Below are 57,671 nucleotides of genomic sequence, written 5' to 3'. Positions count from 1 at the left end.
GGTCCATCCTCGTCCGGGCGGTCGAGGTCGTGTACGCGATCGACGAGGCCCTGCGCATCATCGGCACCTACGAGCCGCCGCCCCGGCCGTACGTCAAGGTGCCGCCCGTGGCGGGCACCGGGCACGGCGCCACCGAGGCCCCGCGGGGTCTGCTCTACCACCGGTACCTGCTGGACGCCGAGGGCACGGTGGCCGACGCCCGCCTCGTGCCGCCCACCGCCCAGAACCAGGGCGCGATCGAGGCGGATCTGCACCGCCTCGCCCAGGCCCGGCTCGATCAGGGCGCCCCGGACGAGGAGTTGACGCGGGAGTGCGAACGGGCCATCCGCAACCACGATCCGTGCATCTCCTGTTCCACCCACTTCCTCGACCTCACCGTCGAGCGCACCCGCAGCATCTGACTCCCGGAGGTCTTGCCGTGAACGCACCACTGGATTCCCCACACACCGTGAGCGACGTGATGACCCACACCGTGGTGTCCGTCGGCCGCACGGCCCGCTTCAAGGAAATCGTCGAGCTGATGCGGCAGTGGCGGGTCAGCGCCCTGCCCGTCGTCGAGGGCGAGGGCCGGGTGGTCGGCGTCGTCTCGGAGGCCGACCTGCTGCCCAAGGAGGAGTTCCGCGACGACAACCCGGACATCGTGCCCCTGCTGCGCCGCCTCCCCGACCTGGCCAAGGCCTCGGCCGTGACCGCCGACGAGCTCATGTCCACGCCCGCCGTCACCGTGCACGCCGACGCCACCCTCCCCCAGGCCGCCCGGATCATGGCGCTGCGCAAGGTCAAGCGGCTGCCGGTGACCGACCGGATCGGCATCCTGCAAGGAGTGATCAGCCGCAGCGACCTGCTCAAGGTGTTCTTGCGGCCCGATGTCGAGATCGCCGCCGAGGTGAACCGCACCGTCATCGCGCCCCTCTTCCCCAACCAGGCGGTCCGGGCGTCGGTCCAGGAGGGCGTGGTCATCTTCAGCGGGCCCATGCGCGACCGTTCCCTGGTACCGGTCGCGGCCCGGCTCGCGCGTGCCGTCGAGGGCGTCGTGGACGTCCGCATGGATCTCACCGCGCCCGCCGCGCCTCCGCGATGAAGTACCTGGACGAGTACCGCGACCCCGCACTCGCCCGGCAGTTGCTCGACGAGCTGCGGCACACCGCCACCCGCCCGTGGCGGATCATGGAGGTCTGCGGCGGCCAGACACACACACTGGTCCGCCAGGGCATCGACGAGCTCCTTCCGGCCGGCATCCGGATGATCCACGGACCGGGCTGCCCGGTGTGCGTCACCCCGCTGGAGACGCTGGACCGCGCCATGTCCATCGCCGCGCGCCCGGGCGTGATCCTCACCAGCTTCGGCGACATGCTCCGGGTGCCGGGCACGGACACCGATCTGCTCGCGCTGCGCGCCCGCGGCTGCGACGTGCGGGTGGTCTACTCGCCGATGGACGCCGTGCGCATCGCCGAGGCCCGTCCGGACCGCGAAGTGGTGTTCCTGGCCGTGGGGTTCGAGACCACCGCGCCGGCCAACGCCCTGTCCGTACTCCACGCCGCGCACCTGGGTCTCACCAACTTCTCCCTCTTGGTCAGCCATGTAATGGTCCCCCCGGCGATGACCGCGCTGCTCGACTCGCCGGACTGCGAGGTGGAGGCGTTCCTGGCGGCGGGCCATGTGTGCGCGGTGATGGGGTGGCGCGAGTACGAGCCGATCGCCGCCCGCTACCGGGTGCCGGTGGTGGTCACCGGGTTCGAGCCGCTCGACCTCCTGGAGGGCATCCTGCTGGCCGTACGGCAGCTGGAGTCCGGCCGCCACGAGGTCGAGAACCAGTACGCCCGCGCCGTGCACCGCACCGGCAACACCGAGGCCCAGTCGGTGATCGCCCAGGTCTTCCGGGTCACCGAGCGGGCCTGGCGCGGCATCGGCACCCTGCCTGCCAGCGGCCTCGAACTCGCCCCGGAATACGCCGGCTTCGACGCGGCACGCCGCTTCGAGGTCGAGGGACTGCGGCCCGTCGAGGACCGCGAGTGCATCGCGGGCGCCATCCTCACCGGCGCCCGGCTGCCCACCGACTGCACCGCCTACCGGGTGCGCTGCACCCCGCGCTCCCCCTTGGGCGCCCCCATGGTGTCGACCGAGGGGACCTGCGCCGCCTTCCACGCCGCCGGACGCACCAGGAGCACCCCATGATGCCGGTCTGCCCCCTCCCTTACGACGAGAACGAAGTCGTCCTGCTCGGCCACGGTGCGGGTGGCCGGCTCACCGCCGAGCTGCTCGAATCCCTGGTCCTGCCCGCGCTGGGCGGGCCGCCCGCCGGGCCGCTGGAGGACGCGGCCGTACTGCCCGGTGAGCCCCAACTCCTTCTCACGACCGACTCGTTCGTGGTCAGCCCACTCGTCTTCCCCGGCGGGGACATCGGCTCGCTCGCCGTCCACGGCACCGTCAACGACCTGGCGATGCGCGGCGCCCTGCCAGTGGCGCTGACCCTCTCGGTCATCGCGGAGGAGGGGCTGCCACTGGCCGAGTTGAATGCCGTGCTCGCCTCGGCGGGCAAGGCGGCGCACCAGGTGGGCGTGCCGGTCGTTACGGGAGACACCAAGGTGGTGGGGCGGGGTGCGGCCGACCGGCTCTTCCTCAACACCACGGGCATCGGACGCCGCATCGGTGGGCTGAATCCGTCGGCGGCCCGCGCACGGCCCGAGGACGCCGTGCTGCTCTCCGGCCCGATCGGGCTGCACGGAACCGCCGTGCTCTCCACCCGCGAAGGGCTCGGCTTCGAGGGGGACATCGCCTCCGACTCAGCCCCTCTGCACCGGCTGGTCGCAGCGCTGGCCCCGTTCGGTGTCCACATCCACGCCCTGCGCGACCCGACGCGGGGCGGCCTGGCGGCCTCTCTCAACGAGATCGCCCGCGACTCGGCGGTCTCCGTGACGATCGCCGAGAACCTGATCCCCGTCCCCCCGGCCGTGGCCTCGGCCTGCGACCTGCTCGGCCTGGACCCGCTCGTGGTCGCCAACGAGGGCTGCATGGTGGCTTTCGTGGCTCCCCGGGTCGCCGAAGAGGCACTCGCGACGCTGCGCTCGCTGCCCGAAGGCGCGGCAGCGGTCCGGATCGGAGAGGTCACCGACGGGCCTGCGGGGCGGGTCCTCATGCGGACCCTGGTCGGCGCACACCGGGTGGTGGACATGCCTCTGGGCGAGCAACTCCCGCGTATTTGCTGAGCGTTGATGAGGTGTGGGCCGTTCGGCCCCTGTCGCCCGGTCGTCCGTCGACAGCACCATGGGACTTTCGCACCAGGACGACCAGTCATCAGGGGGACTGCCACGTGCCCGACACACCCGCGTTCTCTGTACAACGCCCGATCCGGGTCTTCCTTCTCGACGACCACGAGGTGGTCCGGCGTGGAGTGCACGACCTGCTGGACGCCGAACCCGACCTTCAGGTGGTGGGCGAGGCGAGCACGTGTGAGCAGGTACTCGCCCGTGGCCCGGCGCTCCGCCCGGACGTGGCGATCCTCGACATCCGGCTGCCGGACGGCGACGGCATCACCGTCTGCCGTGAACTGCGGTCCGCCATGCCGGGCCTCGCCTGCCTCATGCTGACGTCGTTCGACGACGATGACGCACTCTTGGACGCGATCATGGCCGGGGCCGCGGGATACGTCCTCAAGCAGATCAAGGGATCCGATCTCATCGAGGCGGTCCGCACCGTGGCCTCGGGCCAGTCGATGCTCGACCCGGCCACCACCGCCCGGCTGATGAGCAGCCTGCGCGGCCCGGCCCAGGGCGAGACCGCGGCCGAGGACCCGCGTCTGGCCGGCCTCTCGGAACGCGAACGGCAGATCCTCGACCTGATCGGCGACGGTTTCACCAACCGCCAGATCGGCAAGCGGCTCTACCTCTCGGAGAAGACCGTCAAGAACCACGTCTCCCGGCTCCTCGCCAAGCTGGGGGTGGAACGGCGCATCCAGGCCGCGGTGCTCGTGGCCCGGGTCCACCAGCCGTCGGAGGAGAACCGCTGACAGCTCCGCGTCGGCGCGGCGTCCCGGGCCGAACGGTCCCCGGCAGGGACCGGGTGGCCCCTGCCGCCGGGTCCTGCGTCACACAAGAAAGACCGTCCTCCGTCACGCAAGACCGGAGTGACATCCCATGAGTGACATCCGATTGAAGGAGGCCCGGTCATGACACGCACCGTGACCGTTGGTCTGGACGGTTCCACGGAGAGCCTCGCGGCCGCCGACCGGGCAGCTCGTGAAGCGCTGCTGCGTGACGTGCCGCTGCGACTCGTGCACGCCTGGGTGTGGCAGCCGCCCTACAGCTACACGCCGATGGCGGGAGCCTCCGCCCCCGAGCCCGTGGTCGAGGAGCAGCGCCTGTGGGCGGAGTCCGTCCCGCGCAAGGCCGAAGCCGACCTGTCGGCCCATTCGCCCGGGTCATGCCCCCAGGTCCTCCGTCACCGGCACGCATTCGGTGAGCAGGTCGACGACGTCGCGCCAGGCTCGCTGCGCGTGCTGGGGGTGGTAGCCGACGCCGGGGCGCACGGTGTGGTCGACCGGCGGGTGGTGGAAGGCGTGCAAGGCGCCGCCGTAGACCGCGAGGCGCCAGTCGACGCCCGCAGCCTGCATCTCGGCGGTGAACGCGTTCCGTTGCGCGGGCGGCATGATCGGGTCTTCCGACCCGACCCCGGCCCACACCGGGCAGCGGATGCGCGCTGCCTCGCCCGGTCGGCCCGTGGTAGTTGCGTTGACTGTCGCGATCGCGCGCAGGTTGACGCCGTCGCGCCCGAGTTCCAGGCCGATGGCGCCCCCGGTGCCGTAGCCGACGGCGGCTATCCGGTCGGGGTCGGTCCGCGGTTCGGCGCGCAGCACATCGAGCGCCGCGTGGCCGATGCCTCGCATCCGGTCGGGGTCGGCGAGCAGCGGCATGCAACGGGCCAGCATCTCCTCGGGGTCGCCCAAGTAGCGCCCGCCGTGAAGGTCGAAGGCCAGCGCTACGTATCCCAGCTCGGCGAGCGCATCGGCCCGGCGGCGCTCGACGTCGCTGAGCCCCGTGCCCTCTGGTCCGAGCAGCACCGCGGGCCGGCGGTCGGCACCGGCCGGGAGCGCGAGGTGCCCGATCATCGTCAAACCGTCGGCCGGATACTCGACCGTACGTGTCGTAATCGTCGTCATGAGATGGGACTGTAGTGATCGTCGAGCCCGGTCCAGCCGGTGTTCTGCCGCCGGCAGAACAGCGCGGGTGTCCTCTGCGCGACCTGGTGGCCATGCGCAGCGGACTGTTCGACTACTCGGAGACTCCACCCGTCGTCCCAGCCGAGTTCCAGGTGACGGCGAGTCAGCCCTGGCGGTCGGAACGAACAGCGTACTGATCACCGTCGTGCGTCGAGGCCGCGGCCCGGAGGTCGTTGGTGACCATCACCCTCGCCGGCCTGGAGGCCGCGGTGACCATCACCCTCGCCGGCCCGGCCGCGGCCACCGCGACCCACCCCACAACCCTCAAGTCAGCCGAGTAGGCCATGGAGTGAGTCGGTCAACCCACCCACGGCGTCCTGCGTCTCGGCAACGGGGCCGTCACCGGGGTCTGACGAGCCCAACACCTTGTCGAGCGCATTGGCCAGAGGCTTGTTCTCGTCGCTGTCGCGGTTGACGTTGCTCGCGACCGGGGTGGGCTGGATCGGGGGTGTCGCGGCGTTGACGGCGGAAGCGCCGAAAGCGAGGAGTGCGGCCGCGCTGACGGTGATCGTGGCGATGCGTCGCATGAACGTACCTTCCTTGTTCCAGGGGGTGTCCAGACGTGACTACCGCCGTCCAGCCATGAAGACACAGGCAAGTCGCAACTATCACTCGCACAGCTCCGCGACGACGTGGGCTCCCCCTCCCCGCATTCCCAGCCCAGTGAGGCCCAACTACCCCTGTGTGGCGGCGAGTTCGCGTACCGTCGCCATGTCGCTGAAGGGAAGCAACTGTTCGCCGACGATCTGGTACGGCTCACTCCCCTTTCCCGCGATCAGGACGATGTCGTCCCGCCCGGCGGTGGACAGGGCGAAAGCGATGGCCTGTTCCCGGTCGGCGCACCGCTCGAAGCGGGTGCCGCTCGTCACCAGGCCCGGCGTGATCTGGTCGAGGATCGCCTCGGGGTCTTCGTTGCGAGGGTTGTCGGAGGTCAGGACGACCAGGTCGGAGTGGGTGCCGGCGATCTCCCCCATCTGCGTGCGCTTGGTGGTGTCCCGGTCGCCGCCGCAGCCGAAGACGGTGATGACCTTGCCGACGGCGAATTCCCGGATGGCGGTGAGGACCTTGTCCAGCGAGTCGGGGGAATGCGCGTAGTCCACGATCACGGACGTGCCGCGGGGAGTCTGGAAGCGTTCGAAACGTCCCGGGACCGGTGGCATCCGGTCGAGCGCGACGACCAGCCCCGCCAGGTCGTGCCCCAGGAGGTGGCACGCCGCCACGGTGGCGAGCGCGTTGGACACCGAGAACCGCCCCGGGACGGGGATCGCCGCCGGGTACTTGTTTCCGTCGTGGTGGAGAGTGAAGCGCGTACCGAAGGCGTCCATGCTCAGCTCGCTCGCCCGGTAGTCCGCCTCGGCGTCCAGGGCGTACGTGGTGACGTCGCCGGGCATCATCGCCACGATTCCGGCTCCCACCGGGTCATCGGCGTTGACCACCGCCCGCCGGCACAGCCCCTGGAACAGGCGCAGCTTCGCGTCCCGGTAGTTCTCCATGGTGCCGTGGTCGTCCAGGTGGTCCTGGGTGAGGTTGGTGAAGATGCCGACGTCGATGAAAGCGTGGTCCACCCGGTGGTTCAGCAGACCCATCGACGTGGCCTCCAGGACCACGGTGGTCACCTCGCGGTCGCGCATCTGTCCCAGCAGGTACTGGAAGTCCGGCGACTCCGGTGTGGTCAGCACCGATCGCGGCATGGGGATCAGGGCGTCGCCGATCCGGTTGCCGGCCGTCCCGATCACCCCGACCCGTGCGCCTTCGGCGAGCCGCAGCACGGATTCCACCATGTACGAGACCGAGGTCTTCCCGTTGGTTCCGGTGACGGCCACCATGTCCATGTCCCGGCCGGGCTCACCGTAGTAGCGGGAGGTGACAACGGCGGCCGCCGTCCGCGTATCGGGCACCCTCACGACACACACGCCCGCTTCCGGCGCCCGCACCGAGGCCGGGAGGTCGGGCGTCCCGGTGCCGACGAGCATCGCGACGGCCCCGCGTGCCAGGGCGGGACCGATGGCCTCGGGGCCGCCCTCCCGGTGCCCCGGCACCGCGATGAACAGGGAGCCCGGCGAGACGCGGTGCGCGTCGAAGCACGTTCCCGCGGTGATCTGTGTATGAGGATCGCCCAGAAGAACCTCGTGGTCGTGCCCGGCCAGCAACTCGCTCAACTTCACAGGGGTCCTCTCGGGGGTGCGGCCCAGCCGGACGTCCAAACCGTCGCCGACAGCGGCGACGGCACGCCCGAGGAGCCGCGGAATTGGTGCGGAAACGTGGAAGGGGTGCGCGACGGGGAAGTGCGGACGGGCGGCTCAGCGGTGCGGGCGACCGCCGGATGCGCGCGAACCGGAGAAAAACGGCCCCCGGGAAGGCGCCGGTTCGGCGGCGGAACTCCGCGGTCGGAAAACGACCGGAATCGGATACCGGACTCGGATCCGTCAGGAACGGCTGGCCCTGGCTAGCCGAAACCGTGCAGCGCACGGCAGCGGGTCCGTGGCGCGGTGGGGCACAGCACGCGCGGGATGCCTCTCAGGCACTCCCTCACCGCATATGTGCAACCCATGGTTGGAGTGTACGTCCCCCAGGGCCGCCCGGATCCCGCCCCCGGGGACGACCGCCGCACCCAAGACCCGTCACCCGGTTTCCGAGCTCATCGTCGACCTTGTCGCGGACAACGGAGTGCGGACTCCGGGGCGGCCCGGAGGTGGTGGTGGCGGCACGCGGGGTGCCCGGCGCGCTACTACTTCAAGATGCGCCACCGGTTGTCGGCAGTGCCGTTGTCCGAGTCCTGGATCGCGAACGCGCCGACAGCGGTGGAGTTGTTCGCGATGGCGAGCAGTTCGCGGCCGTTGGCAGCGGCGCCGTTGGTGGACAGCCGGTGGTTGGCGCGGAAGTTGTACAGCAGCCGGTCGACATCGACGAACCGCAGGTAGTTCCGCGTACGGCGATTGCTTGGTCGTTGATGTGTTGCGTCACATGGACGCGGGCGGGCGGTGGTAGCGGGCCATATGCGGATCGCGGCACTGACACACGGGCTCGACAGGACCGGGCGGCCCCCCGTGCAGGTGGGTGCCGCCCGGCCGGGTGACCTCGTCGCCCTACGACGGGGTCGCGCACGCGGAGTGCCGGGCGGGGCTACTCAAGCAGCTCCGCGTACGAGCCCATGGCCATGGCGATGTCCGCCTGGGCCCAGAACCGGTGGTACGTGAAGGAGGGTGCGGCCCCACCGGCCAGATACGCCTCGATCTTCGACCAGGCCGGGTCGTTCTTGTAGAAGGACCGCAGCGAGGAGAAGGTGGACGAGGAGTTGATGGCGTCGCCGTTCGGCATCTTGCCGCTCCAGCCGCTCGGCACGTACACCGTGTCCCCGAACCGGCTGTAGTCGGCGCGGGTTTCGGGGACGGCGATGCCCAGGCTGTCCTGGTAGTTGTTCCACATGCCGTCCAGGAGCGCCTTCGCCGTGGTCTTCGCCGTCGTGTCACCGGACTTGGCGGCGTAGTACGTCAGGGTCTTGGCGAACGCGGCCGCCACGCCGACGTCGTTGGTGTAGTCGGCGACGGTGACGTGAAGTCCTTTGTTGGCGCCGGGCGTTGAGGCGTTCCAGGTGTCGGGCTGGCCCGCCCACTGGAGCGTGGCGGGGATCCGGTAGGTGCCGTCCGGGTTGATCGTGGTCTTGGACAGCGCCCACTTGACCCACTTGTCGAGGACCGCCTTGGCGCCGGCGTTCCCGGTCTGCTGGTAGTACTCGGCGACCCGCTCCATCGACCACGCCTGGAAGCCGAACCACTGGTTGGACGGCGGGTCGTGATAGACGGGCTGCTCGTCGTAGTACATGCCGTAGAACGTCGACTTCCCGGCCGGCGGTGTCGCGTAACGGCCTGCCCAGCTGTTGGTCGCGCCGCCCGCGATGGCGCCCTCGTCCGACTGCAGCCAGCGGTAGAACTCCAGCTGCCGGGTCAGTGAGGTGCTCCAGTCCGCCGCCCCTGTCGCCGACTTCGGCTTCAGGTCGGCGTTGGAGCTCAGCGCGTACGCGGCCAGCGGGTTCTGGTATCCGCCGTGCGCGTGGCTGGAGCCGATGCGCCAGGCCCAGGCGCCACTGGTGTCAGTGGATCCGCCCCATGCGTAGTACCAGGACAGCAGGTACTGCGAGGCATCCTTTCCGGTCCCGGCGGGGCAGGTGGACGGCCCGACGCAGTTGCCGACTTTCTTGAAGTACTTGTCGTACATCGAGTAGCGCAGGTAGTCGCCCATCTTCGCGGCCTTGCCGACGGTCGCGGTGACGTCGCCGCCCTTGCCCTGCGCCTTGGCCCACAGGTCCGCCCAGTACGCGGCCTGCACCGCACGCGCGTCGGCGTCCGGGGCGTCCGTGTACTTCCACTGCTTGGCGTAGGAGTTGTCGCCGGTGAACAGGTCGAGATAGCCGTTCTTGCCGCCGTACTTGAAGGCGTCACAGGTCGGCTGAGGCACCGTCTCCCACACCGACTCCTGCGGGCCGCGCTGGAAGGTGTTGATGTACGACGGCCCCTTGGCCGTGGGGCCGCCCTCGCAGGTGCCGCCGGGTGTATTGCCGTAGCCATACACGTTGTCGACGTCCTGGAGCCAGTGCATGCCGTAGATGTCGTCCGTGCCGTACGCGGACTTCAGCTCGCCCGCGATCGGGTCCGACCCCACCGGAACCGATGTGTCCAGCTTCGCCGGGTACTCGTTCGGGGTGTCCTCCTCGGGTGCGTACGTCGCCGGCTTCGAGGCGTTGTAGGCGGAGTTGGTGGGCTGGTCCGCGTGCGTGGGGATCATGTACTTCTCCATGAGGGCCCACGCGCCGTTGAACTTGGACCAGTCACCGGTGACCTTGCCGTACATCGCCTGCAGCCAGATGAGATAGCTGTAGGCCTCCGACGTGGTCTCGTGTCCCTGGTCCGGGGCCTCGACGATCAGCGTCTCGACCGAGTGGTAGGGAATGCCCTCGGGTGAGAAGTAGCCGCTCGCCGGGTTGGTGATCTTCCCGTAGAGGTCGAGGAAGCGGGCGTCGTACGCCTTGGAGGCGGGCAGCTCCGTCACGGTGACCGTCGCCTTGCTGTGGCCGGCCGCCGACGCGGTGAAGGTCGCGCCGCCCGTGCCGGAGGAGTCCGCCGCGATGGTCACCGTCTGCGCGGTGCTCCAGTTCGACGGGGTGAAGGTCAGCGACGAGCCACCGGAAACGGACAGGCCCGCGTTGCCACCCGTGCGAGCCGTACTCACCGTCACGTTCGCGCTCGGCTGCTTCGACAGCTTCACCGAGAACGTGCCCGACTTGCCCTGCTGGACGGCGAGTTGGGAGGGCGAGGCCACGACCGCGGGCCCCGAGGCGACCGTGATGCCGACCGGGGTCGATTCCGCTGAACCGTCCATGCTGTCGTACGCCTTCGCCAGCAGGGAATGACTGCCCACGGACAAGTCGGCGGCCGAGAACGTGTAGGGAGGGCTCGTGTCCGTGCCCAGCAGGGTCGTGTCGTCGTAGAACTCGACCTTGCTGATCGTCGCGTTGTCGGCCGCCGCCGCGGTCGCCGCGAGCGGGACCGCGTCCCCCTGCGTGTAGACCGCGCCCGCACTCGGACTGGTGAGCACGGCGACGGGCGGCTGGTGCGCGCCGGCACAGGTGGTGCCGTTGACCGCGAATCCGCTGGGCGCGGAGTTGGTACCGCTGTAGGTGAACTGTGCGCCGGTGGAGACCGCGGCGCCCGCGCCGATCTTCGCGTTGTACCCGGCGTCCTTCACGGTGACCGTCTGGCCGGACTGGGACCAGGTGCCGTTCCAGCCGTTCGAGAGCTTCTGGTTCCCACCGTAGGCGTACGTCAGGGTCCAGCCGTCGATGACGTCCGTGCCGCGGTTGGTGATGGTGAGGTCGGCGGTGAAGCCGGAACCCCAGTCGTTGGTCTTGTAGTCGACGCTGCACCGGACGGCCGCCGCGTGCGCGGCGGTTGTGCCGGTGGCGAGCATCGTCAGGGGTAGGGCGAGCGCGGCCAGGGCGGCGGTCCACCACCGCCGCACGGCTCTGCGCCTGTGTCCGGGATCCATGTACTGGTTCCTCCTTGCGGCTCGCGGCTCGGGAGAATTCAGGTCTTGAACCCAGTGGGAGCGCTCCCATAGTGGTGACGGCCTCGCGTGCGGTCAAGGTGTGTGAAGCGTCGAAAGAGTTCGACGATTCAATTGAGGCAAAGTCAGGCCACACCCCTGGGCATTTCCGCCCTCGGGCGCTACGTTCCTTCGCACCAGTGGGAGCGGTTCCATTCAGTCGACGCACCGGTGACGGCGCGCCAAGCTGCGAGGAGTCGCTCATGCGACAACACCCCCCATGTTCAACACTCTTAACCGCCCGGTGCGCTCGCGCGCCGGCTGCCCGGCCTGCCCGTGGTGACGGCCGAGCGAACCGCCGGGAGTTGACGTGCCCGGCCAATGGATCGCTGGGCGACCTCCCCGGCGTCACCGTCAACTCCCGCTCCAGCACGGCCTGTTGGAGCCACACACCGCCCTCCTCCGTCACCGCACCAGTGCAGCCGAGGGCTACCGCGAACGGCAGCGGGCCTCACGGCCGCCCGCGCGCTGTCAACCCGTAGATCGCACGGAAAACGGAAGGAAATCCCCGCTCATGAATCGCACCAGAACATCGCTGCTCGCTGCCCTGACGTTGGTTGCCGGAGCCTCCGCGACCGCGCTCTCCACCACGTCGGCCGACGCCGCGGCCACGGCCACCCCCTGCACCGTCGACTACAAGGTGCAGAACCAGTGGGGCACCGGCTTCACCGCCGCCGTGACCGTCACCAACAACGTGGCGGCGAAGTCGAGTTGGTCGGTCAAGTGGTCGTACGCCGGCGACCAGCAGGTCACGAGCGGCTGGAGCGCGAAGGTCAGCCAGAGCGGCACGGCCGTCACCGCCGCCAACGAGAGCTACAACGGCGCGCTGGCGACCGGCGGTTCGGTGAGCTTCGGCTTCAACGGCTCCTACAGCGGCACCAATTCCATCCCCAGCACGTTCACGCTCGACGGTGTCACCTGCAACGTCGATGACGGCGGCAGCGGTGGCGACCCCGGCGGCGGGAACAACGGCAGCCGGGTCGACAACCCGTACGCCGGCGCCAAGATGTATGTGAACCCGGCATGGTCGGCGAAGGCCGCCGCCGAACCGGGCGGCAGCCGCATCTCCAACCAGCCCACCGCCGTCTGGCTCGACCGCATCGCCACCATCAACGGTGTGAGCGGCGGCATGGGTCTGCGCGCCCACCTCAACGAGGCCCTGAAGCAGAAGGGCTCCGGCGATCTGGTCGTCCAGCTGGTCATCTACGACCTGCCCGGACGCGACTGCGCCGCCCTCGCCTCCAACGGCGAACTCGGCCCGAACGACATCGACAAGTACAAGTCCCAGTACATCGACCCGATCGCCTCGATCCTCGCCGACCCGGCCTACGCGGGCCTCAGGATCGCCACCGTGATCGAACCCGACTCGCTGCCCAACCTGGTCACCAACGCCGGCGGTACCAACACCACCACCGACGCCTGCGTGACCATGAAGAGCAACGGCAACTACGAGAAGGGCGTCAGCTACGCCCTGGCCAAGCTCGGCGCCATCCCGAACGTCTACAACTACCTCGACGCGGGCCACCACGGCTGGCTCGGCTGGGACACCAACCTCGGCCCCGCCGCCCAGGAGTTCGCCAAGGTCGCCACCACCAACGGCGCGAGCGTGAACGACGTGGCCGGCTTCATCGTCAACACCGCGAACTACGGGCCCGTCAAGGAGCCGTACTTCAAGATCACCGACAGCGTGAACGGGCAGACGGTGCGCCAGGCCAAGTGGCTGGACTGGAACCAGTACGCGGACGAGCAGTCCTACGCCCAGGGGCTGCGCGACAAGGTCATCGCGGCCGGCTTCAACGCCGGTACCGGCATGCTGATCGACACCTCCCGCGACGGGTGGGGCGGCTCGGCCCGGCCCAGCGGGGCGGGCCCGCAGACCTCCGTCGACGCCTACGTCAACGGCGGCCGCATCGACCGGCGCATCCATGTCGGCAACTGGTGCAACCAGAGCGGCGCCGGAATCGGCGAGCGGCCCACCGCCGCCCCGGCCGCCGGGATCGACGCCTATGTGTGGGTGAAGCCCCCGGGAGAGTCGGACGGAGCCAGCTCGGACATCCCCAACGACGAGGGCAAGGGCTTCGACCGGATGTGTGACCCCACCTACGGCGGCAACCCTCGTAACAACAACAACCCCTCTGGCGCTCTGCCGAACGCGCCGCTGGGCGGGCACTGGTTCTCCGCCCAGTTCCAGCAGTTGATGCAGAACGCCTACCCGCCGCTGCCGTAGTCGGCCGACGGCTCCGCCGTAGCCGGCCCCTACCCACGGCCGGCCACGGCGCTTCCACTCCCACTCCCCCCACTTCCCAGAGGAACCGCATGCGATCGTCACCACACCATGCCCGCGGCGCGCGTGGGCTGTTCGGCGCGTTGCTCACCGCGCTGGTCTCGCTGGCCGCGCTGCTGACCACCGCCTCGGTGGCACACGCCGACACCACCATCTGCGAACAGTTCGGGTCGACGACGGTCCAGGGCCGCTACGTCGTCCAGAACAACCGCTGGAACACCGGCCAGCCCCAGTGCGTCACCGCTACGGGCTCGGGATTCAGGGTCACCCGGGCCGACGGGTCGGTCCCCACGAGCGGCGCCCCGAAGTCCTACCCGTCCCTCTTCAACGGCTGCCACTACACCAACTGCTCACCCGGCACCCGCCTTCCCGCTCGGCTCGGCACCATATCCAGCGCGCCCACCAGCATCTCCTACAGCTATGTGGGCAACGCGGTGTACGACGCCGCGTACGACATCTGGCTCGATCCCACACCCCGTACCGACGGTGTCAACCGGACCGAGATCATGATCTGGTTCAACAAGGTGGGACCCGTCCAGCCCGTGGGCTCGCAGGTCGGTACGGCGTCCGTGGCCGGACGTCAGTGGCAGGTGTGGTCCGGCAACAACGGCAGCAACGACGTGCTGACCTTCGTCGCGCCGTCGGCGATCTCCAGCTGGAGCTTCGACGTCATGGACTTCGCCCGGCAGGCCGTCTCCCGCGGGCTGGCGCAGAACAGCTGGTACCTGACCAGCGTCCAGGCGGGCTTCGAGCCCTGGCAGAACGGCGCCGGCCTCGCCGTGACCTCGTTCTCCTCCACGGTCAACACGTAGGCGGCGGCTTCGCCGAGCCTGACGTTCTCAGCCTGAACGGCACCGCCTGAAACACCCCGTGCTCCCGGGGCCCGCCCGTCCTCCTCACGCCAGCCGGGCGGGCCCCGGAACCAAACCGACGCAGCCCGGGGGCTCCCCGCCCACCCCCCTGTCCTGGCGGTGCCTCAACTACCTCTCCCTGACGCCATCTTGACGTCCACATCACGGGGCTGGCTTGATTGATTGGGAGCGCTCCCATACCTCTTTCCTCTCCAAGCCCTCAAGGCCCCCACCCGAGGAAGGCTCCATCCGTGCCCCCTGTCACCTCCGCCCGCGGCGTGATACGTCACGCGCTCGCCGCGGTCGTCGGCCTCGTCCTGGCCACCGGCGGCCTGACCGCCGCCGCGCTTCCGGCACAGTCCGCGGCGGCCGCCGCCGCGGCCACCGACGTCCGGGTCAACCAGCTCGGCTACCTGCCCGACGGCCCCAAGCGCGCCACCGTGGTCAGCTCCGCGACCGGGCCACTCCCCTGGCAACTGCGCGACTCCTCCGGCTCGGTGGTCGCCTCGGGCACCACCACCGTGCACGGCGCCGACCAGGCGTCCGGCCAGTCCACGCACCTGGTGGACTTCGGCGCCTACACCACTGCCGGCACCGGCTTCACCCTGGCCGTCGGCGGCCGGGCCAGCCACCCGTTCGACATCTCCGCGTCGCTTTACGACGGGCTGCGCGCCGACAGCATGTCGTTCTTCTACCAGCAGCGCAGCGGCATCGCGATCGACGCCGCGCTCGCGGGCGACGCCTACGCCCGCCCGGCCGGGCACCTGGGCGTCGCGCCGAACAAGGGCGACACCAGCGTCCCCTGCCAGACCGGGGTGTGCGACTACCGCCTCGACGTGCGCGGCGGCTGGTACGACGCGGGCGACCAGGGCAAGTACGTGGTCAACGGCGGCATATCCGTCTGGGAGCTCGTCAACTCCTTCGAACGGGCCCGGCGTTCGGGCGGCGACGCGGCGCTCGGCGACTCGACGCTACGGGTGCCCGAGCGCGGCAACGGGACACCGGACGTGCTGGACGAGGCCCGCTGGGAGCTGGAGTTCCTGCTGCGGATGCAGGTCCCGGCGGGCAGACCGATGGCCGGAATGGCCTTCCACAAGGTGCACGACGCCGAGTGGACCGCGCTGCCGACCCGCCCCGAACTCAACGACAAACAACGCGAGTTGCACAGCCCGTCGACCGCGGCCACACTCAACCTGGCGGCCACGGCCGCGCAGTGCGCCCGGGTGTACGCGCCGTACGACGCGGCCTTCTCCGCGCGCTGCCTCGACGCCGCCCGCCGTGCGTGGGCGGCCGCCAAAGCCAACCCGAACGTGCTCGCCCCGGCGACCGACAACACCGGGGGCGGCGCGTACGAGGACGCCGATGTCTCGGACGAGTTCTACTGGGCGGCGGCCGAACTCCTCGCCACCACCGGCGAGTCGCAGTACCGGGACGCCGTGACCGCCTCCCCGCACCACGCCGAGCCCGCCGACGGGTTCTGGTGGGGCGGCACCGCGACGCTCGGCCGCATCACCCTCGCCACGGTCCCCGGCGTCAACCTGCCCGCCGACGACGTGACCCGGGTCCGCGGCCTGCTGACCTCGGCTGCCGACAGCCACCTCGCCACGATGGCCGGCCAGGGCTACGCGGTGCCGATCCCCGCCACCGGCTATGTCTGGGGCTCCAACAGCTCCGTCACCAACAACGCGATGATGCTGGCGGTCGCCTACGAGCTGACCGGACAGCAGCGGTACCGCGCGGGAGCCCTGGAATCCCTTGACTACCTGCTCGGCCGCAATGCCCTCGACCTCTCCTACGTCACCGGCTATGGCGAGCGCTCCTCCGAGAACCAGCACCACCGCTTCTGGGCGCACCAGAACGACGCCTCGCTTCCGCACCCGCCGGCCGGTTCCTTCGCGGGCGGCCCGAACGCGGGTCTGGAGGACCCGGTGGCCAAGGCCAAGCTCCCGGGCTGCGCGCCGGCGGCGTGCTACGTGGACGACATCGGCTCGTACTCCACCAACGAGGTGGCGATCAACTGGAACGCCTCGCTGGCATGGCTGGCGGCCTTCGCGGCGGAGCGGCACGGGACCCCGCCCGCGGCACCCTGCGCGGTGACGTACCGCGTCGACAATGCCTGGAGCAACGGGTTCACGGCGACGGTGACCGTGAAGAACACCGGGACGTCGGCGATCTCGGGCTGGACGCTGGGGTGGAGCTTCGCGGGCGATCAGCGGATCGGCAGCGCCTGGAACGCGAGGGTGAGTCAGTCGGGCGCCGCGGTGACGGCCCGCGACGCCGGCTGGAACGCCTCGCTGGCGCCCGGTGGCAGCGCCAGTCTCGGGTTCCAGGCGACGTACTCGGGTAGCAACGCGGCACCGACGCGGTACACCCTGAACGGCGCGCTCTGCTCCTGAGCGCTGGACGGCCACAGCAAGGCAGACCGACGCCCGGCATCACCGCTGCGGGCGTCGGCCTGCCATACCAGGTGGGGCCGTTGCCTCGGAGCGGCAACAGTCCAACCCGGGCCACGTTCCTCAACTCACAGGCGCTCCAAGGGATTTGGGCGTAGGCAGGGCCCGTTCGGTGATGGTCGGGTGGAGGCGGCGGGTGTGGTCGAGCGGGCGGACCGGGCCGGTCAGGCGCAGCGGCACGGTGAAGCGGGCATCGGTGCTGGAGGCGGCGATCCGCAGTTCCAGCGCGCCCGGTTCGACGATCCGGTGGCCCCCGCGGCCGGTGAAGGAGGCCAGGTCGGCGGGGAGTACCAGCTCGACGCGGCACCCGGCGCCCTCGGACAGCTCGATCCGCCGGTAGCCGATGAGCCGCTGCACCGGCTGCACCACGCTCGCCACCGGGTCGTGCAGGTACAGCTGTACGACCTCGCTGCCCGCCCGGCCGCCGTCGTTGCGCAGGTCGAAGGCGAGCCGGAACTCGCCGTCGGTGCCGGTCTCGTCGGTCTCGACCGCCAGGCCCGACCAGGTGAACTCGCTGTAGCCGAGCCCGTGTCCGAATCCGTAGGCGGGTGTCGGGTCGGTGTTGGAGACACCGCTCGCCTGGGCGAGCCGCGCGGCAAGGTAGGTCGACGGCTGGACGCCGGGGTGCGCGGGGATGCTGACCGGCAGCCGCCCGGACGGGTTGACCCGTCCGCTCAGCACGCCCGCCACGGCCTGTGTGCCCGCCTCGCCGGGGAAGAAGCACTGGACGATCGCCGCGGCCTCGCTCACGGCGCGCCCCAGCGCGTACGGCCGCCCGGCCAGCAGGGTGACCACGAGCGGAGTGCCGCAGTCCAGCAACGCGTCCATCAACTCGCCCTGAATTCCCGGGAGTTCGAGCGATTCGGCATCGCATCCCTCACCGCTGGTGCCTCGGCCGAACAGGCCGGCCCGGTCACCGAGGGCCAGCACCACCACGTCGGCCTGCCGGGCGGCGCGGACCGCTTCCGGTATGCCGGTGGCGTCCTCGCCGTCGACGGACACCCCGCGCACCGTCCGCACCTCGCTCCCCGTGAACTCGGCCCGCAGCGCCTGGCTCAGGGTGGGGAGTTCGATGCCGAGCGGCACCTTCGGATGCTGGCCGCCCACGTGCACCGGGAAGGCGTAGCAGCCGAGGACGGCGGTGGGCTCGTCGGCGTTGGGACCGATCAACGCGATCCTGGCGGGGTCGCGCAGCGGCAGCAGTCCGTCGTTGCGCAGCAGTACCACGGCCTGCTCCGCGAGCTCGGCGGCGAGGGCCCGGTTGGCGGGCCGGTCGAGATCGACCGTGCCGCGCAGCGCCTCGGGTTCGCTCCGGTCGGTGTCGACGAGGACGTCGGGCACGGGGTCCCAGTCCGGGTCGAGCAGGCCGAGCTGGGCCTTCTGGACGAGCACCCGGTGCAGCGCCCGGTCGATCAGCCACTCCGGGACGAGGCCGGTGGCGACGGCGTCGAGCAGGGGCTGCCCGTACGTCTTCACGGTCGGCAGTTCGGTGTCGACGCCGCTGGTGAGGGCCAGGGCCGCGGCCTCCGGCCAGTCCTCGGCGACGCCGTGCAGGGTTTTGAGGAAGGCGATGCCGAAGTAGTCGGCGACCACCGTTCCGGTGAAGCCCCAGGTGTCCCGGAGCAGTCCGGTGAGCAGGCTCTCGTCGGCGGCTCCGGGGATGCCGTCCGTGTCGGTGTAGGCGTGCATGACCGAGCGGGGGCGGCCTTCTCGGACGGCCATCTCGAACGGCGGCAGGATGACGTCGGCGCGTTCGCGCGGGCCCATGGAGACGGGGGCGAGGTTGCGTCCGGCGCGGGAGGCGGAGTACCCGGCGAAGTGCTTGAGGGTGGCGACGACCCCGGCCGACTCCAGGCCCTGGACATAGGCCGTGGCGATGGTGCCGACCAGGTACGGGTCCTCTCCGATGGTCTCCTCGACCCGTCCCCAGCGTGCGTCGCGCACCACGTCGAGGACCGGGGCGAGGCCCTGGTGCACGCCGACGGCCCGCAGGTCGCGGCCGATCGCGGCGGCCATCCGCCGTACCAGTGCCGGGTTGAAGGCGGCGCCCCAGGACAGCGGCACGGGGTAGGCGGTGGCGCCCCAGGCGGCGAAGCCGGCCAGGCACTCCTCGTGGGCCAGGGCGGGGATGCCGAAACGATTGGCGTCGGCGATCCGGCGCTGGGTGCGCATCAGCGAGAGGGCACCGAGCGCCGGGTCGACCGGTGCGGTGCCGAAGGGACGGGTCAGCTGGCCCAGCCCGTACGGCAGCAGGGTGTCGAGGTTGGGCGGATCGTCCATCTCGTGCTGGTGCGGGGCGACTTCACCGCCCACGTCGCTGGCGCCGACCCAGACGCCGACCAGCTGTGCGGTCTTCTCCCGCAAGGTCATGGCCGCGACCAGGGCGTCGGCCCGGGCCTCCGGGGTGAGCGTGGTGTCCCGCCAGGCGGGAGCGCCGTCCGGGGCGGGGGGTGGGGTGGCGCTCATTTTCCTCCCACGCCCATCAGGCCCTGGACCAGGGCGCGGCGGGCGAACAAGTAAACGACAAGGATGGGGAGCATGGACAGCACCACGGCGCTGAGCAGTCCGGGTACGTCGACGCCGTGTTCGGTCTGGAACTCGTACAGGCCGAGCGTGATGACCTTGGTGGAGTCGGACTGGGTGAGGATGAGCGGGAACAGGAAGCCGTTCCACGCCTGGAGGGCGGCGAAGACCACGATGGAGGACAGGCCGCCCTTGGACAGCGGCAGCACCAGTTGCCGGAAGACGCGGCCCGGGGAGGCGCCGTCCATCGCCATCGCCTCGTACAGCTCGGGGCTGATGTCGCGCATCGCGCCGGTGAGGATCAGGGTGCAGACCGGGAGGCAGAAAGCGGCGGTCGGCAGGATGACACCGATCAGGTGGTCGTAGAGGCCCGCCTTGCTGATCAGGTAGAACATCGGCACGATCACCGCCTGGGCGGGGATCGCCAGGCCGAGCAGGAACAGCCGGAACACCCAGCCGGTGGCGCGGCCCCGGGCCCGGACGATGGCGTACGCGAGCGGCGGGACGACCAGCAGCACGAGGGCGACCACGCTGGCGGTGACGGTCAGGGTGTTGAGGAAGTCCCGGCCGAAGCCGTTGGACAGGTCGGTGAGGTAGTTCCGCAGGGTCCACTGTGCGGGCAGGCTGAGCGGGCCCTCGGTGGAGTAGTCGGCGCGGGTGCGCAGGGTGGCGAGCAGCAGCACGTACAGCGGCAGGCCGACGAGCAGCAGCCAGATCAACGAGCCGAAGCCGGCGAGGTAGTTGGGGCGGCCGCGCATCACAGGCCCTCCGCCGTGCCGCGCATCCGGTCGTAGCCGGAGAACTTGACCACGGCCAGCGAGATCAGGGTGGCGACGACCACCAGGACCAGGGCGATGGCCGATGCGGCACCGAAGTCGTAGCTCTTGAAGCCCTTTTGGTACATGTAGAAGGCGCTGACGGTGGTGTCGGTGCCGGGGCCGCCCTGGGTGAGGATGAGGACCGTGTCGAAGGTGGTGAGTCCGCCGACCACCATCAGCACCATCGAGGTGATGATGGTGTTGCGCAGTTGCGGCAGGGTGATGTGGAAGAACTGCCGGACGGTGCCCGCCCCGTCGACCGCGGCGGCCTGGTAGAGCACCTGGGGGATGGCCCGGGCGCCGCCCTGGTAGATCAGTGCGTGCAGCGGGGTGAACTGCCACACCCCCACGAAGGTGAGCACCGCGAGCGCGCCACCGCGGCTGCCGAGCAGGTTGCCGTCGCCGAACAGCCAGGTGAGTTGGGAGGGGACGCCGAAGTTGGGGTCCAGGACGGCCCGCCACACCACGGACACGGCGGTCGCCGACAGGAGCAGCGGTACGAAGTAGATCGCCGAAAGGACGGCCCGGTTGCGCTGGTGTCCGGCGGCCCAGACGCCGAGCAGGATGCTGACCGGCGTCTGTGTGACCACGCCGAGGGCAGTGAGCAGCAGGGTGGTCCAGACCGACTGGGCCATCACCGGGTCGTGGATCAGCGCGGCCCAGTTGTCCAGGCCGTTGAAGCGGGGCTCGGTGATGCCGTCCCAGCTGGTGAAGGAGAGCACGGCGACCATGACCAGCGGCGCGATCGCGAACAGCAGGAAGAACACCGCGGCGGGCGCCGCCCAGGCGAAGCCCGGGCGGGTCACGCCCGTGCCGGACCTCGGGGCCCGCGTCATGAGGCGGGCAAGGCCTGCATGGCCTTGATGAAGCCGTCGGCGTCGAGCTTGCCGTCGAAGAACTGCTGGATGGCGGTGTGCAGCCGGGTGGACGCGCTCTGCGGGTACGCCTGGTCCCAGGAGAGCTGGAACGAGGGGGCCGCCTTGACCAGGTCGTACTGGTACTTGGAGTACTCGGGGCTGGCCGAGGAGCCCAGGAAGTCCGGGGTGTTGACGGTGGTCGGCAGGTTGCCCAGGGCGAGCTGGGCCTTGACGAACTCCTCGGAGTACATGAGTTTCAGGAACGCGGCGGCGGCCTCCGGGTGCTTGGTCTTCTTCAGCACCGAGTAGAAGTTGTTGGGGTTGCCGACCACGTCGGCCGGGTCGCCCTTGCCTCCGCTCACCGTGGGAAAGCCGGTGTAGCCGAGGTCCGACTTGGCGAAGTCCGGATTGGCGTCCTGTTGGGTGGAGTAGTACCAGGAGCCCATCAGCTCGAAAGCGGCCTTGCCCTTGGCCACCAGCGCCGGGGAACCGCCGTCGGTGAACTTGACGGAGTCGAAGTTGCCGCCGAACGCCCCGGAGTCGGCCAGTTCCTTGAGGGTGGCGAGTGCCTTGCGGCTGTCCTCGCTCGCCCAGGCCCCCTTGTCGCCGTTCACCGCCCGCTGGAACAGGCCGGGCCCGGCGATCCGGTCGTAGAGGTACTCGAACCACATCAGGGTGGGCCACTGGTCGGCGCCGCCGAGCGCGATCGGGGTTTTGCCCTTGGCCTTCAGCGTCTTGGTGGCGGCGACCAGTTCCTCCCAGGTCCGCGGCGGGGTCAGGCCGGCGTCGGCCAGCACTTTCTTGTTGTGGAACAGCAGCACCGGCTGGGTGCCGCGCATCGGGATGCCGTACGGTTTTCCGTCCACGACAGCCGAGTTGAACACCGTCGGCAGGAAGTTGCCCTTCAGGCCGGGGTCCTTGGCTATGAAGTCGTCGAGCGGGAGCAGCAGGCCGCCCTTGACGAACGGCTTGATGGAGCCGCCGCCCCAGTTGAAGAAGACGTCCGGGGCCTGCGGGGTGTTGATGACGGTCTGCAGCTTCTGCTGGTAGTCCGCGCCGGGGACGGTGTCGAGCACCACCTTGACCTTGGAGGTCTTGTTGAAGGTGTCGGCGATCTGCTTCTCGACCTTGTTGGTGGCGTCGCCGTAGACCATGACGTGGATCGTCCCGGAGCGCGCATCGGAGGAGGCGCCGCCCGATCCGCACGCCGCGGTCATGCCCAGGACGAGTGCGGTGGCCGCGGCCATCGCGGCGAATCTCGATCCCATACCCTGCCTATCGTTCGAATGTTTCGATTAATTTGGCGAATGTTGTGGGAAAACTAGGACTACCCTCGGATCCCGTCAAGAGTTTCGACGGGATCCGATCGGACCCGGCCGACCGGCTAGCATCCGTGCCGTCGGCCACCCACACCACGGAGTTGCCCAGCAGGGCAGTGCAGGAGGAGTTCGTGACCAGAGCCGCGACGCTCGCCGAGATCGCACGGGAGGCGGGGGTCTCGGCCCCGACTGTTTCGAAAGTCCTCAACGGCCGAGCCGACGTCGCCCAGGCCACCCGGGAGCGGGTCGAGGAGCTGCTGCGCCGACACGGCTACCGGCGCCGGCGCGGCACCCAGACCAGCCCGCTCCTTGAACTGGTCTTCCACGAGCTGGAGAGCGTCTGGGCGATGGAGGTGATCCGGGGCGTCGAGAACGTGGCGCGCGAGGAGGGGCTGAGCATCGTCCTCTCGGAGTCCTCCGGCCGGCTCACCCCCGGCCAGTCCTGGGTGGACGGCGTGCTCGCCCGCCGCCCCACCGGCGTACTCCTGGTCCTGTCCGGCCTGGACCGCTCCCAGCAGGAACAACTGGCCGGACGCGACATCCCGTTCGTGGTGATGGACCCTGCCGGCGACCCCGGCCAGGGGGTGCCCGCCGTCGGCACCACCAACTGGGACGGCGGGCTCGCCGCCACCCGGCATCTGCTCGACCTCGGCCACCGCCGGATCGGCCTGATCGGCGGGCCGCGCCGCATGATGTGCAGCCGGGCCCGGGCCGACGGCTACCGGGCGGCCCTCGACATGGCGGGCATCGCCTTCGACCCGGAGCTGGTCCGCGACGGCGACTTCCACCACGAGGACGGCCGCCGGGTCGGTCTTGAACTCCTTGGCCTGCCCGACCGGCCGACCGCGGTGTTCGCCGGGAACGACCTCCAGGCCCTCGGGCTCTACGAGGCCGCCCGCGAACTGGGGTTGCGCATTCCCGAGGACCTCAGCGTGGTCGGCTTCGACGACCTGCCGCTCGCCCGTTGGGTCGGGCCGCCGCTGACCACCGTCCGCCAGCCGCTGACCGAGATGGCCGAGGTCGCCGCCCGCATGGTGATCGACCTCGCCCGAGGCGCCCGGCCCGGCACTCTGCGGGTGGACCTGGCCACCAGCCTGGTCGAGCGCAGCAGCACCGCCCCGCCACAAACACCGTCCCGAGCGGTTGACGGAGCATCACCTCGGCCCTAGGGTCACCGACTGAATCGGTGGAGAGACCGAAACTTTCGACTATCTGTCTGCACAGCCACTCGGCCTCTCCGTACGGTCCGCGTTCCACGCACCACCGCACGTCCGTCTCTTCCCTCACAGAGAAAGGACCCCGCCGGTGTCAGTCCGGACGCCCCGCCTCCCCCGTCCCAGACATGCCGGTCGCGCCTTCGGCGCCGCCGCATTCACCGCAGTCGCCGCCCTGGCCGCCGCCACCCTGCTGCCCACCAGCCAGGCCGGCGCGGCGGGCACCACCCTGCGCTCGCTCGCCGAGGCGAAGGGCATCTACTTCGGTACCGCCATCACCCAGAGCGACCTCAACAACTCCGCGCTCACCGCCATCGCCGGCAGCCAGTTCGGCATGCTCACCCCCGGCAACGAGATGAAGTGGGACACCACCGAGCCGTCGAGGGGCAGCTTCAACTTCGCCCCCGCCGACAGGATCGTCTCCTTCGCCCAGGCCAACTCGATGAGGCTGCGCGGCCACACCCTGGTCTGGCACAACCAGCTGCCGTCCTGGGTGAGCGGTCTGCCCGCCGCACAGGTGAAGGCCGCGATGGAGAACCACATCACCACCGAGGCCACCCATTACAAGGGGAAGCTCTACGCCTGGGACGTGGTGAACGAGCCCTTCAACGAGGACGGCAGCTTCCGCGCCGACGCCTTCTACAACGCCATGGGCTCCGGCTTCGTCGCCGACGCGCTGCGCACCGCGCGCGCCGCCGACCCGAACGTCAAGCTGTACCTGAACGACTACAACATCGAGGGTCTCAACCCGAAGAGCGACGCCATGTACAACCTGGTGAAGTCGCTCAAGAGCCAGGGCGTCCCGCTGGACGGCGTCGGCTTCCAGGCCCACTTCATCGCCGGCCAGCTCCCCTCGACCTTCAAGGCCAACCTCCAGCGATTCACCGCGCTCGGCGTCAACGTCGCGATCACCGAGCTCGACGACCGCGTCCAGCTCCCCGCCACCACCGCCAGTCTCGCCCAGCAGGCGAGCGACTACGCCGGCGTGGTCAACACCTGTCTGGCCGTCACCGGCTGTGTGGGCATCACCCAGTGGGGCGTCGGTGACGCGGACTCCTGGATCCCGGGCACCTTCCCCGGCTACGGCGCGGCCACCATGTACGACGCCAACTATCGGCCGAAGCCCGCCTACACCTCATCCGCCACGGCCCTCGGCGCCGGCACCGGCCCCTCGCCCTCCCCCACCCCGACCGCCCCGGGCGGCGCCTCGTGCAAGGTGACCGGCGCGGTCAACGCCTGGAACACGGGTCTGACGGAGGACCTCACCCTCACCAACACCGGCCCGTCCACGATCAATGGCTGGTCCCTGGCGTTCACCCTGCCCGCCGGCCAGACCGTGACCGGCAGTTGGAACGCCTCCCTCACCCCGACCACCGGCCAGATCGCCGCCACCAGCCTCAGCTACAACGGCACGCTGGCCCCCGGCGCCTCCGCCTCGTTCGGCTTCCAGGCCACCCACACGGGCAACACCTCGCTTCCCACCGTGTTCAGCCTCAACGGCACGCCCTGCGCGACGGCCTGACGCCCCTCTCGAACCGCTGGGGGCACGGTCTTCCTGCCCCGCCCCCGACACACCCGCACCCGCACCCGCACAAGACCGTCGAAGGAGAACCATGCAGCACCCCCACCGAGCCCGCTCACGCCGCGCCTGTCTGCTGGGACTACTGGCCACCGCCACCCTGGTGTCGGTCGGCACGGCGACCGCCGCTCCCCCTGCCGCCCGAGCCACCACCCTGGGCGCCCAAGCCGCCCAGTCCGGCCGGTACTTCGGGACCGCCGTCGCGGCCTTCAAGCTCAACGACCGTACGTACGCGACGGTCCTGGACCGCGAGTTCAACAGGATCACGCCGGAGAACGAGATGAAGTGGGACACCACGGAACCGTCCCGGGGATCGTTCAACTTCGGCCCCGCCGACCAGATCGTCAACCATGCCCTGGCCCATGGGCAGAAGGTCCGTGGCCACACCCTCGTATGGCACTCCCAACTGCCCGGCTGGGTCGGCCGCATCACCGACGCCAACACCCTGCGCGGCGTGATGAACAACCACATCACCGGGGAGATGGCCCACTTCAAAGGCAAGATCCACTCCTGGGACGTGGTGAACGAGGCCTTCGCGGACGGCGGCAGCGGACAGCACCGTTCCTCCGTCTTCCAGAACGTCCTGGGCAACGGCTTCATCGAGACGGCCTTCAGGACGGCCCGCACGGCCGACCCGGCGGCCAAGCTCTGCTACAACGACTACAGCATCGAGGACTGGAACAGCGCCAAGACCCAGGGCGTCTACCGCATGGTCCGCGACTTCAAGGCGCGGGGCGTACCCATCGACTGCGTCGGCTTCCAGGCCCACTTCGGCGCCGGCGGGCCGCCCGCGAGTTTCGGCACCACCCTGGCGAACTTCGCCGCCCTCGGCGTCGACGTACAGATCACCGAACTGGACATAGCCCAGGCACCGCCGAACGCATACGCCAACACGGTCAGGGCCTGCATGAACGTCCCACGCTGCGCCGGCATCACCGTATGGGGAATCCGGGACACGGACTCCTGGCGCCCCGGAGAGAATCCCCTGCTCTTCGACGGCGGCGGCAACAAGAAGTCGGCGTACTACGCGGCGCTCACCGCCCTCGGCGGGACTCCCGCCCGGCAGAAGTGACGCTGGTTCAACGCCGTACCCGGCGCGGGTGAGCACCGCCCGCGCCGCACGACGTCGCGTCCTCGCTGACGGGCTACAGCTTCTCGAAGAAGAACTCGTGCTTGAGGAAGGACGTGTCGTACTCATGGCCCGGGTGGGGCGGAAGCAGTTGGGAGGCCTGGAACAGGCGCCAGCCGTCCTCCAGGGCGGCGAGGCCCGTCTCGTAGGGCGCCTCGTCGCCGTCCCCGGTAGTCGCACGGGTCCTGCCCGTGCCGTCGTAGCGGGACCAGCCGACGACGTGCGAGTCGAGCGCCGACGTGGCGAGGTACAGCACGAGGACTTGCTGCTTCATACGTTCCCCCGCAGGGCCGGCCGGTTGTTGGCACGGGTGATCCAGTACTCGATGTCGAACGTGTCGTCCCCGGTCAGCGCGCGCCACAGCAGTGCCCGGTTGTAGATCTCCAGGCGCCCGGTGGCCCACTCGTACCACGGGAAGGTGGTACTGAGTTCGGCCGTCACGGCTGGATCGTCCAGGTCGGAGGTGTCCCAGAGCCTGACCTGTGGCACGGTCGGGTTGAGGCGGATCTTGTACATGTACCGCTGCCGTGCGGTGTCGTTGCGCCGGCCGCCGTGCCAGATTCCGTGGTGGACCAGAACGATGGTTCCGGCGGGGCAGGTCAGCCGGGTCTGCCCTCGCAGGTTCTGCACGCGTCCGATGTCGGTCTCGTTGATGCGGCGCAGGTGACTCCCCGGCACGCTGAGGGTTCCGCCCATGTCCGGAGTCACGTCATGGGGGTAGTACATGAGCTGGATGTCGAAGGCGTCCGGGCGGACGTCGATGATCGCGTCCGCGTGAAGGTTCTGCGCGCTGCCCTCGTGCGGCTGACGGACGTGCACCGCGTGGTGGTCGACCGTCGGGTCCGGCCCGACCAGGCTCTCCACCGCACCGGCCACGGCGGGCAGGGCGAGCATGCGCGCAATGAAGGTGTCCTCGGGGAAAGCCTTCAACAGCGGTGTTCCGTAAGGGACTTCGGGTATCCCCGAGGACAGGGTGGCAATGGCCTGTTCGTTCAACTCCTGCGGCACGACCGCGTCCAGGCGCAGAAACCCCTGCGCGACGAAGCGTGCCACCTGAACCGAGGTGAGCAGCTCTTTAGTGGTGGGCATGCGACAAAGCTAGGACGCGAACCCGTCACGGGCGTGGGATGTAATCGTCGGTCACTGGTAGATTTTCACCACCATGGAAAGCGTGTCCCTGTGTCTGGATCGCCCGCCCGAGGTGGTGAACGCCGGCGTGGCTGTGCACGGGACGTCCACCGCGCACGAGATCTTCCGGTTGCCCGACCTGTGGCAACTGCACCTGTACAGCTATGTGGGGCGGCTGTCCGTCGAGGGCACCGTCCACCCCATCCGGCCCGGATGTGTCAGCCTGATCCCACCGGACACCGAGGTGCACTTCCACTACCGGGGCAGGTCTGAACACCTGTATGCCCATCTCCGTCTCCCCTCCGCCGGCCCCCGCCGCTCCGTACCCCTGATGCAGGACGCCGGGCCCGAAGGGCCGCTCATGGCGGGCCTGTTGAGACACGCGGTCGCCGCGCTGCCCGTGTCCGCCGCGCGCGCGTCCGCCGAGGTGTGGACGGTTCTGTGGCGCGCCGCCCTGCTGGCCGGTTCCGACGAACCCGGGCGCCGGCACCCCGTCGTGACCTCCGCCCGGGCCTACATCGAGGAGCATCTCGCCGAGCCACTGCCCGTGCCCGTCATCGCGCGGGCCGCCCGTGTCTCGCACACGCACCTGACACGTCTGTTCCGGGCGGAGACGGGCCTCACCGTCATCGCCTACGTCCGGCGTCGAAGGCTGGAGCGCGCCCGCCATTTGCTCCAGTCCTCGACCCTCTCCATCCCCTCCATCGCCGCGGCGGTGGGCATCGCCGACCTACAGGCCTTCAACAAGGCCTGCCGTCGCGAGTTCGGGACGGGCCCGCGAGCGGTGCGCGCCGCCCGCGTCCCCTGAGAGCCCGTGTCTGAGAAACCAGGCCCTTGGGGCTGGTCAGTCAGTGGTCGAGGTGGTCGACGGTCGGCCCCTCATGCGGCGCTTCCCGCAAGGCACCTTCGATAGTACGGTCGCGCGCATCACCTACGACCGCCGGAGGATTCCGCATGTCCGCACGGTACTTCGAGGACTACGCACCCGGCCACGCCAGAGCCGCGCCGCGTGCGGCCCTGGTCTCCGACGCCCCCAGAATCGACCTCAACGGGGACTGGGCGTTCCGGTTCTCGCCCACCCTGCGCCCGGAACCGGACGGATTCGAAGCCCCGGACTTCGACGACGCCTCCTGGGACGCCCTGAGCGTCCCCTCGCACTGGCAACTGCACGGCTACGGACGGCCCATCTACGTCAACATCGCCTACCCGATACCGGTCGACCCGCCCTTCGTCCCGGACGAGAACGAGACCGGGGACTACCGCCGAGTCTTCGACCTGCCCGCCACCTGGGCGGGCACGCCGGCCGTGCTGCGCTTCGAGGGCGTGGACTCCTGCGCCCGGATCTGGCTCAACGGCCTTGATCTGGGCGTCACTTACGGCAGCCGCCTGCCCGCCGAATTCGATGTGACCGAGCTGCTGCGGCCCGGCCGCAACGTGCTGGCGGTCCGGGTGCACCAGTTCTCCGCGGGCACCTACCTGGAGGACCAGGACACCTGGCGCCTGTCGGGCATCTTCCGCGACGTGTCCCTGCTGGCCCTCCCCGCGGGCGGCATCCGGGACGTCTTCGTACACGCCGACTACGACGCGGACACCGGCGAGGGCCGGCTCCGAGTGGAAGCCGATGCGGACGCGCCGGTGCGGATTGACATCCCGGCCCTCGGGATCCACGACCGGCCGGCCACGGCCGAGTTCGCCTTCGCCGCGGTACGGCCCTGGAGCGCGGAGGACCCGCAACTCTACGAGGCGTACCTGGCCACCGGCAGCGAGCGCGTCCGGATCCGGGTCGGCACGGGCCCGGGCGAGGCCTACCCCGACTCGCGTCAGGCCGTACGCGTCGGACGTTTCCGCGCGACCGTGGACGAACTGCAGACGCCCTATGTGCGCCCCCAGGAGAACGGCAACCGAGCGGACATCCGCTGGGCCACCTTCACCGACCAAGCCGGGAACGGACTGCGCGTCGCGGCGAGGAGCCGTTCCATTTCGCCGCGCGCCGCTGGACCGACCGACAGCTCGACGCCGCCCGGCACCACACCGATCTCGTGCCGGGCCCGGTGATCCACCTCCACACCGACCATGCCGTCCAGGGCCTCGGCACGGCCGCGGTGGGACCCGGTGTCCTGCCTCAGTACAGGCTCGAACTCGCCCCGGGGGACTTCACGTTCGTCCTCACCCCTCTGCGGCAGAGCTGAGACCACCGAGCGGCCCGCCGCACCAGAGTTCCTGGTGCGGCGGGCCGCTCCGTGCTGCCATGGCCGGACCCTGCGTCGGGCCGTCGCTGCCCGCGAGCGGTCAATTGATCAATTCGTCGAACCGGTTCGGGAAGTTAGCACCGTGACACCCGGTCAGCAATACCCCTGATACAGGGTTTTCCCCTGTTGCCTCCCGTGGCTGGGAATGTGTGCGCGAAGTATTGACAGCCGCAGGAGCCGTTCCTAACTTCCTTCATGCGAACCGGTTCGACAGCCGGGCTCGCTCTTCCCACGACCCGCACCCTGACGACCGGTGGGCGCTCCCTCTTCGAGGGTGTCGAACCGGTTCGAGCAAGGAGTCGCCGTGAACATCGGTGAGATCGCCCGGCGAGCCGGTGTCTCGCGCTCCACCGTGTCCTACGCACTGAGCGGCAAACGCCCGGTGTCGGACGACACCCGCCGCAAGATCCAGGAGGTCATCGACGAGTTGGGATACCGCCCGAACGCCAGCGCACGGGCCCTGGCCAACGGCCGGACCAGCACGATCGGCCTGGTGTTCCCACCGGCGGGGAACCACTACACGGGCATGCAGTTGGACTTCATCGGCAGCGTGGTGGAGGCCGCCGCGGCATACGACTACGACGTGCTGCTGTCACCGAGCGGCGAGGACAGCGACCGCTCGTTCCAGCGGTTGCTGGGAGAGCGGCGCGTCGACGGGGCGATCCTCATGGAGATCAGGCTGGAGGACGACCGGGTCGACCACCTGGCCGCCCTTGACTTCCCCTCCGTCGCCATCGGCCGTACCTCCGATCCCGAAGGCGGCTGGTGGGTCGGCCTGGACCACACCGCGCTGGCGGCTGCGTGCGTCCACCACCTGGCGGATCTCGGCCACCGCAGGGTCGCCTTCGTCAACCGGCCCGAGCAACTGCTGCGAGCCGGATACGAATCCGCGCACCGGGGTCTCGACGGCTTCACCAAGGCCGCCGCCGAGCGCGGCCTGACCGTGCGGACGTACTGCTGCGGGGACGATGCCACGTCCGGCCAGGAGTGCCTGGAGCGGATCCTGCACGACGACCCGGCCACCACGGCCCTGGTCACGCTGAACGAGGCCGCGCTGGGCGGTCTCTACCGAGGGCTCGCCCAGGCGGGCCGCCACGTTCCGCGCGACTTCTCCGTCACCGGGGTCGTGGCCGGTCGGTGGGCGGAGACGGTGACCCCGCAGCTCACCGCGGCGGACGTACCGGCCAAGGAGATGGGCCGGCGCGCCGTCGACCTGCTCGTGGAGCGGCTCGGCCACCCCGGCGCGCCGCCCCGGCACCATCTCCTGGTGCCGCCGATCTCTCTGCGGGCGAGCACGGGGCCCGCGGGAATCCCGCCCACTGCGGGCGCCGGGCTCCACACCACGCCCTGACCGCGACCACGCGCACCTCCTCACACCACCGGCGCCCGAGCCGTACGGCAGTGCCGTTCGCCGTGCCGGCCTCTCCTCAGCACCCCCTGCCCCGGCACCCGTATGTCCAGAACAAAGGAACCTCGATGAACAGCTTCTCCGGACGGCGCCGTCTGACCGTCGCCGCCCTGACCGCCCTGGCCGTGACCGTCACCGCCACCGCCTGTTCCTCCGGCTCGGGCAGCGGCACCGCCAAGGGCGCCGACGGCGACACGTACACCATCTGGGACCCGTACCCGCAGTTCGACAAGAGCTCGGCCTGGGTCAAGCTGCTCGACCAGTGCGGCGCCAGGGCCGGGGTGAAGGTCAAGCGGACCGGGTTCGACACCAGCGACCTGGGCAACAAGGCACTCCTCGCGGCGCAGCAGGGCAACTCGCCGGACCTCCTCGTCGTCGACAACCCGGTGGTCTCCACGCTCGCCGAGGCGGGTGTGCTCACCACGACCGAGGAGAACAAGGTGGACACCTCCAAGGTGGACCCCAACCTGCTCGCGGCCGGCCAGTCCGGCGGCAAGACGTACGGCACGCCGATCGGCGCCAACGCGCTCGCCCTCTTCTACAACAAGAAGGTCCTGAAGGAAGCCGGGGTGGACATCGCCTCGGTCAAGGACTGGAAGTCCCTGACGGCGGCACTGGAGAAGGCCAAGAAGGCGGGCAAGAAGGGCATCACGTTCTCGGCGATCGGTACGGAGGAGGGCAGCTTCCAGTTCCTGCCGTGGTTCTGGGGCTCCGGCGCCAAGCTGACCGAACTCGATTCTCCCCAGGCCGTGTCCGCCCTCTCCCTGTGGAAGGACTGGCTGAAGAACGGCTACGCCCCGAACTCGGTGCTCAACAACACCCAGACGACGAGCTGGCAGGAGTTCGCCAGTGGCGACTACGCGTTCATCGAGAACGGCACCTGGCAGCTCGCGGGCGCCAAGAAGGCCGGCCTCGACTACGGCGTCCTGCCCGTTCCCGGCGTGAACGGAGGCAACGCCGCCGCCCCGACCGGCGGTGAGTTCGTGACCACCCCGGTACAGAAGGACACCGGCCGCTACGCCACGTCCCAGAAGCTGGCGACCTGTCTGACCAGCGCCGACAACATCTACAACACCGACACCACGCTGTCCTACGTCGCTCCCACCAGCGAGGTCCAGGCCAAGCAGGTGGCCGCGAACGCCGAGTTGAAGCCGTGGGTGGACGCGGTCAAGGCGGCCAAGGGCCGCACCAGCGGGGACCTGGGCACCAAGTACCCCAAGATCTCCGAGCAGATGTGGAAGGCCGTCCAGTCCGCACTCAGCGGGTCCAAGTCGCCCCAGGACGCACTGTCCGCGGCCCAGTCAGCCGTCAAGTAGCCCGATAACAAGGGTCGTTCATGAACCACACGACACAGCCGCCGGCCCACCGGTCCGTGCCCGTCCGGAACGCGTCGGCCACCGCCGCCCCGCCCCCGGCTCGCGGAACGAAGCGCCGCAGGCCCACCTCCACTCAGTGGGCCGCCTGGGGATTCCTCGCCCCCGTGACCCTCTACCTCGCCCTCTTCTACGCCTATCCGCTGTACCGCAACCTCGACCTGAGCCTGCGCAACTACACCGTCCGCTCCTTCGTCCAAGGCGACGCGCCGTTCACCGGCCTGAAGAACTACCGCACCGTCTTCGCCGACCCGACGTTCGCCCCGGCCCTGCTGCACACAGCGCTGTTCACCGCCCTGTGCCTGGTCTTCCAGTACGCCTTCGGCCTGGCCCTCGCCGTCTTCTTCAACCAGCACTTCCGGCTCTCGGCCACCCTGCGGGCCCTGTTCCTGGTGCCCTGGCTGCTGCCGCTGATCGTGTCGGCCTCCACCTGGTCGTGGATGCTCAACAGCGACTCCGGCGTCATCAACGCCGTCCTGCACACCATCGGCGTCGGGCCGGTGAACTGGCTGACCTCGCCCTCCTGGTCGCTGGCCTCGGTGATCATCGCGAACATCTGGATCGGCATCCCGTTCAACCTGGTCGTGCTCTACAGCGGCCTGCAGTCCATCCCGGCCGGCCTGTACGAGGCCGCGGCGCTCGACGGGGCGAGTGCCTGGCGCCGGTTCTGGAGCATCACCTTCCCGCTGCTGCGCCCGGTGTCCGCCATCACCCTGCTCCTGGGTCTCGTCTACACGCTCAAGGTCTTCGACATCATCTGGATCATGACCAAGGGCGGCCCGGCGGACTCGTCCACCACCTTCGCCACCTGGTCCTACCAGCTCGGATTCGGCAGCATGCTGCCCGCATTCGGCCCCGGAGCCGCCGTCGGCAACCTGCTTGTCGTCGCCGCCCTGGTCTTCGGCCTGGTGTACCTGAGGGTCCAGCGGAAGCAGGCACTGTCATGAACCGAAGCCGACGCCGTACGTGGTGGAAGACGGCAGTGGGCCTGGCGCTGACGGCGGTCATGCTCTTCCCGGTCTACTGGATGCTCAACGTCTCCCTCACCCGCGACCAGGACATGCGCAAGAGCCCGCCGGAGCTGCTGCCGCTCCATGGCACCCTGGCCGGCTACCGCACCGTCCTCGACGAGCAGTTGCCCTACCTCGGCACGAGCCTCGGCATCGGCCTGGGCACCGTCGTCCTGACCGTGGTCCTGTCCGCGCCCGCCGGCTACGCGCTGGCCAAGCTGCGCCCGCGCGGCGGCGGTGTCCTGAGCTTCGTCCTGCTGGCTGCCCAGATGATCCCCGGGATCATCATGGCGATGGGCTTCTACGCCATCTACCTCCAGCTCGGCCTGCTCCAGTCCGTCCCCGGGCTCATCGTCGCCGACTCCACCCTGGCCGTCCCCTTCGGCGTCCTGATCTTCACGGCGTTCATGTCGGGCATCCCCGGCGAACTGCTCCAGGCGGCGCAGATGGACGGAGCGAGTGCCCTGCGCACCTTCCGGTCCATCGTCCTGCCGATGAGCCGCAACGCCGTCGTCACCGTGTCCCTGTTCGCGTTCCTTTGGTCCTGGTCCGACTTCATCTTCGCCAGCACCCTCGTCAACGGCGGTGCCCAGGAGCCGATCACGCTCGGCATCTACCACTACATCGGCAACAACAACCAGGAGTGGAACGCCATCATGGCGACCGCCGTCGTGGCCTCCTTGCCCGCCGCGGTCATCCTCGTCCTCGCCCAGCGCTACGTCGCCGCCGGTGTGACCGCCGGCGCCGTCAAGGACTGAGACCGGCCCTCCCCCGCCATGACCGTGAACCACCCGCGCGCGTCGGCCTGCTGACGCCCCCTGCTCCAGAAACGAGTCACGACACATGACCGCCGCCCGAACCGGCCCGGCCTTCTCCGTCCACGACATCCCGTTCAGCACGTACGGATCCTGGTTCGACATATCGCCCGTGGTGGCCGAGAAGACGTACGCCGAGGACCTTCACCTCGTCTCGCACCAGAACGGCATGCACGGCGTCCTGCGCCTGGTCCCCGTGGACCCGGCCACCGGGGATCGGGCCGCCACCCGTGTGGAGGCGGCACCGGGCCTGCTCGGCTGGGTCGGCGAGAGCGGGCGCGTCGACCTCGCCTACGAGTCGCCGGACACCGTTCGCCTGCGGGGGAGCGGCCTGGGCATCGGTGTTCTCGCCGCCGCGCACGCCTTGACCCCGTTCAGCGGAACGTACTTCTTCCACGACCCGGCGGCGGACGCGCACGTGTTCACGTCGTACGAGACCGGGCGCCGCTACCGGGTCACCATGGTGTCCGGTTCCATCGCCGACGCGGCCGGAGCGCAGGCCCTGGGCGGCGGCGACCGCGGTCTCACCGTCGTCGCGGGGACGGACGGCGGCTGGGAGATCGCGATCGAGGAATTCGACACCGCCCGCCCGCCCTACGGGCCCTCGGGGACCTTCGACGACATCGTGGAGTCCGCACGGCGCGCCTTCGCGGACTTCGTCGACGCGGTGGCCCCTTGGCGCTCGTCGGCCACCCCGGCCGCCGAACTCGCCGCCTATGTCGTCTGGTCGGCGACCGTACGGCCGGCGGGCCTGGTCGGCCGGCCCGGCGTGCTGATGTCCAAGCACTGGATGGACAAGGTCTGGAGCTGGGACCACTGCTTCAACGCCCTTGCGCTGGCGCCCGGTTTTCCCGAACTGGCCCTGGACCAGTTCCACCTCCCCTTCGACCACCAGGACGACACCGGCGCGCTGCCCGACTCGGTCACCCACTCCGAGGTCCTGTACAACTTCGTCAAGCCGCCCATCCACGGCTGGGCCTTCGGCCACCTGCGCCGCCTGCTGCCGACACCGCCCGACCAGGCCGAACTCGCCCGGGTGTACACCCGGTTGGAGCGCTGGACCGACTTCTGGCTCACCGCGCGAAGAGCCCCGAACGCCCAGTTGCCCTACTACCAGCACGGCAACGACAGCGGCTGGGACAACGCCACCACCTTCGACCCCGAGCGGGTGGTCGTCACCGCCGACCTCGCCGCCTTCCTCGTCCTCCAACTGCACGAACTCGCCCATCTCGCCGAGAAGTTGGGCAGACCGGAGGAGGTGCGCCGGTGGACCGCGACAGCCGAGGAGACTCAGACGGCCCTGCTCGACCAGCTCTGGACCGGCGACAGGTTCCTCGCCCGGTCGGCCGCCACCGGAGACACCTGGGGCAGCTCCAGCCTTCTCGACCTGATGCCCGTCGTGCTGGGCGAGCACCTGCCCGCCGACGTCGCCGGCGCGCTGGCCGACCACATCAAGGCCCATCTGACGCCGTACGGCCTGGCCACCGAACTGACCACCTCGTCGCACTACCTCGCCGACGGCTACTGGCGCGGCCCGATCTGGGCCCCCGCCACCGTCCTCGTCGAGGACGGCCTGCGCCGCGCGGGACACCACCGGCTGGCGGACGACATCAGCGCCCGCTTCCGCGCCCTGTGCGAGACCCACGGCTTCGCCGAGAACTTCGACGCCCTCACCGGAACGGGTCTGCGCGACCGCGCCTACACCTGGACCGCGAGCAGCTACCTCCTCCTCGCCGAAGCGCACGCCCACCGGGACAGCCACTGACCGGCCGTCTCCCCCACAGCCCCGGGACCGTACCGGGCCCGGGTTCCTTCCCCCCTCCAGGAGCCGCACCATGCACTCGCCCACCCGCAGAGCCACAACCAGCACCAGGCGCCGGGCGCTCACGTCCGCCGCCGTCCTCCTGACCTCCCTGGCGACGACCCTGGTACCGGCCACCCCCTCCCAGGCCGCGGACACCGGCGTCACCGTCGACTTCGCCCAGGCCGGAGGCGCCCCCACGTACCGCGCCTCCGGAATGATCTACGGCATGACGCCGAACGGCTCGCTCCCGCAGGACCACTTCTTCAAGGACATCAAGTGGCACTACATGCGGGCGGGCGGCGCCCAGCTCAACAAGGGCGGCTACGCCACCAGCCTCGCCGAGTACCGGACCCGCTGGAACGCCACCCTCGCCCAGTACAAGCGCACCGCCGCCCTCGGCGGCACGTTCATCATCCTGCCGCACGACCTGTGGGGCGCGGACAGCACCACCAAGGTGGGCTGGCCCGGTGACAACGGCGACTGGACGCAGTTCGACAACTTCGTCACTCAGCTCATAGGCGACGTCAAAGCCAACAACATGACGGTCCAGTGGGACCTGTGGAACGAGCCCGACGGCAGTGGCTTCTGGGGCGCCTCGCAGGCTCAGTACCTGCAGATGTGGTCGCGGTTCTACGCCCGCGTCCGGGCCGCCTTCCCGGGCCAGCTCATCGTCGGCCCGAGCATTGCCCGCCAGCCCACCTCCTCCAACAGCTGGTGGACCACGTATCTCAACTACGTCAAGGCCAACAACGTCGCCCCCGACATCTACAGCTGGCACTCCGAACCCGCCGACCCCGTCTCGGGCGCCGCGAGCGCCAACTCCACGCTCGCCGCCGCAGGCCTGACCAACACCCGCCCGTACCAGATCAACGAGTACGCCGGGCTCTCCCAGCAGAACCCCGGCGGCGGCGCCTGGTACATCGGCCGCCTGGAGCGGGCCGGCATCGACGGCCTGCGGGGCAACTGGGCCTCCGGCACAGCTCTGCACGACAACGAGGCCAACCTGCTCACCAAGAACAGCGCGGGCCAGTACCTGCCGCTGGGTGAGTGGTTCATGTACCGCTACTACGGCTCCCAGACCGGCAGCATCGTCAACCTCATCCCCGGCACCAACACCGACGGACTGGCGACGAAGGACAACACGGCGAAGAACGCCAAGGTGCTGCTCGGCAGCAACGGCAACACCGGCAACGTCACCGTCAAACTCACCGGCCTGGGCACCACGTCGGTGGTGGAGGGCGGCAAGGTCCGTGCGGTCGTCCAGCGCGTCCCCCACAACAACGGCGCCGCGGTGGCGGGCCCGGAGACGATCTCCGACACCACCCTGACGGTCAGCGACAACGCGGCGTCGGTGAGCCTCCCTTGGAGCAACGCCAAGGACGGGTACACCGTCACCCTGCTCCCGCCGTCCAACACCACCGTGTCCACGGTCGCCGTCAGCGAGAACAGCGGCCAGTGCCTGGACGACACCAACCTCAGCACCGCCAACGGCACCCAGTACCAGCAGTGGAACTGCGAGGGCGGCTATCAGCAGATGCTCGGCCTCAAGCCGGTGAGCGGCAAGCCCAACACGTACACCGTCGTCGACGAGCACAGCGGCAAGTGCCTTGATGTGTCCGGGGGTTCCACGGCGGACGGTGCCGCCGTCATCCAGTACACCTGCAACGGCACCACCAACCAGCAGTTCACCCTCAAGCCCGTCACGGCCCTTGGCAACAGCAAGGACTACCAACTCGCCGCCGTCCACAGCGGCAAGTGCGTCGACGTCAGCAATATCTCGACCACGGCCGGCGCGCTGGTCCACCAGTGGACCTGCGACCCGGCGAGCGCCCTCGGCACCAAGAAGAACCAGATCTGGCGCCTCCAGGGCAAGGGCTGACACCCGGTAACCCTCCCCGGCTGTCAGAGACACGCGCGGCCGTCCCGTGCCACTGCTACCGCTGCGGGACGGCCGTGCCGCCGTCGCAGAAGGGCGCCCCACTCGAAGCGCTTCGATACGCTGCAACTCTTGCCACGACCGCAACTCGCGCTTAACCTCACAGAAACTTCGAAGCGCTTCACCCATCGACGATCGTCGCCGTGCGGACCCAACCCGCCCAGCCGCACGCCCCCCACCCGTGGAAGGTACAAGCATGGGACGACGCATCACGGCACACCGGCTCACCCGCGGCCTCCTCACCGCCGCTGTCGCACTCGGCGCGACGATCTCCTTCGCCGCCGCTCCCGCTCAGGCCGCGACCTGGAACACCTGCGACCAGTGGGGCAGCACATCGCTGAACGGCTACACCCTGTACAACAACGTCTGGGGCTCCGGAGCGGGATCACAGTGCACCTGGGCCAACTCCGGTTCGAACTGGGGCACTTGGGCCTCCCACCCGAACACGGGCGGCATCAAGTCGTACCCGAACTCGAAAAAGGCCGTCAACAAAGCACTGTCCGGGCTGGCCTCGCTGACCAGCAACTACAACGTGTCCGTGCCGTCGGCGGGGGCGTACAACTCCTCGTACGACATATGGGACGCGGCCAACAAGTACGAGATCATGCTGTGGGTCAACAAGACGGGTCCGGTCGGCCCGATCGGCACACAACAGGCGTCCGTGTCCCTTGGAGGGCACTCCTGGAACGTGTACAAGGGGACCAACGGCAGCAACCAGGTCTTCTCGTTCGTGCGCACCTCCAACTCCAGCTCCGGCACCGTCGACATCCTGCCGATCCTGAAGTGGATCGCGAACACCAAGGGCTGGATGTCCGCGAATGAGGTGATCGGGGTCGTCCAGTTCGGCTTCGAAATCACCTCGGCGGCCGGCGGTCTGAACTTCGCGGCCAACAACGTGACCGTGTCGTCGAGTTAGCCCTCTGCGCGGCAGGGCCGTGCGGGTCATTCAGGGGCGAGCCCCGAGCTGGCCCGCACGGTCAACTCGGGCGCGATCAGCTCGACGACGTCTGTGGCCTGCCCGGCCAGTTTGGTGACGACGTGCTCCACCGCCTGGCGGCCCATCTGTTCGGCGGGAATGGAGACCGCGGTGAGCTGGACGGATGCCTGCAGGGCGACTTGATCGGCACAGATCGCGACGACCGACACGTCCTCAGGAACGGCACGGCCCTGCCGACGCAGCAGACCCAGCAGCGGTTCCACCGCGGACTCGTTCTGCACGATGAACCCCGAGGTGCCGGGACGTTCGTCGAAAACACGGCCCAGAGTGGCGGTCATCGCGTCATAACCGCCCTGGCTCGGCCGATGCAGCAGACGCAGGCCGAGCTCACGGCTCTTGAGGCGCAGCCCCTCCAAGGTGCGTTCGGCGAAGCCGGTGTGCCGCTCGTAGACGGCCGGCGCCTCGCCGATGGCGGCGATCTCACGGTGCCCGAGTCCCGCCAGATGCTCGGCGCACAGGGCGCCGGTCGCGGCGAAGTCGAGGTCGACGCAGGTGAGGCCCGCCGGGTCGGACGGCAGACCGATCAGAACAGCGGGCATCGCGGATTCACGCAGCAGCGGCAGCCGTTCGTCGTCGAGTTCCACGTCCATGAGGATCATGGCGTCGGCCATACCGCTGCCGGTGACGCGACGCACCGCGGCAGGGCCTTCCTCGCCGGTGAGCAGAAGCACGTCATAGCCGTGGGCCCGGGCGGTGGTGGTGACGGCCAGGGCGATCTCCATCATCACCGGCACGTACATGTCGGTCCGCAGCGGCATCATCAGGGCGATGATGTTGGACTTGCTGCTGGCGAGGGCTCGCGCACCGGCGTTGGGATGGTAGCCGAGCGCTTCGATGCTGTGCTCGACCCGTTCCCGGGTGCTGCGCGAGATGGACCGCTTGCCGCTCAGGACGTAACTCACCGTGCTGGCCGAGACTCCCGCGTGTCTGGCGACCTCGGCGAGGGTGACCATATTCCCGCTCTCCTGTGTCCGACGATCTCCGCGGAGAACCGCTTGAACAGTCACGACCATTCCATACGATTGCAGCCGAGAACCGACCCTAGTTGTCAGGGCATGTGGTGTCCAGAGCGGAGTCGAAGCGCTGCACCACGCCCGACCTCGCGGAACAGGCCTCCGGTCAGCCGGCGGGCAGCAGGGTCGGATCCGCCATGATCCGGCGGACCGTCGTCAGCGCCGCGCCGAGGAGCGGTCCGCGCCGGCCCAGGGCGGATGGGCGCAGCGCCTCCGGTGCCCAGGGCCGTACGGTGACGCGGGCGGCCAGTTCCGCGCGTACGGACGGCAGGAGCCAGTCGGCGAGTTCGGCGTAGGCGCCGCCGAGGACGAGGCCGTCCGGGTCGATGAGTTCCACGGCGGACGCGAGGGCGAGGCCCAGGGCGCGCCCCGCACGGTCCAGGGCCCGCAGGGTGGGCGCGTGCCCGGCGCCCGCCCGCTCGGCCAGCAGGGCGACCGGGTCGCCGGCCTGTGCGAGACCGGGTCGCGCGAGACCGGCCTCGCGCAGCACGGCCGCCTCGCCCGCGTACTGTTCCAGGCAGCCACGCGCGCCGCAGGCGCAGCCGGGACCATCCGGTTGGACGGGGATGTGGCCGAGCTCGCCGGCGAAGCCCCGGGCTCCCCGGAACAGCCGGCCGTCGATGATCAAAGCGGCGCCGATACCGGCCTCCGCGGAGACGTGCACGAAGGTCTCCGCGCTCTGCTCGGCGTTCCAGTACTCGGCCAGCGCCCCGAGGTTGGCCTCGTTCTCCGGCTCGGGCACGGTGTCCGGGTCGGGCCAGTGGTGGGCGAGCCGGATGCCGTGCCAGCCGAGGTTGGGCGCGCGCTCGACGAGTCCACCGGGTTCGTTCGGCACCACCCCGGGCACGGCGAGGACGCGCCCTTCGACGCGCAGCCCGAGGGCGGTGGCTCCGGCCTCCGCCTCGGCGGCCAGCGCGGCGGCCTCCGCCAGTACCTGCCCGGCCGGCCGGCCCGTGTTGGCCCGTTCCACCCTGAGCCACAATCGTGTCTCGCCCCGCAGGTCCACCAGGCACGCGCCGAGGTGGGTGGCGCCGATCTCCAGGCCGAGGCCCGCGGGGCCGCGGTCGCTGACGGCCAGTGCCCGTCCTGGGCGGCCGACCCGTCCGCTGGCCGTGGCCGCCGCCTCGGTCAGCGCGCCGCGGTCGATCAGCTCGTCGACCAGGGAGGAGACGGCCGCCCTGGTCAGTCCGACGCGTCCGGCGACGTCCGCGCGGGAGAGCGGGCTGTGCGCGCGGACCGCGCCGAGGACGAGCGCGAGATTCTGTCGGCGCATGTCCTGTTGTGATGCCGGTCCGTTCTCCGCGCCCCTGTTCGTCATGCCGACCCCCGCCACGTGCCACCCTTCCCACCGGTCTTCGGCCGGGGCGACCTGCGGGGCCCCGGCCCGTCGCAGGGTATCCCCGATCCGTTCGAGCGCGTCGCCGTACTCTTCACCGGCTCCGGGGGCCGGGCTCAACGGCGAAGCCCCGCGCGCCCATGCGGTGGCGTGCGGGACCTCGCGTCGGGGTGCCGGCTCGGACACAGGCTCTCAGGCCGGGTAGGGAACGTCCCCCTCACCGGTGCCGGCGGGGTTGACGTGCAGGGCGCCGTCCGGGCCGCCGATCCTCAGCTGCCAGGGGTGCGGGCAGTCGGTGGTCACCCGGAGGCGGTCGCCCGTGCGGCGCAGTTGGAAGCGGGCAGCCTCACCGGGGCCCTCGGTGCGCGGGATCTCGACGGTGCGCTCGGCGCCGTCGGCGAAGGCGTGGACGCGCAGCTCGACGCCGTCGGCCCAGGCGGAGACCGGGTGCTGGTCGTCCGCCCCGAGCGGGATGACGGAGTCGGGCCGGGCGAGCAGCGGCAGGGTGTGGAAGCCGTGCTGTTCACGTACCCAGCGCGGGCCGGTGACCTGGTCGCCGGTCAGGATGTTGGTCCACGTCCCCTCGGGCACGTAGTACTCGACCGTGCCGTCCTCGGTGAACACCGGGGCGACGAGCAGGTCGTCGCCGAGCAGGTACTGCCGGTCGAGCGTGGCGGCGGCGGGGTCGTCGGGGAACTCCAGGACCATGGCGCGCATCACCGGCACGCCGGTGGTGTGCGCCTGTTGGGCGGCGCGCTGGAGGTAGGGGGCCAGGCGGTGCTTGAGCAGCGTGAACTCCCGGGTGACCTCGACGGCCTCCTCCCCGAAGTCCCACGGCACGCGGTAGGACTTGCTGCCGTGCAGCCGGCTGTGCGAGGAGAGCAGGCCGAACTGCGTCCAGCGCTTGAAGACCGCGGGCGTCGGGGTGCCCTCGAAGCCGCCGATGTCGTGGCTCCAGAACCCGAACCCTGACAGGCCCAGCGAGAGACCGCCGCGCAGCGACTCCGCCATGGCGTTGAAGTGGGACTCGCAGTCGCCGCCCCAGTGCACCGGGTACTGCTGGCCGCCGGCGGTCGCGGAACGGGCGAAGAGCAGGGCCTCCCCCTCCCCGCGCTCCTCGCGGAGCAGATCGAACACCGCCCGGTTGTACAGGTGGGTGTAGTAGTTGTGCATCCGCTCCGGGTCGGAGCCGTCGTGCCAGACCACGTCGGTGGGGACGCGCTCGCCGAAGTCGGTCTTGAAACAGTCCACGCCGACGGCCAGCAGGGTGCGCAGCTTGCCGGTGTACCAGTCACGGGCGGCCGGGTTGGTGAAGTCCACGAGCGCCATGCCGGGCTGCCACAGGTCCCACTGCCAGACGCTGCCGTCCGGGCGGCGCACCAGGTAGCCCTCCCGCATGCCCTCGGCGAACAGCTCCGACTTCTGGGCGATGTACGGGTTGATCCACAGGCAGATCCGCAGCCCCCGCTCCTTGAGCCGGGCCAGCATGCCTTCCGGGTCGGGGAAGGTGTCCCGGTCCCAGTCGAAGTCGCTCCACTGGTAGCCGCGCATCCAGAAGCAGTCGAAGTGGAAGACGCTCAGCGGGATGCCGCGCTCGGCCATGCCGCCGACGAAGCGGTTGACGGTGGCCTCGTCGTACTCGGTGGTGAAGGACGTGGTCAGCCACAGGCCCAGCGCCCACGCCGGCGGCAGCGCGGGGCGGCCGGTGAGCGCGGTGTAGCGATCCAGGATCTGCTTGGGGGTCGGGCCGTGGACGACGAAGTACTCGATGGACTGGTCCTCGACGCTGAACTGCACCTGGCCGACGGACTCGGAGCCGATCTCGTAGCCGACCTTGCCGGGGTGGTTGACGAAGACGCCGTAGCCCCGGTTGGTCAGGTGGAACGGGACGTTCTTGTAGGCCTGTTCGCTGCTGGTGCCGCCGTCGGCCTGCCAGATGTCCACCACCTGGCCGTTGCGGACGAACGGGGTGAACCGCTCCCCCAGCCCGTACACCAACTCTCCTACGCCCAGGGCGAGTTGGCCCAGCATGTGGTGGCGGCCCTCGGCGTCGGTGACGAAGCCGGTGCCACGCTCGCCCACCGAGGTCAGCAGCCGGCCGCCGGCGGTGAACTCCAGCCGCCACGGCTTGGAGGTGTCCACGCGCAGCGTCAGTTCGCCGGCGCAGAGCTCCACCACGTCGCCGTCCCTGCGTACCTTCCCACTGCCCTGTTCGGAGCCGGGCAGCGCGAACTCCGGGCCGCGCCGCACCGAGCCGGCGTGGTGGGTGGCGCGCACCCCGATCACGCCCTCGGCCGGGGACCAGCACTCGACGGTCAGCAGTGGGCTGTTGAGCGTGTCACCACGGCCGCGCACGTGCTTCACGGGCGCGTAGAGGGTCAATCGCTCCTCGTCGGTCCGGACGTCAGCGACCTCGGTGGCGTAGCGCGCGGTGACGCCCGGGCGCATCAGCCAGTAGCCGTCGGTGAACTTCATCGGGCAGGTTCCTCCGTCCGCGCGCGGTGCGCGGTGATCAGGCCCCGGTACCAGTGGTAGCTGTCCTTGGGGGTTCGGGTCAGGGTGTCGTAGTCGACGTGGACCAGGCCGAAGCGCTGCTCGTAGCCGCGGGCCCATTCGAAGTTGTCCAGGAGGGACCACACGTAGTAGCCGCACACGTCGACCCCGGACGCGACGGCGTCGGCGACGGCGGCGAGATGGCCGGCCAGGTAGTCGATCCGTTCGGCGTCGTGGATCCGGCCGTCGGGGGTGAGGCTGTCGGCCTCGGCGGAGCCGTTCTCGGTGATCCAGATCGGCGGGAGCCGCGGGTAGCGGGCGTGGAGGTCGCGGAGCAGTTCGGTGAGCGCCGACGGGACGACGGGCCAGCCCATGGTGGTGAGCCTGGTGCCGTACAGGTTCGGCTCGGCGACGCCGATGTCCGTGGCGGTGCGCAGTTCGGGGTCGTCCTGGTGGTGCGGGGCAGCCGCGATGGTGATCGGCCGGTAGAAGTTGATGCCGACGAAGTCCAGGGGCGCGCCGATCAGTTCCAGGTCGCCCGGCCGCCGCCAGGGGCCGTCGGCGAGCCCCTCCCAGGTCTCGGCCTCGTGCTCGGGGTAGCGCCCGGCGAACAGCGGCTCGGTCCAGACCTCGTTGTGCAGGACCTCGGCCCGACGCAGGGCGGCGAGGTCCTGGGGGCGGTCGGTCAGGGCGTGCAGGCGGTCGAGGTTGAGGGTGATGCCGACCTCGCGGGCGCCGGCCGCGCGCAGTTCCCGGACGGCGAGGCCGTGGCCGGCCAGCAGGTGGTGGGCGGCCGCCAGCGCCCCGCGGCCTTCCAGGGCGCCGGGCGCGTGCCGGCCCTCGGCGTAGCCCACGAAGGCAGAGCAGAACGGTTCGTTGAGGGTGATCCAGCGCTCGACCCGGTCCCCGTAGCGCTCGGCGGCGACGGCCGCGTACTCGGCGAACGCCTCGGCGGTCTCCCGGACGCGCCAGCCGCCTCGGTCCTCCAGCGCCTGGGGCAGGTCCCAGTGGTAGAGGGTGGCGGCGGGCGCGATCCCGGCGGCGAGCAGTTCGTCGATCAGCCGGTCGTAGAAGTCCAGGCCCTTCGGGTTGACCGGGCCGGTTCCCCGCGGCAGGAGGCGCGGCCAGGCGATGGAGAAGCGGTAGCCGTCGACGCCGAGGTCCCGGAGCAGGGCGACGTCCTCGGGGTAGCGGTGATAGTGGTCGCAGGCGGTGTCGCCCGTGGCGCCGCCGAGGGTACGGCCCGGGGTGTGGCTGTAGGTGTCCCAGATGGACGGGCCGCGGCCGTCCTCGTCGTGGGCGCCTTCGATCTGGTAGGCGGCGGTGGCCGCGCCGAAGCGGAAGTCGGGGGGCAGGTCCGGGTGTGCCGGGGTGCTCATGCGGCGGTACCTCACGGGTCTCTCGGAGATCGGGCGCACGGTCGGCCCCGCGTCGCGGGGCACGGCGGCGGTCACAGGTGCGGTGCCAGCCCGAGGCTGTGCAGCCAGGAGAGCTGGGCGGGCGGGTTGGAGCCGCAGCCGCCGCCGTGGTCGGCGAAGGGCCACACCGTCATGGTCCGGTCCTCGCCCGCGTAGTGGTTGAAGGCGGCGTAGACCGTGGAGGGCGGGCAGACCGGGTCCATCAGGCCGACGCTGAACAGGGCCGGCGCGGTGGCCCGCCCGGCGAAGTTGACGCCGTCGAAGTAGTCGAGGGTGTCGAAGGTCGGCACCACGCGGTGCCGACTGTGCCAGCGCAGGTACTTGGCGATCTCCGGGTACGGCCCCTCGCCGGTTATCTGCACGGCACGGCGGAAGTGGCACAGGAACGGGACGTCCGGCATCACGGCCGCGACGCGGTCGCCGCTGAGGCCGGCGACGGCGAGGGCGAGGCCGCCGCCCTGGCTGCCGCCGCTCACCACGACGCGGTCGCTGTCGAGCCCCGGCAGCTGAGCGACGGCGTCCACGGCGCGCACGCAGTCGGTGATCAGCCGCCGGTAGTAGTAGTTCTCGGCGGAGTCGATGCCCCGGGTCATGAAGCCCTCGACCCACTGGGTGCCGTCGCCCATGCCCCGGTCCGGGGTGTCATGGCCCTGACCGCGGCTGTCGACCACGAGGTGGGCGTATCCGGCAGCGGACCAGAACAGGTGCTCCGTGGGCAGCCCGCGGCCACCGCAGTAGCCCATGTAGCTGACGACGACGGGCAGCGGCCCGTCCACGCCGCGCGGCCGCAGCAGCCAGGCGGCCACCGGCTCGCCGTTCCAGCCGGGGAACCGTACGTCGTCGACCTCGACGGTGCGCAGCGCGTGCTGCGAGGTGACGCGTTCGGCCTTGACCGCCGCGCCGTGCGAGCGGGCGTCGGCGAGGGTTCGCCGCCAGAACTCGTCGAAGTCCTGCGGGATGGTCAACTCGGGCCGGTAGCCGACGAGTTCGTCAAGTCCGAAGTCTGTGAGCGGCATGGGTGCTTCCTCCGGGTGGAGCGATGACGAGCCGATGTGGTGGGACGTGCGCAGCGACATGGGGGCCGTCTCCGGGCCGCGGAGACGGCGGGGGTGGAGCGGGCGCGGTACCAGGGGGCCTCGCGGCTTCGGCAACCGGGCGGGAACGGATGGCGGCCCGCCCCCCTGTGAGCGGGCCGCCGGTCTGTGGGGCGACGGGTGTCAGTCGGCCGCGCTGAAGCGGAAGGCGGAGAGCCGGAAGTCGCCGTGCAGGGTCAGGCTCAGGTCGTGCACGCCGTCGAGCGGGGCGGCGAGGTCTGCGGTGGCGCCCGTCGCCGCGTAGCGGTCGCCGGTCACGGGCACGTCGATCCGGGCCAGGACCCGGTCGCCCAGCCTGGCTTCGAGCCGGGCCCCGCCCGTGCCGGCACCCTCGCGGCTGGTCTCGACCTCGATCCTGGTGGCCCCGGAGAGGTCGATGTCGCAGAAGAGGAGCGTCGCGGGCCGCGCGGGGTCGGTGGGCGTGACGGCGTCGCCGTCGGTGCGGGTGGCGTCGACGATGGTGGCGTCCTCGTAGTCGTCGAAGTCGACCGCCGGGATCCGGTGTCCGACGCCCGCGCGGGGCCCGGCGGCGGTGCCGGTCACGGTGAGCGGTGCGGAGAGGACCGGGTGGTCGGCGCAGCGGGCGACGATCACGTCGTAGTCGCCGGGGTCGACGGCGAAGGCGCCGGTGGTGACGTCCCAGTGGGCGAGTTGCCCGGCCGACAGGCGGAACGTCAGCTCGCGGCTCTCCCCCGGCTCCAGCCAGACCTTGCGGAAGTCGGCCAGTCGCAGCCGGGGTGCCTCGTAGCGGGCCTCCAGGGGCCGGACGTACACCTGGACCACCTCGCTGCCGGGGCGCTGTCCGCTGTTGGTCAGGGTCAGCGTGACGTCGACCGAGCCGTCCTGGCCGATCGACGGCTGCGACAGGCGCAGGTCGCGGTGGGCGAAGTCGGTGTAGGACAGCCCGTGGCCGAAGGGGTAGAGGGGGGCGGCCCGGTGGTACTGGTAGGTCCAGCCCGCCTTGATGATGTCGTAGTCGAGCGGGGCGGGCAGCGGGTCGTCGCCCCGGTACCAGGTCTGCGGCAGGCGGCCCGCGGGCTCTGCCTCGCCGAGCAGGACGGCGGCCAGCGCGTGTCCTGTTTCCTGCCCGCCGTGGGAGGTCCACACCACGGCGGGCAGGTGTTCGTCGGCCCAGTCGAGGGCGTACGGGTAGCTGCTCATCACGACCAGCGCCGTTTCCGGACGGACGGCCGCGACGGTGCGCAGCAGCTCCTCCTGCCCCTCGGGCAGGTCGATGTCCGCGCGGTCCTCCGTCTCGCGGCCGTTGACCAGCGGGTGGTTGCCGAGGACCACGACCGCGACGTCGGCCGCCCTGGCGGCCTCCCGCGCCTCGGCCGCGCCGTCGCGCAACACCTCCCGCCGCCAGCGCTCGGCGTCGTCCGCGCTCTCGGCGGTGACCGTCACCTGGCCGTCGGTCGGGTCTACGGCGGCGTAGCGCCCGGTGAAGACGGAGCGGAGCAGCACGGTGTCGGCGCCGGCCGGTTCGAAGCGGAAGGTCTCCTTGACGAACCAGCTCTTGATGGTGTTCTGGTCGTCGGCCAGGGTGTCGTCGTCCTGGAGGCTCAGGAAGCGGCCGGTGTCGGCGGCGCGCAGCGTGCAGGCGCCGCCGCCCCAGTCGGTCACGTCGAAGGCGCATTTGCCGAGCACGTCGCCCGTGGTGCGCGAGCGCAGGGTGATCCGGTCGGAGCCTTCCACGCGGACCACCTCGCCGCCGTGGGCGCCGACGGCCGCGGCCAGTCCGGTGGCGACGCCCACCTGGTACGGCATGGTGCCGCTGTACCAGTCCTCGAAGAGGGTGTCGGCGAGCGGGCCGATGACGGCGATCCTCGGTGTGCGGTCCGGGTCGAGCGGCAGCAGGCCGTCGTTCTTGAGCAGCACCGTCGATTCGATCGCGGCGTACCGGGCCAGGGCGCGGTGCTCGGGGCTGTCGATCACCTCGGCACCGATCCCGGCGTAGGGATCCAGTTCGGGGTCGAACTCACCGAGCCGGAAGCGCACTTCGAGCTGCCGTCGGACCGCGCTGTTCACGTCGGCCTCGTCGATCAGACCGCGCTCCAGGGCCTCGCGCAGCCGGCCGACCGGCGTCCCGCTGTCCTCGCCGTGGTCGGTGAAGTTGTCGATGCCGGCCTTGAGAGCGGCGGCGTGGGATTCGGCGTGGTCGTCGAAGTAGTGCTCCGGATCGACCAGGTTGGACGGAGCCTCGGCGTCGCTGACCACGAACAGCTCGTGACCGGTCGGCTCGGCCCAGCGGCGCAGCTCCGCCTCGATCAGCGGACTGACGTGGCAGGGGCGGCCGTTGACGAGGTTGTACGCGGCCATCGCGCCGGTCGCGGCACCGGAGGCGACAACGGGGCGGAAGGCCGCCAGGTCGTACTCCTGGAGCACGCGCGGACGCAGTCCGGAGGAGGTGGTGCAGCGGTCGTCCTCGTTGTTGTAGGCGAGGAAGTGCTTGAGTACCGGGGCGGTCCGCAGGTAGGTCGGGTGGTCGCCGGACAGGCCCCGGCAGAACGCCTCGCCGATCCGGGCGGTGTGCACCGGGTCCTCGGAGTAGCCCTCCTCGTTGCGGCCCCAGCGGGGGTCGCGCAGCAGGTTGAGCACGGGGGCCCAGGCCTGCAGCGAGTTGGCTCCCCGCTCGGCCGTACTGATCGCCGGGGGACGGTGGTAGTGGAAGGCCCGCAGCTCGGTCGAGACCGCGTCGGCGACCCGGCGCACGAGGTCCTCGTCCCAACTGGCGCCGAGGCCTACGGCCTGCGGAAAGACCGTCGCCTCCCCGAGCCAGGAGACGCCGTGCAGGGCCTCGCTGCCGGTACGGAAGGGGGCGACGCCCAGACGCGGCACGGCGGGCGCGTACTGGTGCAGCATCGCGAGCCGTTCGTCGAGCGTGAGCCGTTCGACCAGGTCGTCGACGCGCTTGCGCAGCGGGAGCGCGGGATCACGGAAGTCAGGCAGGTCGGCTGCGGGGACGGGAACGGAACTCACGTGGAATACCCCTCGGCGGGCTGGATGCAATGGGCCGTTCATCGAAGCGCTTCGACGCTGCCATGCTCCAATCCGGCTGTCAACTACTCAGGACAGCAAGGATTTTGTATTTGTTCAGGCTCTTGCTCAACCGGTAACGCGTCATTAGTCTCGCCGAAACTTCCAAGCGCTTCGACGCACGGCTGAAGCTTCCGAGCGCTTCGACGTACCGACGGAGAGGGGCCAGGTCACCATGAGAACCGGGTTGAACCGTAGGAGCTTTCCGAGCACCACCGCCACGATTCCATCGCCCGCGGCCCGTCGCCCTCCGGCCCGTTCGAACCGTGCCCGGCCAACCCGATCCTGACCCACCGCGGCACCCCCCGCCCGATCCAGAACACCGGGCACGCCGACCTCGTACAGGCGCCCGACGGCTCCTGGTGGATGGTGCTGCTCAGCGTACGGCCGCGCGGCGGCACCCCCGGCTGGCACGCACTCGGCCGGGAGACGTTCCTCGCCCCGGTCGAGTGGGCGCACGGCTGGCCGGTCGCCGGCGAGGTAGCCGCCGAACTGCCCGCTCCCGCTCGGGAGTTGCGCGGCACCTTCATCTCGAAGGGCGTCCCCGTCCACCTGGGCGAGTACGGCCTGCTCACCCGGCCCACCGACGGCGCCGTCGAGCACGGCGAGATGATGAAGTACTACGAGGAGCTGGGTTACCAGGCCCGCGTCAGTGGTGTCACCACCGCGCTGTGGGACGGCTTCGCCTTCCTCGACCGGGCCGAGCTGAAGTGGCGGGGCCCGGAGGTGACTACACGGTCACCAAGTCCGGCACCACGGTGACCGGAACCGCCTCCTGACCGATGTCCTCCCCGCCCCGGCTGCCGCCCGCCGGCGGCCGGGGCCCCTCATGTATCGAGGTGCACCCATGCTCCCGCTGCCCCCGCGCGTGCTGTTCGGCGCCGCCTACTACCACGAGTACCAGCCGTCCGAGCGGCTCAAGGAAGACCTCGACCTGATGGCGGAGGCGAAGTTCACCGTCATCCGGGTCGGCGAGTCGGTCTGGTCCACCTGGGAGCCGGAGAACGGACGGTTCGACCTGGACTGGCTCCAGCCGGTGCTCGACGCCGCCCACGAACGCGGCATCGCGGTCGTCCTCGGCACGCCCACCTACGCCGTGCCGCCGTGGCTGGCCCGGCAATACCCGGAGATCGCCGCCGACACGGCGACCGGGCGGCGCGCCCACTGGGGCGGCCGCCAGGAGGTCGACTTCTCCCACCCGGCCTTCCGCTTCCACGCCGAGCGGGTGGTGCGCCGGATCGTCGCCCGTTACGCCGACCACCCCGCGGTGATCGGCTTCCAGGTCGACAACGAGCCCGGCTGCCGGCTGCCCCACAACCGGGGTGTCTTCCAGCGCTTCGTCGACGACCTGTGGGCGAAGTACGGCGACGTGGAGACCCTGAACCGCGAGTGGGGGCTGGTCTACTGGTCGCACCGGCTGACCGACTGGTCCGACCTGTGGACGCCCGACGGCAACGCCCAGCCGCAGTACGACGTCGCCTGGCGGGCCTTCCTCGCGCGGCAGACCAGCGAGTTCATCGCCTGGCAGGCCGAGATCGTCCGCGAGTACGCCCGCCCCGGGCAGTTCGTCACGACCTGCCTGCACTACGGCCACCCCGCGCTGGAGGACGACGAGCTCACCGACAGCCTGGACGTCACCGCGGGCAACCCGTACTACGACATGCAGGACGCCCTCGCGCTGCCCGACCCCACCCCCGAGGACCATGAACAGGGCTGGAAGTCCACGGGCGTCTGGGCCCTCTACCAGGGCGCCGACCGGGTCTTCTCCTCCCGCCAGGAGCCGTTCCTCATCACCGAGACCAACGCCCAGGCCATCGGCGGTACTTCGGAGAACCGGCCCGCCTATGACGGCCAGTGGCGGCAGGCCGCCTGGGCCCTGGTCTCCCGTGGCGCGTGGATGATCGAGTACTGGCACTGGCACACCCTGCACTTCGGCACCGAGACGTACTGGGGCGGGATCCTGCCGCACAGCGGCAAGCCCGGCCGGATCTACGCCGAACTCGCGCGCCTGGGGGCGGAGTTCGAGACGGCCGGGTCGCTGGTCGCCGGGATCGAGCCCGATGCCGACATCGCGATGGTCTACTCGATGCCCAGCAAGTGGCTGATGCAGAAGTACCCGCCGCTGGCGAAGGCGGACGGCAGCGATGACCCGACGTCCTACCACCGCATCTTCGACCCCTTCTACCGCGGGGCCTTCGAGGCCGGCCGCCAGGTACGGATCATCCACGCCCGCCAGTTGCACGACGCCCGGGGCATGGGGGTCCCCCCGGCCGAAGGCTGGGGGAGGGCGGGGATAGCGCCCGAACTGGCCGCCCGGCGCCACCCGGTGCTGGTCGTGCCCGCGCTGTACCTCGCCGAGGACTCGCTGCTCGACTGGTTCACGGCCTACGCCGAGGCCGGCGGCCACCTCGTGCTCGGCCCCCGCACCGGCTACGCCGACCACGAGGCCCGGGCGCGCCACGAGACCGCCCCGCCGCGCCTCACGGCCGCCGCGGGCGCGCGGTACGACGAGTTCAGCAACCTGCCCACCGACCTCCCCCTTCGCGCCGCCCCCGACAGCCCGCTGAAGCTCCCGGCCGGCGCGACCGCGACACGCTGGGTGGAGGGCCTCACCGCCACCGACGCCACCGTGCTCGCCGGGTACGACCACCCGCACTTCGGCCGCTGGCCGGCCGTCACCACCCGGGCCCACGGCGCCGGCCGGGTGACCTGCGTCGGCACCGTCCCCGGACGCGACCTGGCCCGGGCGCTGGCCGGCTGGCTCGCCCCAGATCCGGTGAGCGGCTGGCCCGACCTGCCCGCCTCCGTCACCGCGACCACCGGAACGTCCCCCGACGGGCGCCGGGTCCACGTGGTCCACAACTGGAGCTGGCAGCCCGCCGAGGCCCAGCCGCCGGTGGACCTGACCGACGCGCTGGACGGCACCCCGGTGCCCGCCGGCGGGCCGGTCTCCCTGGGCGCGTGGGACGTACGGGTCTTCGCCGCACGATGAGAGAAGGCGGGCGGTGCCTGGCCGCGTACACATATCGGGCCTCTGACACGATGTCGGAATGACCATGAACCATGAAGACCCACCAGGATGCGGCGCCCCCGAGCCCTGGCTGCGCGCTCCCGGTGATCTTGTGCGGGCGAAGGCGCTGGTCTACGACCCGAGCGGGTTCACGTGCTCATCACCGATTCCGGAAGCGGAGAGTGCCGAGTACGGGGCTCACGAGTTCACGCTGGACGGCCTCTCGGTCAGGTTCCGCGTGGCCAAGACGACCCCGACGAAGGTCGGCCAGTTCGTCACGGTGTGGAGGAGGTCCGCGAGCGGGCCGATCCGGCCCTTCGACGCCGAAGACTCCGTCGATCTCTTCGTCATCAGTAGCCGCGATGGCGACCGGTTCGGACAGTTCGTGTTCCCGCAGGACGTGCTCCGCGAACGGGGCATCGTCTCGACGGACGGTTCCGGCGGGAAACGGGCCTTCCGTGTCTATCCGCCGTGGGTGACCACCACCAGCCGCCAAGCCCGCGGCACCCAGATCTGGCAGGTGGAACACTTCCTCCAGCTGTCCGAAGCCGAGCCCGTCGACCTGCCCCGCGCCCACACGCTCTACCACCCCGGCGGGCGCCCGCGACGCTGATGTTTCCTGGTCGCGCCAGAGAGCGGCAGGCGGGGCCTCAGGCGGCCACCGTGTCCCAGATCTTCTTCTGATCGGGGCGGCACGGCCGCTGCGGGGCCCGCTCGGCGAGTCTGGTCATCCAGGCGCCGATCTCCCTCAGTTCCTTGCGCCCGACCGAGGCCCGTACCTGGGGGAACCACATGTGGTCCTCGGCGTCCATGTGCCGCTCCACGATGTCCATCAGAAGGCAGGCCTTCGCGTCGAAGGCGATCTCCTCGGGACGCATGTCCTGCAGCTCGGCCGCCAGGATCTCGGCGATGTGGTGTTCCTCCCGGAAGGCCACGATGGTCAGCTCGGTCTCCGGGGCCAGGACGGACACCCGCGGATACATGCCCTCCCGCTCGATGTACGTGTACACGGTCAGCGCTCGCAGGAACTTCTCCACCACGCCGGGATCCCGGTCGGCCCGGTAGGAGCGGATCAGTCGCCTGATCTCCTTGTGGCCTGCCCTCAGCATCACGATGGCGTCGGTGGTGGGCATAGGCAACTCCCAAGAGGCGCAGGACTCACTTCGGTGACAGGCCAATACCCGGCAAACCGGGCCGTCACACGCCATGAGTGCCGGGCTGCTCGTCCGTGGTCGCATGGATACGGAACGTGGCCGGGGCGCGCAGCCGTCCCGGGCGCCACCCGGCAGGCGAACGAAAGATCAAGGACGTCGTCACGGATCAGGGACCCTCTCCGTGCCCCCATGGGCCGGCCCCGCTCCTCCCGTCGTGGGCCGGCTCTCGTCCGGCGGCGTGCACACGGTCCGGGGTGAGCGGGAGTTCCCTGAAGCGGATGCCGGTCGCCTGGTGCACCGCGTTGCCGATCGCGGCGGCCGTTCCGACGATGCCGATCTCCCCGATGCCCTTGCTTCCCATCGGGTTGAGGTGGGCGTCCTCCTCGTCGATCCAGTGGGCCTCGACCTCGGGCACGTCGGCGTGCGCCGGGACGTGGTAACCGGCGAGATCACTGCCGATGAAGGCGCCCGACGCGGGGTCCACGCGGCCGCCCTCGGTGAGTGCCATGCCGAGTCCCATCACCATGCCGCCGATGAACTGCGACCTGGCGGTCCGCGGATTGAGGATGCGCCCGGCCGCGTACACGCCGAGCAGGCGGCGCACCCGTACCTCGCCGGTGTCCGTGTCGACGCCCACCTCGGCGAAGTGGGCACCGAAGGCGTGGCGCGCGTACGGGGATTCCTGGTCCGCCGTGCCCTTGGTGTCCGCGGACGCCGTCAGCCCCTCGGCGGGCAAGGGACCTGTACGCTCGCGAAGTTGGCGGGCGAGGGAGCGGCACGCCTCGTGCACGGCCCAGCCCCAGGACGCGGTGCCGGCCGATCCTCCCGCGAGCGGGGCCTTGGGAAGTCCGGTGGTACCGATCTCCGTGCGGACAGCCTCGGCGCCGACGCCGAGCGCTTCGGCCGCGATCTGCGCCAGCACGGTTCGGGCGCCGGTTCCGATGTCGGTCGCGTTGATCCGCACCACGTGGAGCCCGTCGGGGTGGGCGGTGACGGTCGCGCGGCTGGGCGAGACGAGCACCGGGTAGGTGGCGGCAGCGACGCCGGTGCCGGTGAGCCACACCCCCGAACGCCGGGCCCCCGCACGATGATCGCGCTCGGCCCAGCCGAAGCGCTTCGCACCCTCGCGCAGACACTCGACGACGTGCCGGCTGCTGAACGGACGGCCGCTGTCGGGCTCTTCGCTCGGCTCGTTGCGCGCCCTCAGCTCGATGGGGTCCATGCCGAGCGCGCAGGCGAGTTCGTCGATGGCGGACTCCAGCGCGTACATGCCCGGCGTCTCCCCGGGCGCACGCATCCAGGACGGGGTGGGCACGTCCAGCGCGGCCACCCGGTGGGTGGTGAGACTGTTCGCGCCGGCGTACATCACGCGCCCGGGCACCGCCGCCTGCTCGACGAACTCCTTGATCCGGGAGGTGTGTGTGGTCACCTCGTGGATCAGGGTGGTGAGGGTGCCGTCCCGCTCGGCGCCGAGCCGCAGGCGGTGGTCGGTCGGCGCGCGGTGGCCGACCAGTTCTGTCAACTGCCGCCTGGTCAGGGCGAGTTTGACGGGTCGCCCGACGTGCAGGGACGCCATCGCGGCGAGCACCACGTGCGGCCGGGGCGTGCCCTTGGAGCCGAAACCGCCGCCGACGTGTTCACACACCACGGTCACCCGTTCCTCGGGCAGCCCGAACAGCTCGGCGAGGACGGCACGTACCGGGTCGGCGCCCTGGCTGGTGTCGTACACGGTGAGGCGGCCGTCCTGCCAGCTCGCGGTCGCGCCGTGCGGCTCCATGGGGTGGTTGTACAGGGGCGGCACCCGGTAGTGCGCGTCGACCTGAACCGGTGCCGCGGCGAACGCGCCCTCGGGGTCGCCGCGTCGGCGCTCGGTGGGGTGGCCGCCGTTGACCTCGTCGGGGCTGTAGGCGCCGGCCGGGTTCTCGGTGAGGACGGACTCGTGGGGCTCGGTCGCGTATCCGACGGCTACGGACTCGGCCGCGGCGCGTGCCGCCTCCAGGGTCTCGGCGACCGCCAGGGCGACCGGCCACCCGTGGTGCGGAACCCGGGAGTCCTGGAGCACGGCGAGGGTCCGGTCGTGCGTGGCGGCGAGCCGGGGGGCCGAGTCCGGAGTGAGCACGGTGAGCACTCCGGGCATCCTCAGGGCGGCGGCGGTGTCGAGGGAGGTGACCCTGCCCTTGGGGACGGTGGCGGTGACCAGCCAGGCGTGCACACAGCCCGGCGGCGTGTACTCCGTCGCGTACAGGGCGCCCCCGCTCACCTTCGCCGGGCCCTCACGACGCTCGATGGGCGAGCCGACTGCGTTGTTCGCTTGCGAAGCCATGACGGGTCTCCTAGCGGGTCGAACAGGACGCGGCGGGCCTTCCCCGAAAGGGGGTTCAGCCCGTGGCGGTCAGCGTGCCGAGCATGCGCATGGCGAGGTCACGGGCGAGCGCCACCTTGTACGCGTTGTCCCGTAGCGGTACGGCCTCGCCCAGCTCGGCGTCGAGCGCCTCTGCGACGGTTTCGGGGGTCGGCCGCGCGCCCAGCAGGGCGGCTTCGGCCTGCCGGGCGCGCCAGGGGCGATGGGCCAGCCCGCCGAAGGCGATGCCGATGTGGCGGATCGACCCGTCCTCCAGCTTGAGGACGGCCGCCACGGAGGCGAGCGCGAAGGCGTACGAGGCTCGTTCGCGCGCCTTGCGGTAGTGGGACACCGAGCCTGGCGGCAGAGGCGGCAACACCACGGCGGTGATGAGTTCACCGGGGCGGATCACGGTGTCCCGCTCCGGGTCGTCCTCCGGCAGGCGCAGGAACTCCGTGACCGGCACGGCACGGCCGCCCTGGGGGCCGGCCAGTTCGACGACGGCGTCGACCGCGGCGAGGGCCACGGCGAGATCGGAGGGGTGGGTCGCGACGCAGCGCGGCGAGTGGCCGAGGACGGCGTGGTCGTGGTTGACGCCGTCGAGCGCCCCGCAACCGCTGCCCGGCACACGTTTGTTGCAGGGTTTCGACACGTCCTGGAAGTAGGCGCAGCGGGTGCGCTGCAGAAGGTTCCCTCCGGTGGTCGCCGCATTGCGCAGCTGACCCGAGGCGCCGCTGAGGACGGCCTGCGAGACCACGGGGTACCGCTCCCGCACCAGGTGATGTGCGGCGAGGTCGCTGTTGCGTACGGTCGCGCCGAGCCGGAGCGCGCCGTCCGGCCGCTCCTCCACGCGGTCCAGCGGAAGGCGCGTGATGTCGACCAGGACCTCGGGACGCTCCACCCCGAGCTTCATCAGGTCGACGAGGTTGGTGCCGCCACCCAGGTAGCGGGCCTCGTCCCGGCCGGCGTGGGCGGCGGTGGCCTCCTCCACGCTCCGGGCCCGCACGTACGACACCGGCTTCACACGATCACGTCCCGCACTGCCTCGACGATGTGCGGGTAGGCGCCGCACCGGCACAGGTTTCCGCTCAGCCGTTCCCGGATCTCCTCGCCGGTCAGCCGCACCGGGGTGCCCGGCGCCGACCGCGTGTCGGTGACCGCGGAGGGGGCACCCGCCTGAGCCTCCTCCAGCATGCCGACGGCCGAGCACAGCTGGCCGGGCGTGCAGTACCCGCACTGGAACGCGTCGCGATCCAGGAACGCGCGCTGCAACGGATGGAGGTCGCCGTCCTCGCCGGCCAGGTCGGCGAGCCCCTCCACGGTCACGATCTCGGCCCCGTCCTGCGTCACGGCGAGCAGCAGGCAGCTGTTGACCCGGCGGCCGTCCACCAGGACCGTGCACGCCCCGCACTGGCCGTGGTCGCAGCCCTTCTTCGACCCGGTCAGGGCGAGCCGCTCGCGCAGCAGGTCGAGCAGGGTGGTGCGGTGGTCCACCTCGGCGCTGTGGCTGGAGCCGTTCACCCGCAGGGCCACCCGTGACGCGGTGGCACCGGGAGGTGAGTCCGCGGGGCGGGGCCAGGGCTCATGACGAACCGCCTGCCCCGGGTCGCCGGCGCGGGGTTCCTCGCTGCTGTCCATCGTTGCCTGTTCCTCGATCCGGATGGTCGGTGGCGGCTGAGAGCCGGTGTCCGAACCCCGCGCGGACCCGGGCGGGG

41 protein-coding genes and 5 pseudogenes (1 of these 46 running past the window's edge) are annotated in these 57,671 nt (G+C 70.6%); 25 read left to right on the top strand and 21 right to left on the bottom strand.

Going from position 1 to position 57,671, the window contains the following annotated elements:
• From ACWC2B_RS27550 to ACWC2B_RS27525, 6 genes and pseudogenes are all read left to right on the top strand, one after another.
• Positions 1-401: the 3' end of a Ni/Fe hydrogenase subunit alpha gene (locus ACWC2B_RS27550; protein WP_450721126.1), read on the top strand. Its footprint begins 937 nt before the window's first position; 401 of the gene's 1,338 nt are visible here — the last part of the coding sequence; its start codon lies off the left edge, out of view; it ends in the stop codon at positions 399-401.
• A gap of 59 nt (positions 402-460) precedes the next feature.
• Positions 461-1,081 (top strand): CBS domain-containing protein, encoded by a 621-nt coding sequence (locus ACWC2B_RS27545; protein WP_450721248.1) that lies wholly within the window; start codon positions 461-463, stop codon positions 1,079-1,081.
• Positions 1,078-2,175, top strand: a complete 1,098-nt coding sequence (gene hypD, locus ACWC2B_RS27540) for a hydrogenase formation protein HypD (RefSeq protein ID WP_450721124.1) — start codon at positions 1,078-1,080, stop codon at positions 2,173-2,175. Before ACWC2B_RS27545 ends, hypD begins: the two co-directional genes overlap by 4 nt.
• Positions 2,172-3,206 (top strand): hydrogenase expression/formation protein HypE, encoded by a 1,035-nt coding sequence (hypE, locus tag ACWC2B_RS27535; RefSeq protein ID WP_450721122.1) that lies wholly within the window; start codon positions 2,172-2,174, stop codon positions 3,204-3,206. The genes hypD and hypE overlap by 4 nt, the downstream gene beginning before the upstream one ends.
• A 104-nt stretch (positions 3,207-3,310) precedes the next feature.
• Positions 3,311-4,006 carry a response regulator gene (locus ACWC2B_RS27530; protein WP_450721120.1) on the top strand — a complete coding sequence of 232 codons (696 nt, stop codon included), beginning with the start codon at positions 3,311-3,313 and terminating at the stop codon, positions 4,004-4,006.
• A 159-nt stretch (positions 4,007-4,165) separates the two neighbouring features.
• A pseudogene (locus tag ACWC2B_RS27525) lies at positions 4,166-4,297 on the top strand (universal stress protein); the annotation flags it as partial.
• A 120-nt stretch (positions 4,298-4,417) separates the two neighbouring features.
• Here ACWC2B_RS27525 and ACWC2B_RS27520 read toward each other — a convergent pair.
• The 5 genes from ACWC2B_RS27520 to ACWC2B_RS27500 all read right to left on the bottom strand — a co-directional run bounded on the left by ACWC2B_RS27520 (position 4,418) and on the right by ACWC2B_RS27500 (position 11,257).
• On the bottom strand, positions 4,418-5,155 hold the full coding sequence (locus ACWC2B_RS27520; protein WP_450721118.1) for a dienelactone hydrolase family protein: 738 nt from the start codon (positions 5,153-5,155) through the stop codon (positions 4,418-4,420).
• 329 nt (positions 5,156-5,484) lie between these two features.
• A complete protein-coding gene (locus ACWC2B_RS27515; protein ID WP_450721116.1) occupies positions 5,485-5,742 on the bottom strand; it encodes a hypothetical protein in 258 nt (85 codons plus the stop codon).
• Between the two features lie 147 nt (positions 5,743-5,889).
• Positions 5,890-7,380, bottom strand: coding sequence for a UDP-N-acetylmuramoyl-L-alanyl-D-glutamate--2,6-diaminopimelate ligase (locus tag ACWC2B_RS27510; protein ID WP_450721114.1), 1,491 nt, complete (start codon positions 7,378-7,380; stop codon positions 5,890-5,892).
• A 563-nt stretch (positions 7,381-7,943) separates the two neighbouring features.
• Positions 7,944-8,213: a hypothetical protein gene (locus ACWC2B_RS27505; protein WP_450721246.1), complete on the bottom strand. Its 270-nt coding sequence runs from the start codon at positions 8,211-8,213 to the stop codon at positions 7,944-7,946.
• A 125-nt stretch (positions 8,214-8,338) separates the two neighbouring features.
• Complete coding sequence (locus ACWC2B_RS27500; protein ID WP_450721112.1) at positions 8,339-11,257, bottom strand: glycoside hydrolase family 48 protein; 2,919 nt, start codon at positions 11,255-11,257, stop codon at positions 8,339-8,341.
• A 571-nt stretch (positions 11,258-11,828) separates the two neighbouring features.
• Here ACWC2B_RS27500 and ACWC2B_RS27495 point away from each other — a divergent pair.
• The 3 genes and pseudogenes from ACWC2B_RS27495 (at position 11,829) to ACWC2B_RS27485 (ending at position 16,845) form a co-directional block, all read left to right on the top strand.
• The gene (locus ACWC2B_RS27495) at positions 11,829-13,541 is read left to right on the top strand and encodes a glycoside hydrolase family 6 protein (protein ID WP_450721110.1); all 1,713 of its coding nucleotides are present in this window, start codon (positions 11,829-11,831) and stop codon (positions 13,539-13,541) included.
• An 89-nt stretch (positions 13,542-13,630) separates the two neighbouring features.
• A pseudogene (locus ACWC2B_RS27490) lies at positions 13,631-14,407 on the top strand (GH12 family glycosyl hydrolase domain-containing protein); the annotation flags it as partial.
• Between the two features lie 293 nt (positions 14,408-14,700).
• On the top strand, positions 14,701-16,845 hold the full coding sequence (locus ACWC2B_RS27485; RefSeq protein ID WP_450721108.1) for a glycoside hydrolase family 9 protein: 2,145 nt from the start codon (positions 14,701-14,703) through the stop codon (positions 16,843-16,845).
• Positions 16,846-16,965: 120 nt separating this feature from the next.
• Here ACWC2B_RS27485 and ACWC2B_RS27480 read toward each other — a convergent pair whose 3' ends face one another.
• The 4 genes from ACWC2B_RS27480 to ACWC2B_RS27465 are packed head-to-tail and all read right to left on the bottom strand — an operon-like array spanning position 16,966 to position 22,368.
• A complete protein-coding gene (locus tag ACWC2B_RS27480; RefSeq protein ID WP_450721106.1) occupies positions 16,966-19,368 on the bottom strand; it encodes a beta-xylosidase/alpha-l-arabinosidase in 2,403 nt (800 codons plus the stop codon).
• Positions 19,365-20,183, bottom strand: a complete 819-nt coding sequence (locus tag ACWC2B_RS27475) for a carbohydrate ABC transporter permease (protein ID WP_450721104.1) — start codon at positions 20,181-20,183, stop codon at positions 19,365-19,367. Before ACWC2B_RS27475 ends, ACWC2B_RS27480 begins: the two co-directional genes overlap by 4 nt.
• The gene (locus tag ACWC2B_RS27470; RefSeq protein WP_450721102.1) at positions 20,183-21,079 is read right to left on the bottom strand and encodes a carbohydrate ABC transporter permease; all 897 of its coding nucleotides are present in this window, start codon (positions 21,077-21,079) and stop codon (positions 20,183-20,185) included. Before ACWC2B_RS27470 ends, ACWC2B_RS27475 begins: the two co-directional genes overlap by 1 nt.
• Entirely contained in the window at positions 21,076-22,368 is a 1,293-nt protein-coding gene (locus tag ACWC2B_RS27465; protein ID WP_450721100.1) for an ABC transporter substrate-binding protein, read from the bottom strand. Before ACWC2B_RS27465 ends, ACWC2B_RS27470 begins: the two co-directional genes overlap by 4 nt.
• 182 nt (positions 22,369-22,550) lie before the next feature.
• On the opposite strand from ACWC2B_RS27465, the gene ACWC2B_RS27460 reads away from it, so the two are divergent.
• From ACWC2B_RS27460 to ACWC2B_RS27450, 3 genes and pseudogenes are all read left to right on the top strand, one after another.
• Complete coding sequence (locus tag ACWC2B_RS27460; protein WP_450721098.1) at positions 22,551-23,588, top strand: LacI family DNA-binding transcriptional regulator; 1,038 nt, start codon at positions 22,551-22,553, stop codon at positions 23,586-23,588.
• A gap of 136 nt (positions 23,589-23,724) precedes the next feature.
• Positions 23,725-25,155, top strand: coding sequence for an endo-1,4-beta-xylanase (locus ACWC2B_RS27455; RefSeq protein ID WP_450721096.1), 1,431 nt, complete (start codon positions 23,725-23,727; stop codon positions 25,153-25,155).
• A 91-nt stretch (positions 25,156-25,246) separates the two neighbouring features.
• Positions 25,247-26,272 (top strand): annotated as a pseudogene (locus ACWC2B_RS27450) (endo-1,4-beta-xylanase); the annotation flags it as partial.
• An 85-nt stretch (positions 26,273-26,357) separates the two neighbouring features.
• Here the strand turns inward: ACWC2B_RS27450 and ACWC2B_RS27445 are convergent.
• Both ACWC2B_RS27445 and ACWC2B_RS27440 read right to left on the bottom strand, forming a co-directional pair.
• Positions 26,358-26,615 carry a hypothetical protein gene (locus tag ACWC2B_RS27445; protein ID WP_450721094.1) on the bottom strand — a complete coding sequence of 86 codons (258 nt, stop codon included), beginning with the start codon at positions 26,613-26,615 and terminating at the stop codon, positions 26,358-26,360.
• Positions 26,612-27,430 (bottom strand): phytanoyl-CoA dioxygenase family protein, encoded by an 819-nt coding sequence (locus ACWC2B_RS27440; RefSeq protein ID WP_450721092.1) that lies wholly within the window; start codon positions 27,428-27,430, stop codon positions 26,612-26,614. The genes ACWC2B_RS27445 and ACWC2B_RS27440 overlap by 4 nt, the downstream gene beginning before the upstream one ends.
• Before the next feature lie 73 nt (positions 27,431-27,503).
• Here ACWC2B_RS27440 and ACWC2B_RS27435 point away from each other — a divergent pair, with 73 nt between their 5' ends.
• The 10 genes and pseudogenes from ACWC2B_RS27435 to ACWC2B_RS27390 all read left to right on the top strand — a co-directional run bounded on the left by ACWC2B_RS27435 (position 27,504) and on the right by ACWC2B_RS27390 (position 38,980).
• Entirely contained in the window at positions 27,504-28,277 is a 774-nt protein-coding gene (locus tag ACWC2B_RS27435; RefSeq protein ID WP_450721090.1) for a helix-turn-helix domain-containing protein, read from the top strand.
• Between the two features lie 146 nt (positions 28,278-28,423).
• A pseudogene (locus tag ACWC2B_RS27430) lies at positions 28,424-29,410 on the top strand (sugar-binding domain-containing protein); the annotation flags it as partial.
• Entirely contained in the window at positions 29,386-29,658 is a 273-nt protein-coding gene (locus tag ACWC2B_RS27425; protein WP_450721244.1) for a beta-galactosidase small subunit-related protein, read from the top strand. The pseudogene ACWC2B_RS27430 and the gene ACWC2B_RS27425, both read left to right, overlap by 25 nt.
• Before the next feature lie 364 nt (positions 29,659-30,022).
• Positions 30,023-31,069 carry a LacI family DNA-binding transcriptional regulator gene (locus ACWC2B_RS27420; RefSeq protein ID WP_450721088.1) on the top strand — a complete coding sequence of 349 codons (1,047 nt, stop codon included), beginning with the start codon at positions 30,023-30,025 and terminating at the stop codon, positions 31,067-31,069.
• A 125-nt stretch (positions 31,070-31,194) separates the two neighbouring features.
• Positions 31,195-32,442, top strand: coding sequence for a sugar ABC transporter substrate-binding protein (locus tag ACWC2B_RS27415; protein WP_450721086.1), 1,248 nt, complete (start codon positions 31,195-31,197; stop codon positions 32,440-32,442).
• A 20-nt stretch (positions 32,443-32,462) separates the two neighbouring features.
• Positions 32,463-33,446 (top strand): carbohydrate ABC transporter permease, encoded by a 984-nt coding sequence (locus ACWC2B_RS27410; protein ID WP_450721084.1) that lies wholly within the window; start codon positions 32,463-32,465, stop codon positions 33,444-33,446.
• On the top strand, positions 33,443-34,267 hold the full coding sequence (locus tag ACWC2B_RS27405; protein ID WP_450721082.1) for a carbohydrate ABC transporter permease: 825 nt from the start codon (positions 33,443-33,445) through the stop codon (positions 34,265-34,267). Before ACWC2B_RS27410 ends, ACWC2B_RS27405 begins: the two co-directional genes overlap by 4 nt.
• An 85-nt stretch (positions 34,268-34,352) precedes the next feature.
• Positions 34,353-36,089 (top strand): amylo-alpha-1,6-glucosidase, encoded by a 1,737-nt coding sequence (locus ACWC2B_RS27400; RefSeq protein WP_450721080.1) that lies wholly within the window; start codon positions 34,353-34,355, stop codon positions 36,087-36,089.
• A 70-nt stretch (positions 36,090-36,159) separates the two neighbouring features.
• Positions 36,160-38,007, top strand: coding sequence for an RICIN domain-containing protein (locus ACWC2B_RS27395; protein ID WP_450721078.1), 1,848 nt, complete (start codon positions 36,160-36,162; stop codon positions 38,005-38,007).
• Positions 38,008-38,260: 253 nt separating this feature from the next.
• Positions 38,261-38,980, top strand: a complete 720-nt coding sequence (locus tag ACWC2B_RS27390; protein WP_450721076.1) for a GH12 family glycosyl hydrolase domain-containing protein — start codon at positions 38,261-38,263, stop codon at positions 38,978-38,980.
• 26 nt (positions 38,981-39,006) lie between these two features.
• On the opposite strand, the gene ACWC2B_RS27385 is transcribed toward ACWC2B_RS27390, so the two are convergent.
• The 6 genes from ACWC2B_RS27385 to ACWC2B_RS27360 all read right to left on the bottom strand — a co-directional run bounded on the left by ACWC2B_RS27385 (position 39,007) and on the right by ACWC2B_RS27360 (position 49,436).
• Positions 39,007-40,014, bottom strand: a complete 1,008-nt coding sequence (locus ACWC2B_RS27385) for a LacI family DNA-binding transcriptional regulator (protein ID WP_450721074.1) — start codon at positions 40,012-40,014, stop codon at positions 39,007-39,009.
• A 166-nt stretch (positions 40,015-40,180) separates the two neighbouring features.
• A complete protein-coding gene (locus tag ACWC2B_RS27380; RefSeq protein ID WP_450721072.1) occupies positions 40,181-41,347 on the bottom strand; it encodes an ROK family transcriptional regulator in 1,167 nt (388 codons plus the stop codon).
• A gap of 255 nt (positions 41,348-41,602) precedes the next feature.
• On the bottom strand, positions 41,603-43,885 hold the full coding sequence (gene yicI / locus ACWC2B_RS27375) for an alpha-xylosidase (RefSeq protein WP_450721070.1): 2,283 nt from the start codon (positions 43,883-43,885) through the stop codon (positions 41,603-41,605).
• The gene (locus ACWC2B_RS27370; RefSeq protein WP_450721068.1) at positions 43,882-45,282 is read right to left on the bottom strand and encodes a GH1 family beta-glucosidase; all 1,401 of its coding nucleotides are present in this window, start codon (positions 45,280-45,282) and stop codon (positions 43,882-43,884) included. The genes yicI and ACWC2B_RS27370 overlap by 4 nt, the downstream gene beginning before the upstream one ends.
• A gap of 71 nt (positions 45,283-45,353) precedes the next feature.
• Entirely contained in the window at positions 45,354-46,337 is a 984-nt protein-coding gene (locus ACWC2B_RS27365; RefSeq protein WP_450721066.1) for an acetylxylan esterase, read from the bottom strand.
• Between the two features lie 201 nt (positions 46,338-46,538).
• Positions 46,539-49,436 (bottom strand): glycoside hydrolase family 3 C-terminal domain-containing protein, encoded by a 2,898-nt coding sequence (locus ACWC2B_RS27360; RefSeq protein ID WP_450721064.1) that lies wholly within the window; start codon positions 49,434-49,436, stop codon positions 46,539-46,541.
• A 240-nt stretch (positions 49,437-49,676) separates the two neighbouring features.
• Here ACWC2B_RS27360 and ACWC2B_RS27355 point away from each other — a divergent pair.
• The 3 genes and pseudogenes from ACWC2B_RS27355 to ACWC2B_RS27345 all read left to right on the top strand — a co-directional run.
• A pseudogene (locus tag ACWC2B_RS27355) lies at positions 49,677-49,955 on the top strand (family 43 glycosylhydrolase); the annotation flags it as partial.
• Between the two features lie 343 nt (positions 49,956-50,298).
• Entirely contained in the window at positions 50,299-52,443 is a 2,145-nt protein-coding gene (locus tag ACWC2B_RS27350; RefSeq protein WP_450721062.1) for a beta-galactosidase, read from the top strand.
• A 64-nt stretch (positions 52,444-52,507) separates the two neighbouring features.
• Positions 52,508-53,074: a MepB family protein gene (locus tag ACWC2B_RS27345; RefSeq protein WP_450721242.1), complete on the top strand. Its 567-nt coding sequence runs from the start codon at positions 52,508-52,510 to the stop codon at positions 53,072-53,074.
• Positions 53,075-53,111: 37 nt separating this feature from the next.
• Here ACWC2B_RS27345 and ACWC2B_RS27340 read toward each other — a convergent pair whose 3' ends face one another.
• The 4 genes from ACWC2B_RS27340 to ACWC2B_RS27325 form a co-directional block, all read right to left on the bottom strand.
• Positions 53,112-53,594 carry a hemerythrin domain-containing protein gene (locus tag ACWC2B_RS27340; RefSeq protein ID WP_450721060.1) on the bottom strand — a complete coding sequence of 161 codons (483 nt, stop codon included), beginning with the start codon at positions 53,592-53,594 and terminating at the stop codon, positions 53,112-53,114.
• A gap of 187 nt (positions 53,595-53,781) precedes the next feature.
• Positions 53,782-55,938, bottom strand: coding sequence for a xanthine dehydrogenase family protein molybdopterin-binding subunit (locus ACWC2B_RS27335; RefSeq protein WP_450721058.1), 2,157 nt, complete (start codon positions 55,936-55,938; stop codon positions 53,782-53,784).
• Positions 55,939-55,993: 55 nt separating this feature from the next.
• Positions 55,994-56,980, bottom strand: a complete 987-nt coding sequence (locus ACWC2B_RS27330; RefSeq protein WP_450721056.1) for an FAD binding domain-containing protein — start codon at positions 56,978-56,980, stop codon at positions 55,994-55,996.
• Positions 56,977-57,594, bottom strand: coding sequence for a 2Fe-2S iron-sulfur cluster-binding protein (locus tag ACWC2B_RS27325; RefSeq protein ID WP_450721240.1), 618 nt, complete (start codon positions 57,592-57,594; stop codon positions 56,977-56,979). The genes ACWC2B_RS27330 and ACWC2B_RS27325 overlap by 4 nt, the downstream gene beginning before the upstream one ends.
• Between the last annotated feature and the right edge of the window lie 77 nt (positions 57,595-57,671).

The organism is Streptomyces sp. NPDC001415, from assembly GCF_053597395.1.
This window is presented reverse-complemented; position numbering and strand designations above follow the sequence as displayed.

Bases quoted from the DNA above. Each gene is read 5' to 3' on its own strand.
- ACWC2B_RS27415 (WP_450721086.1), top strand. From the start codon at position 31,195: ATGAACAGCTTCTCCGGACGGCGCCGTCTGACCGTCGCCGCCCTGACC.
- ACWC2B_RS27380 (WP_450721072.1), bottom strand. From the start codon at position 41,347: ATGCGCCGACAGAATCTCGCGCTCGTCCTCGGCGCGGTCCGCGCGCAC.
- ACWC2B_RS27340 (WP_450721060.1), bottom strand. From the start codon at position 53,594: ATGCCCACCACCGACGCCATCGTGATGCTGAGGGCAGGCCACAAGGAG.
- ACWC2B_RS27520 (WP_450721118.1), bottom strand. From the start codon at position 5,155: ATGACGACGATTACGACACGTACGGTCGAGTATCCGGCCGACGGTTTG.
- ACWC2B_RS27445 (WP_450721094.1), bottom strand. From the start codon at position 26,615: ATGAAGCAGCAAGTCCTCGTGCTGTACCTCGCCACGTCGGCGCTCGAC.
- ACWC2B_RS27385 (WP_450721074.1), bottom strand. From the start codon at position 40,014: ATGGTCACCCTCGCCGAGGTCGCCAGACACGCGGGAGTCTCGGCCAGC.
- ACWC2B_RS27365 (WP_450721066.1), bottom strand. From the start codon at position 46,337: ATGCCGCTCACAGACTTCGGACTTGACGAACTCGTCGGCTACCGGCCC.
- ACWC2B_RS27440 (WP_450721092.1), bottom strand. From the start codon at position 27,430: ATGCCCACCACTAAAGAGCTGCTCACCTCGGTTCAGGTGGCACGCTTC.
- ACWC2B_RS27475 (WP_450721104.1), bottom strand. From the start codon at position 20,183: ATGCGCGGCCGCCCCAACTACCTCGCCGGCTTCGGCTCGTTGATCTGG.
- ACWC2B_RS27350 (WP_450721062.1), top strand. From the start codon at position 50,299: ATGCTCCCGCTGCCCCCGCGCGTGCTGTTCGGCGCCGCCTACTACCAC.
- ACWC2B_RS27495 (WP_450721110.1), top strand. From the start codon at position 11,829: ATGAATCGCACCAGAACATCGCTGCTCGCTGCCCTGACGTTGGTTGCC.
- ACWC2B_RS27390 (WP_450721076.1), top strand. From the start codon at position 38,261: ATGGGACGACGCATCACGGCACACCGGCTCACCCGCGGCCTCCTCACC.
- ACWC2B_RS27500 (WP_450721112.1), bottom strand. From the start codon at position 11,257: ATGGATCCCGGACACAGGCGCAGAGCCGTGCGGCGGTGGTGGACCGCC.
- ACWC2B_RS27470 (WP_450721102.1), bottom strand. From the start codon at position 21,079: ATGACGCGGGCCCCGAGGTCCGGCACGGGCGTGACCCGCCCGGGCTTC.
- ACWC2B_RS27405 (WP_450721082.1), top strand. From the start codon at position 33,443: ATGAACCGAAGCCGACGCCGTACGTGGTGGAAGACGGCAGTGGGCCTG.
- ACWC2B_RS27515 (WP_450721116.1), bottom strand. From the start codon at position 5,742: ATGCGACGCATCGCCACGATCACCGTCAGCGCGGCCGCACTCCTCGCT.
- hypE (WP_450721122.1), top strand. From the start codon at position 2,172: ATGATGCCGGTCTGCCCCCTCCCTTACGACGAGAACGAAGTCGTCCTG.
- ACWC2B_RS27435 (WP_450721090.1), top strand. From the start codon at position 27,504: ATGGAAAGCGTGTCCCTGTGTCTGGATCGCCCGCCCGAGGTGGTGAAC.
- ACWC2B_RS27335 (WP_450721058.1), bottom strand. From the start codon at position 55,938: ATGGCTTCGCAAGCGAACAACGCAGTCGGCTCGCCCATCGAGCGTCGT.
- ACWC2B_RS27465 (WP_450721100.1), bottom strand. From the start codon at position 22,368: ATGGGATCGAGATTCGCCGCGATGGCCGCGGCCACCGCACTCGTCCTG.
- ACWC2B_RS27545 (WP_450721248.1), top strand. From the start codon at position 461: ATGACCCACACCGTGGTGTCCGTCGGCCGCACGGCCCGCTTCAAGGAA.
- ACWC2B_RS27410 (WP_450721084.1), top strand. From the start codon at position 32,463: ATGAACCACACGACACAGCCGCCGGCCCACCGGTCCGTGCCCGTCCGG.
- ACWC2B_RS27395 (WP_450721078.1), top strand. From the start codon at position 36,160: ATGCACTCGCCCACCCGCAGAGCCACAACCAGCACCAGGCGCCGGGCG.
- ACWC2B_RS27370 (WP_450721068.1), bottom strand. From the start codon at position 45,282: ATGAGCACCCCGGCACACCCGGACCTGCCCCCCGACTTCCGCTTCGGC.
- ACWC2B_RS27325 (WP_450721240.1), bottom strand. From the start codon at position 57,594: ATGGACAGCAGCGAGGAACCCCGCGCCGGCGACCCGGGGCAGGCGGTT.
- ACWC2B_RS27400 (WP_450721080.1), top strand. From the start codon at position 34,353: ATGACCGCCGCCCGAACCGGCCCGGCCTTCTCCGTCCACGACATCCCG.
- ACWC2B_RS27480 (WP_450721106.1), bottom strand. From the start codon at position 19,368: ATGAGCGCCACCCCACCCCCCGCCCCGGACGGCGCTCCCGCCTGGCGG.
- hypD (WP_450721124.1), top strand. From the start codon at position 1,078: ATGAAGTACCTGGACGAGTACCGCGACCCCGCACTCGCCCGGCAGTTG.
- yicI (WP_450721070.1), bottom strand. From the start codon at position 43,885: ATGAAGTTCACCGACGGCTACTGGCTGATGCGCCCGGGCGTCACCGCG.
- ACWC2B_RS27360 (WP_450721064.1), bottom strand. From the start codon at position 49,436: ATGAACGGCCCATTGCATCCAGCCCGCCGAGGGGTATTCCACGTGAGT.
- ACWC2B_RS27345 (WP_450721242.1), top strand. From the start codon at position 52,508: ATGAACCATGAAGACCCACCAGGATGCGGCGCCCCCGAGCCCTGGCTG.